Genomic DNA, 57671 nt, shown 5'->3' on the forward strand with positions numbered 1-57671 from the left:
CCTCTATTTTACCATTGTGGAACCAAAACAAAAACTGTGAAACATGCGCCAGCACAACATTCCACAGCCGAAAAATTATATACTTTCCTATAATACGAAAAAGGCCGGAAAAAAGCGAAACGACGCTTTTTTCCGGCCTTTAGTTTTATTCATTTTCCTGTTTTTCTTTGTAACTTTGACTCCAGTTGAATTCAGTCCAGCGGAAACCGTCCTGTTCAAGCAAAGCGTCACTTTCTTTGGGTCCCATCGAGTGGCTCTCATACGCGAAAAGGGTATCCGTGCAATCTTCTTGGGCGTCCCAAACTTTGCGGATTTCATCAACGAAGTGCCAAGATTGTGCGACTTCATCCCAGTGGGAAAAGTTTGTCGGATCGCCGTTCAGGCAATCCAATAAGAGGCGTTCATAGGCTTCAGGGCTGTTTGCCTGCGTTTCTTCATCATAGATGTGGTGCATGCGAATATTTTTCATCTCAGTTCCTTGGCCGACCCGTTTGGCGTTCAGGCGTAAGGAGAAGCCTTCCAGCGGAGAAACATGGATGGTCAGTACATTCGGTTCAGCGATTTCATCGACGCCTTCGGTAGGGAAGATATTCATCGATACGTGTTTGAACTGGATATGGATGTAGGTTTCTTTTGAAGCCATGTGTTTACCGGTTCGGATGTAGAAAGGAACGCCTTTCCAACGGAAATTATCGACTAATATTTTGCCGGCCACAAAGGTTTCGGTTGATGAAGCAGGATTGACGTTAGGTTCCTCCCGGTAGGCTTGCAACGCTTTTGCAGGATTTCCGGCGTACTGGGCCCGGATAAAGTTGCGGTTGACCTCTTCGGGTGTGTTGTACAGACGCAGGGAACGAAGAGCTTTAATTTTCTCGGAACGGACATCTTCGCCTTGCAAGGACAGCGGCGGTTCCATAACCAACAAGGCTACGATCTGAAGAATATGATTTTGCACCATATCGCGCAAAGCGCCATTGTTATCGTAATAAGCACCGCGTTCCTCAACACCTACAGTCTCGGAGAGGGTGATCTGAACATTGTCGATGTACTTGTTGTTCCACAGCGATTCGAAAATCATATTGGAGAATCGCACGGCAGAGATGTTCTGCACCATTTCTTTGCCCAAATAATGATCGATACGGAAAATTTGGTTCTCGTCAAACGATTTGCGCAGCTTAGTGTTCAGCGCATCCGCGGATGCAAAATCGCGCCCAAATGGCTTCTCGATGATCAAACGGTTGAATCCGTCTTCTGTGATCAGTTTTTGTTCTTTCAGTTTTTCGGCAATGATACCGAAAAATTCAGGAGACATCGCCAGATAGAAAATACGGTTTCCTGCCAGCGAATACTTGGCATCCAAGGATTCGGACAAAATCTTCAATTTGACGTAGTGTTCCGAGTCGTTGACGTTATGGGCGATGTAATAGAAATGGGCTGCAAAAGAAACCGCATCTTCCTTATCCTCAGTCAAATCTTTGATGGAATCCAAGACCACTTCACGGAAATGTTCATCGGACCAGTCTCGTCTCGCTGTTCCGATGACGGCAAAATTATCTTTGATGAATCCTTTTTTGTATAAGCGAAATAATGATGGATATAGTTTACGGTGAGCCAAATCACCTGTTGCTCCAAATATAGTGAACAGAGCAGTATTTTGGGTAATCATTACATGCCCCCCTTTTATTATGATTAGATTCTATTCATTATATCATTATACTATTATCATTTACGGTTGGCAATGAAAGAAAGCGTCTGTTTTCATGTTGACGGTATCTTTGCCGGGGTGCTTTCGTCAATGTGCATAAATATATTGCGAATAAATTTACGGACTCGGTTTTCATATTCTTATTTGAAATTAAGGATTAAAACTTGCACGTGTGTTATAATGGTAAGGCATAAAATACGCAGAAGAAAAACAAGAGGTGTAAACGTGGAATTTAAAGACTTTCAATTGAAGCCATTTTTGCTGGAGGCAATCAGCAAATTGAATTTCAAAGAACCGACCGATATCCAAAAACAAATTATCCCGATCATTCGAACCGGCAAGAGTGTGATTGGTCAATCGCAGACAGGAACAGGGAAAAGCCATAGCTTCTTGCTGCCCTTGATCGATGCCATCGATCCAGCAAAAAATGAAGTCCAAGTTGTCATCACTTCACCTAGCCGTGAGCTAGCTGAACAACTGTATCAGACAGCCAGTCAACTGGTCTCAAACGCGCCTGAAGAAATCCGTATCGTCAGCTACGTAGGCGGCACAGACAAAAAACGTCAAATGTCGAAACTAGTCAACAACCAACCGCATATCGTCATCGGAACTCCCGGCAGAATCCTTGACCTGATCAATGAGCAAGCACTGAAGATCCATACCGCATCCAAAATGGTCATTGACGAAGCGGATATGACACTGGATCTGGGCTTCCTGCATGATGTCGATCAGATTGCCGGCCGCTTGCCGGAGAAACTCCAGATGCTGGTATTCTCCGCTACGATCCCAGAGAAACTGAAGGGTTTCTTGAAGAAATACGTCGAAAATCCTGTCGTTGTCCAGTTGAAACCGGAACATATCATTGCACCGGCAATCGATAATCTGTTGCTGTCCACTAAAGGACAAGCAAAAATTGATGTTCTGTATCAAGTGTTGACTATGGGAGAACCATATCTGGCATTGATTTTTGCCAATACAAAACAAAATGCCGAGGAAATCGCGGATGGGCTGAGACAACGTGGTATTCAGCCGGCTGTCTTGCATGGCGATGTGCCGGCTCGTGAACGCAAACGCATCATGAGAAGAGTCCATAATCTGGAGTACCAATTCATGGTGGCTACCGATTTGGCGGCACGCGGCATCGATATCGAAGGCGTTTCACACGTCATCAACTATGAATTGCCGAAGGACATGGAATTCTTCGTACACCGTACGGGCAGAACGGGACGCAGCAACTTAAAAGGAACTGCGATCACTTTGTACGCACCGGGTGAAGAAAAGGCAATCGATGATCTGGAGAAGTATGGCGTTGTTTTCAAACCAGTCGCTATCGAAAAAGATCAACTTGTTGAAACTTACGAAAGAAAACGCCGTGAGATGAGAAACGCTCCGAGTCAATTGGAACCCGATCACCGTATCCGCGGCATGGTAAACAAGGCCAAAAAACAAGTGAAGCCCGGCTACAAACGCAAGTTGAAAGAAAATATCGCCAGCCAACAGAAACGCAAAAGAAGAGCAAGCAAAACCCGCAACCACGGATAAAAGATAAGAAAAGCGGAACGGGTTCGTTTAGCCCTGAAAGAAATTTAGGAAATCAGTCCGACTGAGCATCGTAGAGCGCAATAGGACTGATTTATCTAATTTCCGAAGGGCTTACCCGTGTAGCTAGCCAACAATATAATCAAAGAGGCCGCAGTAGATGATCTTTCGATCATCTACTGCGGCCTCTTTTTAGGCAGGAAGCGGACATTGCCGAAAAGTTGCGGCTTTCCTGCTAATCTTTAAGGGCTTTGTAGAAATAGAAAATACCGATGAAGGCAATCGCTTCATCCTGAATCATAGGGTAGAGGCCGAAGCCGTTCAACAGGCTGAAGAAAACCACCGGGACGACGGAAGCTATCAGCGCCATCCTTAGTATTTCGCGGAAAGGGAGTTTTTTCCGCATGAATCCTGTCAATACGTTCGCGAACAGCGCGATTATCAACAGCGTCAGAAGCACACTGAACGAAGAAATGAAAAGACTGAACAAGAGCATGATCACGCCGGAAAAAAGCTGATCGCTGGAAAAATTGCCCAGCAACTTTTTGAACGACTTGTCCGTAAGGTCATCGGACTGCTCATAGGGCAACCTGAACGGGACGTCTTGAGCGTAGAGTGTGAAGGCATCTTTTGAAAATACGAGGCTCAAAATCAAAACAGGAGATGACATTTCTTTTTCGAGTTCTCTCTGCGTGTAAACTTCCTGACTATCGAACGCCAACAGGACGGTGTCGGTTTTATAAATGAAACCTTTTTCCATGGGTTTCTCCAACTGCAATTCGCTGTCCGAAATAGTGAATGCAGGTATTTTGTCAGCTATCACGCCCGCATCTGCCGAAAATTTTTGCAACGTGGCATACCCATCCAGAAAAAGGGGGATGCTGACGATAAGTGAGAGCAAGATGAAGAGCAAAAAGGCAGGGCCTTTTTTTAATGTCTTGGCACCCAACAATTGCTTTGGATCCATAAAACTGACTTTGACTAAACTGACGATTGAGATTGTGATCACCGCTTTCTGCATCATACTTGTCCAGTCTATCGAAAATGGATTCATTTAGCAATCAAAAATTGCTACGGCTTCGAGGCATTATTTTTGATAAAGTGAGCAATTGATGATACAGTGAAATCAGTCAGAAATCACTAAACTATTTTAGGAGGAATTTAACATGGCTTTTACATTACCGGCATTACCTTACGCGTACGACGCTTTGACACCATATATCGATGAGGAAACGATGCATTTGCATCATGAAAAACATCATAATACCTACATTACGAATGTGAACGCGGCATTGGAGAAACACCCTGAGTTGGCTGAAAAAACGATTGAGGAATTATTGGCTGACTTGAACAGCGTTCCGGAGGACATCCGTACGGCTGTCCGCAACAACGGTGGCGGACATGCAAACCACAGCTTATTCTGGACAGTTTTGGCGCCTAATGCAGGCGGAGAACCTACAGGAGCTGTCAAGGACGGAATCGAAGAAGCATTCGGCAGTTTTGATGCCATGAAGGAAAAATTCGCAGCGGCAGCAGTAGGCCGTTTCGGATCTGGCTGGGCTTGGCTGGTAGTTTCCGATGGTAAATTGGAAATCACATCTACACCAAACCAAGATTCGCCGATCAGCGAAGGCAAAACGCCAATTTTGGGGCTTGATGTATGGGAACATGCTTATTACTTGAACTACAAGAACGTGCGTCCTGAGTACATCAAAGCATTCTGGAACCTTGTGAACTGGGATGAAGTCAACAGCCGTTTAGCGGCCGCAAAATAAGCAATAAAGTTATTGCAATCCACTTAAAGGATTCAGAGCAAACGCTCTGAGTCTTTTTTTCTTTGGTTGGATGCAGCAGGGCCTATCCAATAAAATTGTGGGCCATTACGAGTGCGTTTAGTTTACTTTCCGGACCCAATCGCTTAACATATATCTTGTAAGATATATGTTAACTACTCAAGTCCAGTGGATAAAGGAGAGTGTGTTGAATGGAGGAGTCTATTTTTGATAGAGCGCTTGAGGACCAACTTTGTTTCGAAGTGTACCGGAGTGCGAGCGGTTTCGGTAAAATGTATAACCGCGCCTTGAAGGAATTCCAATTGACATTCCCGCAGTACCTGGTCCTGTTGGCGTTGTGGGATGAGGACCATGTTTATATCAAACACATTGGTGAGCAGTTAGGCATGGGCATCGGAACTTTGAACCCGATATTGAACCGCCTTGAGAAACAGGGGTGGCTCACCAAGGAATCATCCCTGTTGGATAAGCGGGCTATGGTCGTTTCATTGAGTGAAAAAAGCATTCATTCAAAAAAAGCAATTCATTCGGCTGTTTTGTCCGAAGTGAATGCCTGCAACTTGGCAGACATCGATGGCCTGTTTTTGATTCAACAACTGAAGCTGTTGAATCAGGCGATGAATCAGTAGCTTGCTAGTGCAGATGACCAAAAAAGGATTACTGTTCTGAAGAGTCATCCTTTTTTATCATCTGCTGAAAAAAATTCAAAAAGAGATAAAGGGGTTGTGAAAATGTTTTTAGCTTGGAAAGAGATTAAACATTCTAAAACAAGGTTTTCTTTGATAATTGGAGTGATGGTGCTGGTGTCATATCTGGTGTTCTTCTTGGTGGGCCTTGCCTACGGATTGGCGCAGGACAACCGAACCAGCATTGATAAATGGGATGCTGACGGCATTATTCTGACGGATGAGTCGAATACGAACATCAATATGTCCATGATGCCAAAGGGAGCCATCAATGATGTGAACGCAAACGATGCGGCTGTTATCGGGATAGCGCCCAACGTCGTCAGACAAAAAGGAACTGCAGGCGATGATGCAAAAATAAATACAACTTTTTTCGGCATCGAACCGGACCAATTCCTGATGCCTGAAATAATCGAAGGGAAAGCTTTCGAAAATGATGATGAAGTCGTTGCGGACATCAGCTTGAAGGAAGAAGAAGGCATCGTCATAGGGGACACTCTCCAGTTGGCAGGATCGGACAAGGAAGTCAAAGTTGTCGGATTCACTGAAGATGCTAAGTTCAGCGTCGCGCCTGTTCTGTACACAAGTGTATCTTCCTATCAGGACGTGCGTTTTGAACAAATCGACGAATCCGAGGAAGGGCGCATCAGTGCGATTGTTGTGCGGGGAAGCGATGATACGATTGCAGGTGTGGAGACCGGAAATGAAGATTTGAAAATATATCCGATTTCTGATTACATCAATGAAATTCCCGGATACACTGCCCAGGTGTTGACATTCGGCCTGATGATCGGATTTTTGGTCGTCATTGCGGCTGTGGTGATCGGTATTTTTATCTATGTCCTAACCATGCAGAAATCCAGCATGTTCGGTGTGATGAAAGCGCAAGGGATTTCGAGCGGCTATATCGCAAAATCGGTCGTCATCCAAACGTTTTTATTGGCTGCTATCGGAGTAGGCATCGGGTTATTGTTGACGGGCGCAACGGCAATGGTGTTGCCTGCAGCCGTACCTTACCAAACGAACCTGAATTTTCTGGCAATCATTGCGGCTTTGTTGATCATCATGGCTATGGTCGGCGGCGCATTTTCAGTAAGGGCAGTAGTCAAAATCGATCCATTGAAAGCAATCGGATAGGAGTGAGCATATGAAATTAATCGAATTGATAGATGTATCCCGTTCATTCGGGGAAGGCGAATTAAGGATCGATGCATTGAAGTCAACCAATCTTGCTGTTGAAGCCGGAGAATTTGTTGCAATCATCGGGCCGAGCGGGTCGGGTAAAAGTACATTTTTGACCATTACGGGTGGCTTGCAGTCCCCTTCCGAAGGTCGAGTGCTGATAAACGGCAATCCCTTCAGTGATGTGAGCGAGAAAAAACGGGCAAAATTGCGGTTCGAGGAGATCGGATTCATACTCCAAGCCTCGAATCTGGTTCCTTTTTTGACGGTCCAGGATCAGCTGCATTTGGCCAACAAAGTCGACCGTAGCAAAGTGGACAAACAAAAACGGGACGAATTATTGAAAGAATTGGGTATCTTCGAATTGAAGAACAAATTTCCGAGTGACCTATCCGGCGGCCAGAGGCAACGTGTCGCCATCGCCCGTGCTCTCTACCATGACCCTGCTGTCATTCTTGCGGATGAACCGACCGCCAGTCTGGATACGCAAAAGGCATTCGAAGTGGTGGAGATTTTGGCGAGGGAAACAAAGATTAAGAAAAAGGCGACCATTATGGTTACCCACGATGAACGCCTGATAGATTATTGTGATAAAGTATATGTAATGAAAGACGGCATTTTGTCCCAAAGGTTAGGTAGCTGAAACAACAACGGGTTACAGAAAGGGAGGAAGAAATGATGGACAGCATCAAATTGTATTTCTTGACATTTTTTGTGTTCTTTTTAGTGGATATTGTCTGGTTGGGTGTTTTATCCAAAAATATTTACAGCAAGTATTTGGGTCATCTCATGGCTCCGAATGTCAATTGGGTGGCGGCGCTGATCTTCTATCTGTTGTTCATAGGCGGTCTCGTATTTTTTGTGATTCATCCGGCCCTTTTGAAGGAAAGTCTGCAATATGCCATTTTGGCTGGCGGTTTTTTCGGATTGATTGCGTACGCGACGTATGATTTGACTAATCTGGCCACTTTGAAAGATTGGCCGATCACGATTACGCTGATTGATTTGGCTTGGGGAACGTTTTTGAACGCAGCAACTGCCGGCATCACGTATGTTGCGGCACAAAGATTTCTGTGAGCAACCAAATTAGGCTAAGAGCGGATGGGGGAAGACCAATGGACATTTCAAAATTGGACAGCGAAAAGCTTTACTATTCTTTTGTGTCGGGTGCACAGGAGGTCATAAAAAACAAAAACAGCCTGAATGAAATCAATGTGTTTCCGGTCGCTGACGGGGATACCGGCAGCAATCTTTCTTCAACCATGCATGCGATCATCTTGGATGCAAAAATCTCTGGATCCGTCAAGGAAACGATGAACAGCATAGCCGATGCTGCTTTGACGGGTGCCCGGGGAAACTCCGGCATCATCATTGCGCAATACATAAATGGGATCTTTCTCAGCCTGATGGATGAGGAGACGATAACCATCCCTTCATTTGCGGAAACGGTCAAAAATGCGGTTCCTTATGCCTATCAGGCCATTTCCGATCCGGTGGAAGGGACAATCATCACCGTCATCCGGGAATGGGCAGATGCGGTTTACAGCCATAAAGACCTTTCGGCCAACTTCTCCGAATTGTTTTCAAAATCGCTGATCACGGCCAATAAATCTTTGGAAGCGACGACATCCCGTTTGAAAGTGCTCCAGGATTCCAAAGTCGTCGATTCCGGCGCAAAGGGGTTTGTCTACTTTCTGCAAGGATTTGCGACGTTTTTGCGCACCGGAAAGGTGGACTTGGAGGCCAACGATGAACCGGAAGATCTTTCTTTCAATGAGGAATTGATCCATAGCCAAGGGGAGATACACCATCGCTATTGTACCGAAGCCCTGTTGTCAGGGGATTCGATTGATCTGGAAGCATTGAAAGCGGAACTGGCACTCTACGGGGATTCCTTGATTGTGGCAGGCAACAACCACAAAGCCAGAATCCATATCCACGCCAATGCACCGGAGCAGGTATTCCAGGTTTTGCGCAAAAAAGGCATCATCCTGCAGCAGAAGGCGGACGATATGGTCAGACAGAACGAATCAGCCTTTGACCGGAAATACGACACTGCATTGATCACGGACTCGATCGCGGACATTCCGCAGGCAATGCTCGATCACTATCAAGTGCATATGTTGCCGCTCAACCTGAATTTTGACAACACCTCCTATCTCGATAAGGTGACGATGACGCCAGAACTTTTCTACCCTTTGTTGGAAGAAGCCATCGAATACCCGAAAAGTTCACAGCCGAATCCAATCGTTGTCGAGAAATATCTGGAAACCGTGCTTTCCCATTACGATAAAGTCATCATTTTGACTGTCGCCAAGGAGCAGAGCGGAACCAACAGCGTGTTCCAGAATGCCGTCTCGAAAAAACTGCATGAAGGCAAAAAAATTGCCGTGATCGATTCGAAACGGAATTCCGGTGCGGAAGGGTTGCTTGTCATGAAAGCGGCAGAAATGATCGCGGCGGAAACGCCTTTTGATGAAATCGTTGGAGCGATTGAACGGTTGAGGGACCGGACGAACATCTTCGTCAGCGTCAAAAACTTGAAATACATGGTGAGGTCCGGACGTTTAGGGAAAATTTCGGGCTTTGCCGCGATGTCGATCAATCTGAAGCCGGTCGTATCCATCGATGCGCAAGGCAAAGGTTCGATAGCCGAGAAGGCATTCAGCGAAAAAGGCAATGAGAAGAAGCTGTTCCGATTGCTGGAAAAAGTGAATGCACAGGAGAAGATTTCAAGGTATGCGATCGTGCATGCCAATAACCCCGAAAAAGCTGAAGCATATCGTGAGCGCAGTGTCATCCTGCTTGGCAAGGAACCTGAATATATCATGAACATTTCCACGATCGTCGGAATGAGCGCCGGAGTCGGCACTGTGGCGATTTCGTATATGTGTGAGGAGGAAGCATAAGATTTTCCCATGGTTCCCAAAATGACTAAATAAATAAGAAAAGCGGCTGGGAAGCTTCCCAACCGCTTTTCTTATTTATTTTTACGATATTTTCTCAATAATAAGGCGCCAGCGATTGAAATCCCGCTGATGGACAAGCCGGTCATCAGATAAGGGGTGCGGTACGTCAACGCGATGGTATGCTTGCCTGAGCTGATCGGCACCGCCAGCAGGCCATTCAGAGCAGTGGTTGTTTCTGCAGTTGCCCCATCGATCGTCACTTCCCAGCCTTCGCTGTAGGGAATCGTTGTCAACAAAATTTCATCTTCAGCCTCGATCATGACGGAACCTGTGATGTGCGTCTGGCTGAAAGAAGTGATTGTCATGCCTTCAGCCTGACGATCCGAAATGGTTTCCTCGAACAGAGCTTTGTTCAATTCGTAAAGTTTCAGGTCCTGTACCCGAATCGAGTCCTCGCGCAGTTCGATCGTGAAGGTGATGTTTTCACCCTGCTGGTTGCTTGCGATATTGATGACCTGATCGTTCCGGAAGGTCGTATAATAATCCAACTTCACATTATTCACATAAAGGGTTGCATCATCGTCGTCAATGCCCGCGTCCAGAATCAGATAATAAGGATTGTCGCTGGTAGGGGTGAACTGGAATTCGATTCTGGAGATTGCCCCATCCACAGACCGATAGTAGGTTGTGTTCTGTGCATCCTCAGCAGCGGATGTGACATTCTGGAAGACGTTGGAATCGAACGGACGCAATGAGAAATAAGGTTGGATGCTTTCCTGATTGTTGAAAGCATCCAACAGCTGTTCCTGCATCAATATGGGCTGATCCTCGATCAACTCGAGATCCAAGACACTTTCGGAAACCCCGAATGCCAATGACAACGCGTATGGATTTTCAAAGGTGGTGGTTCGGTCGGTTTCGGAATAAAGACCGTACTGGGTCATATCCGGGCGGGTGGAGTTGCGGTTCAAACGGTACACGCCGTCGTTGAGGTCATAAAATGTTTCCGGCAACTTCTTGTCCTGGATGAAATATTTCACGCCGAAAAGCGCATCCGTAAACAAAGTCCCGGTTGAGTATACGATAAAGCCGTTCCCATCCGGAAAGCCCAATGATCCGAACAAGCCGGGAATCTCCTTTTCAAAAGTGGAGCTGAAATGATTGATTCCTGCATAATTGGCTTGGAAACTGTCGTTTTTGGAGCGTTGGAACGTTTTTTCGATCCGGTAGAATGTGTCTTCGTGTGGCCGCACATCCGCCAGCATCGTATTCAGATTCGTTTGGTAATCGGCGAATTCGTCCTGCTTGACATAGCCCAAGCGAAACAGGTCGATGGCTGCATTTGCCGTCATCTCTGCGGTGACCACGAAAAGCAAAGCGTAGGTCAGCCATTTTCTGGGTTGGTCCCTGAGCATCAGCAACACGAGAACAAGGACGGAAATGACTGCTGTTATCAAAACCTGGACAGGCTCCAGAAATTCAAAATCCTTTTTCAGCACATAGATGGCAGTGGCTGCATTCGCGATCAAAAGACCGCAGGCCAGCGAAAAGGGAAAAGGGCGATAGGAACGCAATGCCCGAAAACCGTTCAACAGGAAAAAGAAGCAAACGGTGAACGAAAAACGGTAAGGGTACCAGATCGGATATTGTCCGGCATGCCAAATTTTATTCAGAAACTGGACGTTCATCGCCAGAAAAAAGAGGGCGGTCAGCGCAAGTGAGGTGAACCGTTCTTTTTTTGAAAAGGCGGGATGAAAAAAATAGTAGATGTATGCAGTCAGCGCGACAGTGCCGATAAAGAGATTGGGATGTCCGCTGGGCATCTGGTCAAAATTGAACGCTCCGACATAAAACTTCGAAACCACTTCGAAGGGATCATAGGCGAAACGCCAATCGATCAGATTGTTGACATAGCTTGCCTTGCTTCCCAATAGCGAGTAAAAGGTGGGCAGCAGCAGGACGGCGGCAAAGCCAGCTCCAAGCAAGGAATAACCGGTGAATCGGGCTGATTGGGTGAAGAAGTGCTTCAGCTGCGCCTTCAGGTTGTTCGGGCCGATAATCTCTTGTCTGGAAAATGCGAAAAGGTAATAGAAAACAAGGAAAACACAGATCATGAATCCGATGTAATAATTGGAAAACAGCATCACTCCGAGAAAGAAGCTGTAAGACAGACCACTTTCACTCGACATCAGTTTCTCCAAACCAAGAATGATAAGAGGCAGGAAAACGAGCCCGTCCAGCCACATGACGTTCAATTGATTGACGATGACGTAACCCATCAAGGCATAACTCAAGGCGAAGGATGGAACCAACAAGCCTTTGCCTTCGAACCGGGAAATCAACAGATGAGCAAAAGTCAGTCCTGACGCCGAAACTTTCATCAGGATCAAGATGGTCACCGCCAAGGGCAGCTGAGACTGCGGGAAAAGCAGAAAAATGAGATTGAATGGACTCATCAGATAGTAAGCCCACAGCCCCAACATCTCGCCGCCGAATGATTTTGTGAATGAAAAGAAAAGGGCGGAAGGATCGGACAATAAGGTGGTGCGGTAATAACTGAAAAAATCCACATATTGCTGACCGAGATCGACCGTCAGCAAGGTGCTGTTGCCGAAAGGATAAACGCCCATGGTGGCATAGATGACCATCATCACAAACAAGGGCAGTAAGAACGAAAGGAAAAGCATATTTTTTTGCGGGTATAGGGTTATGAAACGCTTCAGCATGCTGCACATTCCTCCTTAAAATGAAATTTTTGTGGCGTTCCTTCAGAGTCGCCTGACCATGAGTGAACGCTCGGGATAGTTGAAGCGAAAATTTCACAAGCGCTTCTGCTATTTTAGCATATCCCGCTGGTTTTATGAAGAATCTGAGGTTGTCTGGGCATATCCAACAAAGGCACATCTTTAAAAATTTATTGCGTCGTTTGTAATGCATGCTTTTTTTGCTATAATAGGTTGTCGAACTATGGTTTTAGGAAGGTGTAAAATTGGAAGATAATACCCAAAGCAAAAGAAAGAGAAAATCGCATATCCCGTTTCGCTTGAACCTGCTCTTTTTTATCGTGTTCTCGCTGTTTTCTGCGGTGATATTCCGGTTGGGATACCTGCAGATCGTTCGCGGAGATGAATTCGAAGCCATCGTGAAACGCACAGAAACGACACTTGTGACGGAATCAGTGCCGCGCGGTTTGATATATGACAGAGACGGCAACATCCTTGTAGGCAATGAACCTCAGCATTCCATAACCTACACCAGAGGAGCAAACACGACAGCAGAGGAAATGGCGAAGGTCGCCTCTGCATTGGCCGGTCTGATAAACGTCAGCATTGATGAACTGACGGAGCGTGATCAGAAGGATTATTGGATGGCTGTTAACAATGAAGTCATGTTGAAGCGTCTGTCGGATGATGAAAAGTTGTTGCCGGGTTCTGAATTGTATGAAGTGGAGCTAGCAAAAATAACGGCGGAAGACATCGCTTATTCTGATGAACAAAAAGAAATTGCCGCAATCTTTAAGCGAATGAACAGCGCGTATGCCCTGTCGACCACAAGCATCAAAAATAAGGATGTTTCGGATGTAGAACTGGCTCAGGTGAGCGAAAATCTGTCCGGTCTGTCCGGTGTGGATGTGGCGACAGATTGGGTCAGGATCTACCCAGAATCCGACTTGCTGAAGAGTATTTTAGGTGGAGTGACCAGTGAGAAAATCGGTTTGCCGAGCGACCAAGTCGCCACCTATTTGGCAAAAGGGTACGCCAGGAACGACCGCGTCGGAAACTCCTACTTGGAGCAGGAATACGAATCGGTGCTCTCAGGCACGAAATCGCAATGGGAAACGATCACGGATCAATCAGGTGAGGTTGTGACCCGGGAGGAATCCTACGAAGGAAAAGCCGGGGATAACCTGGTTCTGACTATCGATATCGATTTTCAAAAGGAAATCGAACAGATTGCTACTGAGTTCTTGAACAGCAATGTCGATTCCTATAACGACCGGGTGTACATAGTGGCATCTGATCCGAATACAGGTGAAATCCTGGGCATGACCGGGAAGCAACGCTCGACATCCAACGAAATTGTGGATGATGCATTGGGTGTCATCAATTCCAGTTACGGGATGGGTTCGGCTGTGAAGGGCGCGATGGTGCTTACCGGATACATGAGCGGTGTCATCAGCACGGACAACAATGTCCTCGTCGATGAACCGTTGCAATTCCAAGGTTCAAATCTGAAAAAGTCAGTTTTCAACCCGTCAATCGGCAGCCAAGTGGCGATCAACGACATCGAGGCGTTAGCCCGTTCATCGAATATTTATATGGTTAAATTGGCGATGCTGATGGGGGGGCAATCCAGCTATGAATCGGGAGGCACCTTGAATATTTCCGCAGACCTGATCGACGAGCTGCGCAGCTACTTTGCCCAGTTTGGCTTGGGTGTGAAGACGGGGATCGACCTACCGAACGAAGGCAGCGGACTGACCGGATTCGATCAGGCGGCAGTTAACGTAGTCGACCAATCATTCGGACAGTACGATCTGTACACGACCCTTCAATTGTCGCAATACATCAATACCATTGCTAATGGCGGCACCCGCTACGCGCCGCAACTGGTTTCGGAAATCCGCAGCACGGATGAGAACGGATCTTTGGGAGCTTTGGAAACCACCCTGGAGACAAAAGTAATGAACCAGGTCGATGTCGGCGCCGAAGCGATGGAACGTGTCCAACAAGGATTTTATCAAGTAACCCACAGTGCGAACGGAACGGCCTATTCAACATTCGGGAAGGATTCGAATAATGTTGCCGCCAAGACAGGTACGGCGGAGGCTTTCTATGACGGCAACAATGAGAACTTGAAGGGTGAAAGTGTCTTCAATTCCACCTTTGTCGGCTATGCACCCTTCGACAATCCGGAAATTACCGTAACCGTTGTGGTCCCTTATCTCAAATCGGAAACGGGTAGGGCTACACCGATAGCCAAGAAAGTTTTTGATGCCTACTTCAACACAGGGGATTACGCAGCAAAAGCCGAGTAACCAATCAACAGGGAAGCGACGATCAGCTGCTTACCACCAAATAAACACAAAGAAGGTGCCGGAACAAGGATGTTACAATCCTTGTTCCGGCACCTTCTTTTTTTTGCTGGGTTATTATTCCAGTGTGATCATATCGGCGATGACTTCATAGCCCATGTCCTGGGACAATTGGTACTCTCCGATATTTATTTTCATGACAAGATTCCGGTCATTCAGGTACTGTTCAAAGACAGCCCGATCGGTAATGAGTCCCGCACTGACCAGATTGTCGATGACGACGGACGTCGGTTGTCCGGAAGTGATGACAAACGTGACGGGCGTGTTTGCGGCAGGGGCAGCTGAACTTTCGGCAATGCTCGCTGTTTCAGCCGGTGCACTGGAGGACACTGCAGCTCCCTCGGCAGGAGCGCTGCTTTTGGCAGCCTCATTAAGTTGCTTCTGCAATTCCAATTCCGCCAAAGTACTTTCATATTTCTCTTGATAATCCGTTGAATCGGCATTTGCTTCTCCGTTGAAGGTGCTGCCAGGGAGTGCTTCCGGATAGAAGAGCTGGAAGCCGGCCAACAGTACGGCAGACAACAAAAAACCGATGGATATAAAACGAAGCTTTTGTTTGTTCACTTTATTTTCTCCTCTATACGATTGATTGCTCTATGTAGTTATCGACAACGAGTTGCACGGTGGTGATAGGGACGGACAGTTGCTCAGCAATCTCATCGAACGTTCTTCCGCTTGTATACAAAGTGATGATGTGTTGCTTAGTCAGATTGTGTACTTTTTTGACGGTCTGCGAATCTTCGGAAACGGGTACTTCTTTTCCCAATTCTTCCTCCACAGCGATGAGCCGTTGCTTCACTTCATGGATTTCTTCCGTTAATTGTAATGTGTATTCACTCATCTCATCGGCGAATTTGCGATCATTATCCTTAACGAAAAATGATGCAAACAGCAATATGATTGCGATTGTCAGTAAGACAATCACGATGGTCCATTGTTCCATCTTTGTCACCTCAATTCTTCTTTTTGACGCCTGATAACATTCTAATGAAATTCGCTTGTTTCTGCAACCTTATCTGGGATTTTATTGGCTTAAAGCTCAAAAAATTGGACTTGCGCAGAAGTTGTTCAAAAAAAAGTGGCATAATTTTTCCATAAGTGATACAATGAGAAACGCAGAAGATGATTCGATCTTCAATTTTTTTATGTTTGGAGGGAAGAATATGCGGTTAAATATTACATTGGAATGTACGGAGTGTAAAGAACGTAATTACTTATCAAAGAAAAACAAACGTAACAACCCGGACCGTCTTGAAGTGAAAAAATATTGTCCACGTGAAAGACGCGTGACTTTGCATCGTGAAACAAAATAATTAAAACGACAACAGGATATCCTGTTGTTTTTTTATTTTATCCGGAAGGATGTTTTCCAGAGTAAAAACGGCGTATGCGAGAACGCTTTAGGAGGGATTCTCATGAAAGAACAAATAAGAAAAGAGATGTTGGGGAGATTGAGGGATTTGCCGTCCCGAGATCGGATCCGGATGGAGCAAGAGCTGACGACAGCAGTCTGCAACAGCAACGAGTGGCGTGCTTCAAAGACGATAGGCGTCACATGGTCCATTTTTCCGGAAATCGATACGCACAAAATCATCCAAACGGGGCTTGAAGAAGGAAAGCGGATAGTCGTTCCCTATTCCGGCAAGGACCGCGTGATGACTTTTCATGAATACTCGCCGGATACTGCCATGTCAAGGAGCAAATTCGGCATCATGGAACCAGTCGACAAGCGTAACCCGGTTCCACCCGAAGCAATCGATCTGCTGCTTGTTCCCGGATTGGCATTTTCGGAAACGGGTTACCGCATCGGGTTCGGCGGCGGCTATTATGACCGCTATCTGGCTGCCTACAACGGGCATACCTTGTCGGTGCTGTTCCCATTCCAATTGTTTAAGGATCCTCATTGGGAAATCGAAGCCTTTGATGTGCCGGTCCAAAAGTTGTTGACGACAGCATTCTAGTATAAAATAGGATAATAATGGAAGGGAGTGTCATGATGCGGGCATATAATACCAAAAGATCCTATTTACCGGATAAATTTTCTGTAACACACTTGTTCTTGGCCATCCAGATCGTCATTTTTCTGTTGATGACTCTGAACGGGGGAAGCACCAACGTACTGACGCTTATCCTGTTCGGCGCCAAATTTAACCCAGCCATCGCACAAGGGGAATGGTGGCGTTTGATTGCGCCTATGTTCATCCATATAGGCTTCACGCACATTCTGGTGAACAGCATTACCTTGTATTATTTGGGTACGCAGATGGAGATTCTATATGGCTCTTTGCGTTTTGCGCTGATCTATCTCCTGAGCGGCTTGATGGGGAATCTCATGAGTTTCGCCTTCAACGATTCGATTTCAGCCGGCGCAAGCACCTCCCTATTCGGGTTGTTTGCCGCAGCCATCGTTCTGGGCCGTCAGTTTCCGCACAACTCCGGGATCCAACTTATGGCCCGGAATTTTACGATGCTGATTTTCCTGAATTTCTTCTTCGGATTTTTTTCATCAGCAGTCGATAATTTCGGGCATCTTGGCGGGGCACTGGGCGGAGCGCTTTCGGCTGTGTTCATCGCGATGCCGCGCACTGCCAAAAGCCAAAATGGATTGAGGCTTCTTTTTCTGGTCCTTTATCTTGTGAGCGCTATATTCTTTGCTTATTCGGGTTTAATGCGGACCGGTTTTGCGTTATACTAGATACAAATTGAACAATTGGAGGAAATGACGTGTATAAAAAATTTATCGGTATTGATTTAGGCGGCACTTCAGTGAAATTGGCTATCTTAACAGCAGAAGGGGATATCCAGCAAAAATGGAGCATCCCTACGAACATAAATGATGAGGGGACGCACATCGTACCTGATATCATAGCTTCAATCAAACACCATCTGGATCTCTACCAAATGACTGCTGAGGATTTTCAGGGCATCGGCATGGGATCTCCGGGAGCAGTGGACCGTGAAGCGGGTACTGTCGAGGGCGCTTTCAACCTGAACTGGAAAACGCCTCAGCCTGTACGTGAAGCGATCGAGCGTGAAATCGGCATCCCTATTTATATTGACAATGATGCAAACGTTGCCGCGCTTGGGGAAAAATGGCGAGGCGCCGGTGCGGATGATCGTGACGTCGTATTTGTGACACTTGGCACAGGTGTCGGCGGGGGAATCATAGCGGAAGGCAATCTGATCCATGGTACTGCAGGTTCCGGCGGCGAAATCGGCCACATGACTGTAGAACCAGGCGGATTTGACTGTACGTGCGGAAAGAAAGGCTGTTTGGAGACCGTCGCCAGCGCAACAGGCGTCGTCAAATTGGCACGCAAGCATGCGGAAGAATATGCCGGCAACGCGCAGCTGAAATTCATCATCGACGATGGCCAGGAGATTACTTCCAAAATGATTTTTGATTTGGCAAAAGAGGGAGACGAGTTGGCTGTCCTGGTAGTCGATCGCGCTGCCTATTATCTGGGTTTGGCCTGCAGCCATATCGGCAATCTTTTGAATCCGGCTTATATCGTTATCGGTGGCGGTGTATCAGCAGCCGGGGAATACCTTTTGGAGCAAGTAAGAACTTATTTTGCTGAATTCTCATTTCCGAACGTCAAGAAGACTACGCATATCAAATTAGCCGCACTTGGAAATGATGCCGGAATAGTTGGAGCAGCTTATCTTGCACTGACGGAGATCAGCAAATAGAGCCTGAACATTTTCGGGAAAAGAAAATGCGGGAGGATGGAGGGTGGCATGGGAAAAAGAGGACTAGCATGGTTTATTCTCTCACTCTCAAGTGTTTTGATTCTGGTGGCCTGTACCCAACGGTTGACATATCCCGACCAGCCTGACGCAAGTGAGCAGGATCTTTCCTCTGGCAGTAGCCTTTCGACGATTTCCAAGGATGAATTCCTTTATGCTGTGGGCTGGCTGGACGACAAAACTATTCTTGTAGCATTGGAATCAAATGGAGAATACGGTTTGTACAGCCATGACCTGCTCACGGGGGAAGACCAGCTGATCCGGGCTTTTTCAGACCGGCTTGTTTTTGCTGCGCTTTCCGCAAACGGCCAGCGGATGCTGGTCCAGGTCGCAATGCAACAAGGAAATAACGTCATGATGATCGACAAGTCAGGGAAATCACTGGCTGATTTTCATTTTTCTGAAGGTATTTTGAAGAGCGTTTCCTGGAATCCGACCAACGAAGGGCAGTTGTTCCTTTCAGTCCAAAAAACAATGGGCAGGTCCGTCAATTACCTTTGGGATATATCGAATGGCGAATGGATTGAAATGCCGGATACAGAGGATATGCCCGTTTGGTATTCAGAAAACATGTACCTCCACAAAAAAACGGGGACCGATGGCGCTTCTGTGCTGGTATTGAGTGACATTCGTTTTCCCGGCAAAGATACGGTCATCGATAGGGAAATACTCGCTTACGGACTGGAAGGCGAATCCGTATGGGTAGTGACACCTTCAGATTTCAATGAGAAAGAGTTGCTTGTCCTGTCTTACTATCCGCTTCTGATTACCCAAGGCTATGTTACCCTGCCGCGTATTCCCGATGGAACCGGACTTGTCATTCCGGAATTTACAAAAGGGAATGACTCGGATGCAACGTTTGCTGTCATCCCGAAACGTGAGCCGGAGAGCGTTGCTGGCATCAGCTTCGAACTTGCGAAGGTCGATTTTTCCGGCAACGCTTCAGAGGTGCTGACTGAAGTCGAGCGAATGGATCCGATTTCGGCATCGCCGGATGGGACCTACGTGCTATACGGAAAGCGTTATGAGTATCTGTACGATGTGGACCACAAGGGCTGGATACAATTGACGGAATAGAAAAAAAGTCGTTAAAACTGTAGCAATGCGCCTTCCACAAGTGTAAAATATGAGAGCAAGAGTATGGAAAGGATGGATTTATTTGAATTTAACTGGAATTGATATTTTTAATATCGCATTATGGATATTCATCATCGGATATGCCATTTATCAAGCTTATTTTTATTTCCAAAGAAAGAATGCGGCGACGACGCTGACTGCAGAGGAATTCAGAAAAGACCTGCGTAAAGCGCAATTGATCGATGTCCGCGAAAAAACCGAGTTCGATGCAGGCCACATTTTGGGAGCGCGGAATATCGCTTATTCAGCTTTCAAACAACGCTACCAAGAAATCCGCAAAGATCAACCGATTTATCTGTATGATCAAAATTCTATGTTGAGCGGGCGCTGCGCAGCAATACTGAAAAAAAATGGCTACAAAAACATTTTCATCCTGAAGGGCGGCTATGCCGGCTGGGACGGAAAAGTCAAAAAAGGCATCTGAGTCATTCAAAAAAGGTTCCCGGAATCAGCTAGTGGATTCCGGGAACCTTTTTGAATGGTGCTTATTACATATTTATGAACAAAGAGTACAAGACAGAAAGGATCGATCCGCCGACCATGGCCAGCAACATGATCCAGATGATGAATTTACTGAATTTATTGAATTTTGAAGAGGTAGCGCCAGTTTTCTTTATCAACATTATTCCCACCTTTTGTTTTTTACATGGCATAGTTTACAACAATAACATCAAAATGTAAACGTGGGGAATCCGGTAAAAGAAAAGAAAGCCATTATTTTCAATTGTTTGCTTTCCATTTAGGCGGATTTTTGTTAGGATTAAGATTATAGAATGATGTGTTTATCATGAAGGGAGAATTTATTTATGTCAAAACAGCAAATTGGCGTTGTCGGGATGGCCGTAATGGGCAAAAATCTAGCATTGAACATTGAAAGCAGAGGTTATTCCGTATCTGTATTCAACCGCTCCGGTTCAAAAACTGAGCAAGTGATCGCAGAAAATCCAGAAAAGAAACTGGTTCCCACTTATACGATTGAAGAATTCGTCGCGTCTTTGGAAAAACCAAGAAAAATCATGATGATGGTAAAAGCTGGGGAAGCAACCGACAAAACGATCCAATCGTTGCTGCCTCATTTGGATAAAGGTGATATCCTGATCGACGGAGGGAACACTTTCTACAAAGATACGATCCGTCGCAGCAAAGAATTGGAAAACTCAGGCATCAATTTCATCGGAACAGGCGTTTCCGGTGGTGAAGAAGGCGCTTTGAAAGGCCCATCAATCATGCCGGGCGGACAACGCGACGCATACGATCTGGTTGCACCGATTTTGGAACAGATTTCCGCTAAAGCTCCGGATGGCGAACCTTGTGTAGCTTACATCGGCAAAGGTGGCGCCGGACATTTCGTTAAGATGGTCCACAACGGAATCGAGTACGGGGATATGCAACTGATCGCAGAAGCCTATGACATCATGCACAAGTACCTTGGCATGTCAGTGGAAGAAATTGCTGCAGTCTTCATCGAATGGAACAAAGGCGAGTTGGACAGCTTCCTGATCGACATCACTGCTGACATCTTGACTAAATACGATCCTGAAACAGGGAAACCAATGGTCGAAATCATCTTGGACCGCGCCGGCAATAAAGGCACGGGTAAATGGACTTCCCAAAGTGCGTTGGACTTGGGTGTTCCGTTGCCGTTGATCACCGAATCCGTTTTTGCCCGTTACATTTCCGCTTTGAAGACAGAACGTGTCGCTGCCAGCGAAATTCTGACTGGCCCTGCTGTTACAGCTAAAGAGGGTCTTGATAAAGCAACATTTGTGGAGAGTATCCGCAAGGCACTGTACTTCAGCAAAATCATGAGCTATGCGCAAGGATTCGCGCAAATGCGCGTTGCCAGCGAAGAAAATGATTGGGATCTGAATTATGGCGAAATCGCAAAAATTTGGCGTGCAGGCTGCATCATCCGCGCGCAATTCCTGCAGAACATTACGGATGCTTACGGGAAGAATCCTGAGCTGCAGAACTTGTTGTTGGATGACTACTTCGTGGAAATCACGAAACAATACCAGGGAGCTGTACGTGAAGTGGTTGCTACGGCTGTGGTTGCAGGCGTTCCTGTACCGACATTCTCATCAGCAGTAGCTTATTTCGATTCATACCGTTCAGCTGTATTGCCTGCAAACATCATCCAAGCGCAACGCGACTACTTTGGAGCGCATACGTATGAACGCACAGACAAAGCTGGTTCTTATCACTTCGAGTGGGACAAAGAAGTGGAAGTTCCACAAGACTAAAGCGATATAGCGCCATTCTGGCCTACACTTATGTCATCCGAAGCCGTGCTTCGGATGACATTTTACTATCAGGATCATTTAATTAAGACTAATTCCCGACAGTATGTTAAAATAAAATGAAATTGTAATGGCATGTTGTTATTATTCAAATGAGACATTAGGGGAGAATTCTATGGAAAATAAAGACAAACAAAGAATATTGATTATCGAAGATGAAAAAAATCTGGCGCGTTTCATCGAGCTTGAGTTAAAACACGAAGGCTACGAAACGGAAATTTGCTACAACGGCAGAGCCGGCCTTGAAGCTGCCATGAATCAGGACTGGGATGTCATCCTTTTGGATCTGATGCTTCCTGAATTGAACGGCATCGAAGTTTGCCGTCGCTTGCGCCCGGTCAAAGATACGCCAATCATCATCATGACCGCCCGCGACTCAGTCATCGATCGTGTATCCGGTTTGGACCACGGCGCCGATGATTATATCGTGAAACCATTTGCCATTGAAGAACTTTTGGCAAGGGTACGTGCTTTGTTGCGCCGCATCGACATCGAAGAAGAGCAACGCAAGGTGAAGCAGACGACCGTCTCTTATCGTGATTTGACGATTGAAAAGGAAAACCGTGTCGTGCGCCGTGGCGACGAGCACATCGAATTGACCAAACGCGAATACGAATTATTGTTGATCCTGATGGAAAACATCAACGTTGTCCTTTCAAGGGATGTATTGCTGAATAAAGTATGGGGATACAAGACAGAAGTGGAAACAAACGTAGTGGATGTATATATCCGTTATCTGCGCAATAAAATCGATGTAGCCGGCCAAGAAAGTTATATCCAAACGGTTCGTGGCACCGGATACGTCATGCGCTCTTAATGCCATGCGCAGAATCAATTATATGCCCACCAAAAAAAGAGGAAATCCCAAGTCCATTCGCTGGAAATGGGGTTTTCTTTTAAGTATAGCTTTCTTCCTGCTGTACTTTCTGTCCGCTGTGCTGATGCTGAATGTCTACAAAGGCTATCAATACGACGAACAAAAAGATGACGCCGAGAATCTGCTGTCTTCGGTCCAATCAGCGCTGTCCGAAATCGATACGAAGCTGTCCGTCAACAGCGTCGAAAGCATGTTCGAGAAAATTTCTGTGTCCACTGTGACGAAGGGTCTCCAGTCTGTGGGCAATTACCCGTTTTTGGAGGATCTCAAGGACAGAGGGGCGAACATACGCGTATTCGATACAGATGGACAGTTGCTCTATGAGACGCAGAAGAGCTATACGACATTCATCAAAAATCCCGATACTTATTTGCGCGAGACAAAACTGAACGATCTTGAAGCGTTTGTCGCAGGCAGTCCGATCCTCAGCCAAGAGGACTCCTTCCTGTTGGGTTATGTCCAGATCGTTTTCCGATTGAATGATTATCATACAGTCGTCTCACAGATGACGCGGTATTTCTGGTTAGCCACGACAATCGTGCTCGTTTTGTCGGCGGCTGCCGGCTACGGAATCGCCATTTACTTCTTCAAGCCCATCAAACAGATGGTGGACACGATGGATGCGATCGAAGAGGATACGTTGTCCGAGACCCGCATCAAAATATCCAAAAGCAAGGACGAATTTACCGATCTTTCTGTCCATATCAACGGCCTCCTGGATAAGATGGCGCTTTACGTCACCCAGCAAAAGCAGTTTGTGGAGGATGTTTCGCATGAGTTGCGGACCCCCACAGCCATCGTTGAGGGGCATCTGAAATTGCTGAACCGTTGGGGCAAGGAAGATCCGCAAATTCTGGATGAGTCGCTTGCGGCATCCTTGACCGAGATCCAGAGAATGAAGACGTTGGTTCAGGAGATGCTGGATCTTTCCCGTGCGGAACAGGTCGAAATCCATTACAAAAATGAAGTGACGCCGATCCGGAATGTCGTGCTGCATACGTTCCATAATTTTAAGATGCTCTATCCGGATTTTGTGTTCAATCTGGATGATGATCTGAATCGCGAAATCTATGTGAACATCTATCGCAACCACTTTGAGCAAATATTGGTGATATTGATGGACAACGCCGTTAAATATTCGACTGACCGGCATGAAATCCATCTTTCGATTTCCGAATCCATGTCCTATGTCCAGATTGCCATCCAAGATTTTGGCGAGGGGATGTCCCAGGAAGATCAACAGAAGATTTTTTCGCGTTTTTACCGCGTCGATAAAGCAAGATCGCGCAACAAAGGCGGGAACGGTTTGGGCCTGTCGATCGCAAAAGAATTATTGGAAGGTTATAAAGGCGACATCACAGTCGAAAGCGTATTGGGACATGGATCTGTTTTCCGCATCCAGTTGCCGATTCTGAAGAATTATGTGCCGGATGAGGAATTGTAGGCTCTCGATTGGAGAACGCCCCTTATCCCTAAAAAGCCTGAACTACAAAAAAGCAGGAAGCGAACTCATGTGTGAGCCGCTTCCTGCTTTTTAGTTAGCTGAAATTAAAGTTTGGATTGTTTGCCTGCGTTGCGGCCTTTTTTGCCATCCGTCTGTTGATTCTTGGCGGACAAAGCTTTAACCGTTTGCGTGGGTGCTGAAGAGGAGGAAGCTGGTTTAGCCATTTTCACGTTCTTCTTGACCGGACGATCCTTCATTTCTTCTTCAACTTGCTTCTGGATTTTAGGTTTGATCATGTGATTCTGAAGGGCAGTCTGGGCTGCAGCGAAAATACCGCCAGCTAGCCAGTAAAGTGCCAAACCCGCTGGTGAAGACCATGAGAACATCAGAATCATGATCGGATTCATAAGCATCATCGATTTCATCTGTGATTTGGTTTCCTGAGGCATTCCGATTGTGGAAACGTAACCTTGGATCACATAGGCAACACCCGCCAGGATTGCCAACAACGGACTGCTTACACCAAGGTTGATGCCAAGGAATGTGCTTGCAGAAATTTCCGGCGTCAAATTTACAGCCTGATACATGGCAGTAAAAATCGGCATCTGGATCAGAATCGGTAAGCAACCGACGCCGCCTGTCATGCTGATGTTGTTTTCTTTGTACAAGGCCATCATTTCTTGCGAAACCGCCGCTTTTTCTTCAGGAGACTGTGCATTTTTTTGGCGGAATTGGATATCTTCCAATTCTGGTTTGATATACTTCATTTTTTCTTGCTGTACCATCGTTTTTTTGATCTGGCTAAAGTTCAAGGGCATGATGGCCAGACGGACAATGATTGTGATGGCGATGATGGCCAGCCCATAATTACCGTTAAGCAGTTCCGCAAGCATAACGATCAAATTGCCTGTAGGCACCACCAAATAGTCATATATAAAGCCAGTCGGGTTTTTATTCTCATCATATTGCATGCAGCCTGTAAGAACAACTAACAAGGCCATCATTTCCGCGGAAAGCAATAACTTCTTCTTAAGTTTCATCATTCACGTTCCTTTACAATTTTTCGATAACATTACCACTATACATGAAGGGGAAAATTTATTCAATTGGTTACGCGAAAACTTATGTAATTTTCAATGTTGGCGTCTTCATTGACTGCACAGGCATCGACTCTTCCGCTTGGCGAGGGACTGCGTTTGACCGCCGCGATGAAGGCGTCGATTTTATCGGTCGGTCCGACGGCTTCGATATAGACGCTTCCGTCATCCTCGTTCCTGACGATGCCCGAAACGCCGATTTGGTCAGCCACCATTTTTGTCATATAACGGAACCCCACGCCCTGTACCCGGCCGCTTACTGTCATCTTGATTTTCTTCATTCAGATTACCTCCAGATTCTAGAATCAGCATATGCTGCAGCTTTTTAATCCAGTTTACAGTCTTCGTCAAGAAGTTTCAATCCCGATACCTTGCACGGGAATAATTTTCGGGGCTGTGCTATACTTTTTAGAACAAAGAAGGTGATAGGATGTACCAGGTGATAAGGACTGAGGGAGAATATGAACCTTGGTGGTTTTTTGAAGATTGGATGGATTTCATTGTGGAATCGACAGATTATGCCGAATTCCAGGAGGCAGTCGCTGCTTATGAGCGGGCTGCGGAAAAACTATCAGCAGCTTATCCATTCCAAAAAACGAAGGAAGCTTATCTGACTGCCTACTGGTCAGACGGAGAAATCCGTTTTTGCGAGAATTGTGATGACGATGTGCAATTATATCATGGACTGATGCTGTTGCAGGACAGGAAAAAAGTGCATCAAGAATGACAGCCCAAATTCCAAAAAGTTTCTGTTGCCTGCGCTGACGGGGAAGAGAAGCTTTTTTTACGCGCTGCTTGATAAAAATAGCCTCGTAAAGGGTTTGTTTTGTAGTATAATGAACCGATACGGATAATCAACTGAACAATCTATTGACCACTGTTTTATGCAGATGCGCAGTGGTTTTGAGTAATTGATGGAAAAGGGGTTGGCATGTTTGGCGAAACGAACGACGACAACAAGAAAGAAAAAGAAGGCGACCGGGCAAAAGATATCCTATGAGCTTATCGGTGTGCTGTTTCTTTTCAGTTCAGCCTTAGGGATCGGACAACTCGGGTTTGCCGGTATAGCGCTGGCGAATTTTTTCCGTTTTTTTGTCGGCGAAACCTATCCGGTCAGTCTGGCGCTGTTTGGTGCCTATGGACTGTACCTGATTTTGAGAGGGAAAGAACCAAAAATAAGAAAGAACTGGCTGATCAGCGGCATCCTGCTTTATTCGGCGGCGCTGCTTTATCTCCATTCTCAGGCTTTTGAGAAAGTCGTCACTGAGGGCGCATCGGTCATATCCGTAACGCTTGCCCGCTTTTTGGTCGATGTCAGGCAAGCGGATACGGCTTCAGAGATGGGCGGGGGCTTGATCGGGGCAGCCTTCTATACCGGAACCCATTTTTTGGTTTCGCAATGGGGCACTTACATCATCATCGGCCTGCTTGTATTTTTTGGTACGGCGGTCATATTCGGCTTCACGACGCATGATGTCATGGAAGTCGTGCGCAAAGTTGCCTTGATCTTCGGGCACAACAGCAAACGAGCGGTGCTTTACACGAAAGATAAAGTGGCCAGCTCAATCATCGATTCGAAAACAGTGAAGAAACCGACCAGGTCAAATAGCGTTTCGACCGACAAGAAACCTTCAATAGTCGAAAAAGCCAAAAATCAGATCAAAAGCGAATCGGCAGCGAAGAAATTGATGAAGGAAGAAGCGGAAGCTTTGAAAGCATCAGAAAAAGAAACACTCGCCGAAAAAGAGCGTGAACCCGTTCAGCTGAAAATCGATAGCTTCCAGAAGCAACTTGAAAAAGCAGCCGAACACAAATATTTGGACAATGAAAAGAGCGCGTCAGCCCAACAGTCCAGGCTTGCAAAAACAACGGTTGGAGGCAGCGAGGAAGACAACAGCGGCGAGCTGGAGTTCGAAATCACTGCCGAACAGGAGAACAGGGATTACCATTTGCCGCCGGTCACTTTATTGAATGAAATCAAAGCGATCGATCAATCGAATGAATATGCGACAATCGAAAAAAATGTCAAAAAGCTGGAAGAGACGTTCGCAAGCTTCGGGGTGGAGGCCAAAGTCACGAAAGCGAATCTTGGGCCTGCCGTGACAAAATATGAGATCCAACCAGCCGTTGGGGTGAAGGTCAGCAAAATTGTCAGCCTCAGTGATGATTTGGCCCTGGCTTTAGCGGCAAAGGATATCCGTATCGAAGCGCCGATACCCGGGAAATCCTTCATCGGCATAGAAGTGCCGAACAGTGAAGTCAGCGTCGTATCCTTCCGGGATGTCATGGAAGGTCAAAAGCACACGGACAAGCTGTTGGAGGTACCGTTAGGCCGGGACATCTCGGGCGTCGTGCAAAGCGCGAATCTGACGAAGATGCCCCATCTCCTGATTGCGGGTGCGACCGGAAGCGGAAAATCTGTTTGCATCAACGGCATCATTACGAGCATCTTGATGAAAGCCAAGCCGAACGAAGTGAAGATGATGATGATCGATCCGAAAATGGTGGAATTGAACGTCTATAACGGGATTCCCCACTTGCTCACGCCGGTTGTCACGAATCCCCGCAAAGCGGCGCAAGCGCTCCATAAAGTCGTAACGGAAATGGAAAGAAGATATGAATTGTTTGCCGGTACCGGTATGCGTAACATCGACGGCTATAATAATCTGATTGTGGAATACAATCTGGAGAACGGGGAAAATAATCCTACGTTGCCATACATCGTGGTCATCGTGGATGAGTTGGCCGACTTGATGATGGTGGCCAGCAATGAAGTCGAAGATGCGATCACCCGATTGGCGCAGATGGCACGGGCTGCAGGAATACACATGATTTTGGCTACGCAACGGCCGAGTGTCGATGTCATCACCGGAATCATCAAAGCGAACGTTCCTTCCCGGATCGCGTTTGCTGTATCCAGTTCGATCGATTCCAGAACGATAATCGATGGCTCCGGAGCAGAGAAGTTATTGGGCAGAGGCGATATGCTCTTCCGTCCGATGGGTGAAAACAAACCGATCCGTGTGCAAGGGGCGTTCATTTCCGACGAAGAAGTGGAGCACATTGTCACTTTCGTCAAAAATCAGCAGGAAGCGAACTATGTCGAGGAGATGATGCCGACCGAAAATGTTGCGGTTGCAAGCAATGAACCGGAAGATGATCTTTTCGGGGAAGCTGTAGAATTCATCAGATCGGATGAAACGGCAAGCATTTCCAAATTGCAGCGGAGATTCCGGATCGGCTATAACCGGGCAGCGCGGCTGATCGACGAGATGGAAGCGCGAGGGATCGTCGGACCGGCTGATGGAAGCAAGCCCAGAAAAGTGAACATTAGCGAAGGCATATATGAAAATGATACGGATATACCCTACGATTCCGAGGTTTGATCCTAGCGATTCCGACAAATATATGGATATTAAATGAAAAAACGATTACAAAACAAGTCAATATTATTTATTTTTTAAAGAATACATGATATGATATTTTTTGTAAGAAGCTTGTACTTACAAGTTCAAAAAATTGAAGTTTATTGGAGGGGTCATGGTGAAGAAGCAAAAATATGTTAGTTTATTGGCATTAGGTTTAGGTGTCAGCACAATCCTGGCAGCTTGCGGCGGCAACGGCGACACGGCTGACAGCAGTGCAACAGGTTCCAGCACAGCAGAGGGAACGGAAGATAACTTCACTATCGCAATGGTTACCGACGTCGGCGGCGTGGATGACAAATCATTCAACCAAAGCGCATGGGGCGAAGAAAACGGCAAAGAAAAAGGAATCGATGGATATGATTATATCCAATCAAACGCCGATTCGGAATTTGTGACGAACTTGAACACTGCCGTAAACAGTAATTTTGATCTAGTATTCGGTATCGGGTACAAGTTGAAATCAGCGATGCAGGATGTGGCAACACAAAACCCGGATACAATGTTCGCCATCATCGATGATGTCATCGAAGGCGAGAACACGGTTTCAGTATCATTCAAAGACAATGAAGCTGCTTTCTTGGCTGGTGTGGCTGCTGCCAAAACAACCAAAACCAACCAATTAGGCTTCATCGGCGGACAAGAGAGCGTCGTAATCGATCGCTTTGAAGCTGGATTCATAGCTGGTGCCCAATCCGTTAATCCTGATATAGATGTAAAAGTTGAATATGTCGGCTCGTTCGGCGATGCCGCCGGCGGAAAATCAAAAGCTGCCGCAATGTACGCGAGCGGAATCGATGTCATTTATCAAGCTGCCGGAGATTCCGGAAACGGTGTATTCTCAGAAGCTAAAGATATCGTGAAAGCTGACCCTTCAAAAGAAATCTGGGTAATCGGCGTTGACCGTGACCAAACAGAAGAAGGTTTGTTGACTCTTGATGACGGCACTGAAAGAAACCTTACTTTGACTTCAACGTTGAAGGGTGTAGGCACTGCCGCTAAGGATATCGCTACATTAACGATGAACGGCGAATTTCCGGCAGGAGAAGTGTTGAATTTCGGGTTGGCTGAAGAAGGCGTCGATTTGACTGACGGCCAATTGAGCCCCGATGCGTTGACTGCTGTCAATGATGCGAAAGCAGAAATTTTGGAAGGAACGCTTGCTGTTCCGGAGTCTCCAGAAAACTAATCACGTTTTAAAATTTTATGAAGCAACTTGATTCCGGTTAGGATATTGAGTTGCTTCTCTTTTTTTGTGCGGACCGCCCCAGGAAGTTTCAAGTCCGCATAAAAAATGAACAAATGTTTAGGTTTCGTGACAAACAAAAGTGGATAGGAATTTGGAAATACTTTATAATAGGTGTGAAATGGTGTTTTACGGTATTATATTTTATAAGCGTGTCTCACTGCTGCATGAGGGAATGCATGCATTCAATATTAGTAAGGGGTGGAATCAGCATGACAGAAGAAAATTATGTCATTGAGATGATTGGCGTAACAAAAGCTTTCGGCAATTATAAAGCGAATGATGATATTTTTCTCAGCTTGAAAAAAGGTGAAATTCACGCTTTGTTGGGTGAAAATGGCGCAGGCAAGTCGACTTTGATGAATATTCTCTCTGGTCTTTTGGAGCCTACAAGCGGGACCATCAAGGTCAAAGGGCAAGAGGTCAAAATCAGTTCCCCGGGTGTTGCCGATAAATTGGGGATCGGAATGGTGCACCAACATTTTATGCTGGTCAAGGACTTCACGGTTACGGAAAACATCATTCTGGGCAGTGAGCCGAGCAGACTCGGTGTTTTGAATAAAAAGGCAGCCGCTGACGTGATTGCGGATTTGTCCAATAAATATCGCTTGGCAGTCAATCCTTCCGCCAAAATCGAGGACATCACGGTCGGAATGCAACAAAGGGTCGAAATCCTGAAAACATTGTACCGCGGGGCGGACGTCCTCATTTTTGACGAACCAACGGCAGTGTTGACACCCCAAGAAATTGACGAATTGATGTCGATAATGAGGGAATTGACGAAAGAAGGCAAGTCAATCATCCTGATCACGCATAAACTGGACGAAATCAAAGCAGTTGCCGACCGTTGCACGGTAATCCGCAAGGGCAAGAGCATCGGCACCGTCGACGTGAAGCAGACATCCCAGCAAGAACTGGCCGATATGATGGTGGGGCGTTCCGTTCTGTTCCGCACAGTCAAAAAACCATCCCAACCGAAACAGGCCGTGTTGGAAGTTGAAGGATTGACGGTTAAGGAAAGTCGTGGTCTGGAAGCCGTGCGTAATTTGAATCTTACTGTAAGGGCCGGCGAAATCGTCGGAATCGCCGGGATAGACGGGAACGGCCAAAGCGAACTGATCCAAGCCATCACTGGCTTGCGGAAAAGCGAGAGCGGAACCGTCAAGCTGAACGGCGAAACCATCACGAACTTGGCTCCGCGCAAAATCACTGAGTCAGGTTTGGGGCATATCCCTGAAGACCGACAAAAGTTCGGTCTGATCCTCCCGATGCGCCTGGATGAGAACATCGCCCTGCAGACTTATTATCAGGAACCTTACAGCAAAAACAGCTTCCTGAACGATAAAGCCATCGAGAGCCATGCGATTGAATTGATCAGAGAGTTTGATGTGCGGACCCAAAGTGAAAAATCGACGGCAGGTTCATTGTCCGGCGGGAACCAACAAAAAGCGATCATCGCCAGGGAAGTCGATCGGAATCCTTCTTTGTTGATCGCGGCCCAACCGACGAGAGGCTTGGATGTGGGGGCAATCGAATTTATCCATAAACGCTTGATCGAGCAAAGGGATAAGGATAAGGCGATCCTCCTGATGAGCTTCGAGTTGGATGAAATCTTGAATCTCTCCGATATCATCGCCGTGATGTTTGAAGGTGAGATTGTGGCCTACGTCAAGCCGGAGGAAACCTCCGAACAAGAACTGGGCTTGCTGATGGCCGGCTCCTCTTTGGAAAAGGCCCGGGAAGAATTGGAAAAAAACAAGGAAGAGGAGGGAAACCTTCATGAGTAATCAACAAGGAGCCACTCGCATCCAAGGGATTATCGTACCTTTACTTTCAGTCATATTAGGTCTGTTGATCGGCGCAATCGTCATGTGGTCTTTCGGTTATGATGCCATCGCAGGTTATTCCGCCATGCTGAAGGGCGCATTCGGATCGCCATTTTACATAGGCGAATTACTGCGTGAAGCGACCCCCTTGATTCTGGTCGCATTGGGTTTTGCGGTAGCCAACACAGCCGGATTCTTCAACATCGGTGTAGCGGGCCAAACCTTATTTGGCTGGTTGGCATCCGTCAGCGTCGCCCAGTTGCTGCCTGAATTGCCGAAAATCGTATTGTTGCCTTTATGCATTTTGGCTGGTGTTGCCGCTGGAGCTTTATGGGCGGGCATCGCCGGCGTTTTGCGTGCCTATTTCAATACAAGTGAAGTGATCGTCACCATCATGCTGAATCATACAGCTCTATACATCAACAACCACATCGTCAGGAATGTTTTGACGGATTCCGGAGACTCTACGGCCAGAATCACAGAAAATGCCAGTCTAAGGGTGCCGTTCTTATCGGAAGTGACGCGCAATTCGACGCTGCATGCCGGCATCTTCATTGCCCTCATCATGATTGCGGTAGTTTGGGTGCTGATGAAAAAAACAACGTACGGCTTCGAATTCCGTTCAGTCGGATTGAATCCTGATGCAGCCGATTACGCAGGGATGAACGCCAAGAAGAACATCATTTTGGCCATGTTGATCAGCGGCGGCTTGGCCGGTTTGGGGGGCGCAATGGAAGGTTTAGGGAATTTCCAAAATATGTTTGTTCAAGGTGCGATGCCTTCAGTGGGATTCGATGGCATGGCCGTCGCCTTGTTGGGCATCGGTAGTCCTGTTGGTATCCTCTTTGCTGCACTTCTGTTCAGCACGCTGAAAATCGGCGGAACGAGTATGCCACTTATGTCCGGCGTACCGGTGGAAATCGTCGATATCGTGATTGCGTCAATCATCTTCTTCGTCGGCGCGAGCTATATCATCCGACTGTTGGTCAACAAACTGTCCAAAGTCAATAAAAAGGAGGTGGCGTGAGATGGACTTGCTAGCGATTCTATCTATTATCGTATCCTCGGCTTTGATCTATTCTGCGCCTTTGATCTTCACCGGCCTTGGCGGAACATTCTCGGAACGGAGCGGTATCGTCAACGTGGGATTGGAAGGCACGATGGTCATGGGAGCCTTCTCAGCCATAGTCTTTAATCTGAACTACGCCGACAATCTTGGCAAGATGACCCCTTGGATTGCGTTGTTGGTGGCTGGGGCAGTCGGTATCTTCTTTTCGATCATCCATGCAGTTGCCACCATCAACTTAAGAGCGAACCATATCGTTTCCGGAACGGTCATCAATATGCTTGCACCTGCGCTGGCGGTGTTTTTGACTAAGGTTCTTTATGAAGGAAAAGGCCAAACCGCCTTCATCATCCAGAACTTCGGGAAGACCAGTTTCCCTATCTTGAAGGATATCCCGATTATCGGTCAGATATTTTTCACCAACACATCAGCTCCAGCTTATGCAGCGATCGCAACAGCGCTTGTCTGCTACTTCATCATCTTCAAGACGACTTTCGGCTTGCGTCTGCGTTCAGTCGGGGAACACCCGCAAGCGGCAGATACATTAGGGATCAATGTCTACGTGATGCGTTACGCGGGCGTGTTGATTTCCGGCTTTTTGGGCGGAGTGGGTGGCGCCATCGTCTCCCAGTCGATCAGCCTGAATTTTTCCGGATCAACGATTGCCGGTCAAGGATTCATTGCCATGGCTGCCATGATTTTCGGCAAGTGGAATCCTATCGGAGTGATGGGCGCGGCGATTTTCTTCGGCTTCGCCCAGAGTTTGGGGGTCATCGGCAGCTATATTCCGGTCATCCAGAATATACCTTCCGTCTATCTCCAGATTGCACCTTATGTCATTACGATCATTGTGCTTGTAGGTTTTATCGGTAAATCCAGAGGCCCAGCCGCTAACGGTACGACTTACATCAAATCAAAGTAATCTCTGACAGCAAGAAGGGTTGGCTCAAGACGAGTCAGCCTTTTCTTTTTGCGCTGCGCATGGGTCAGCGTGGACAAGGAAGGGCTTAATTGAAAAAAAGCCTGAACTAGAGTATAGTTTTCCCTATCGACAAATAAAATAGCTTACAGGACGTGAAATGGATGGAATATAAATTAAAGCAAGGCGTTACGGCCTATATCGAGCCTTCCGATAAATACAAAACCGTATTGATCCAGTACAAATTCAGGACGAGTTTCGGCGGGAAAACTGCTACGGAACGTTCTTTGGTGAAGAACATGCTTGAAACGAACAGCATGCAGTACCCAAGCCAAAGCGAAATGGATCTGAAAATGGCCAGCCTTTACGGTGCTACGTTGCATACGCAATCCCAGCGCTTCGGCAAGCAGCATGTCGTGACGATGAGTCTATCCGTTGTCAATGATAAATTCATCGGAGGCGACGATACACTTTTGGAAGAGGCGTTCGCTTTTCTGGAAGAAATCATCTTCAGGCCCAATGCCGAAGACGGCAAGTTCCACGAGAAGACTTTTTTGAGGGAAAAGGAAAATCTGCATAATTATTTCGAATCGCTGATCGAAGACAAGTCAGCTTATGCGCGCACGCGCTTGAACCAAGTGTTGTTTGAGGGGACGGATCAAGCGTATCAAGGCATCGGTGATGCCGGCTTCCTTGAGGATATCACCTCAGGCAGCCTGTTCGGATGCTATGAAGAGATGATCGGGTCGAATCAATTGGATATCCTCGTTTCGGGTGATGTAGCACCTGAACGGATATTGAATATATTGGCTGCCCAGAAGCTTTCGGACAGGAAAGAAACCGAAAAAGAGGTATTCTATTTCCGCGAAAAGGACACGGAACCCGTCACTTCAAGCGAAACCCAAGACATCAATCAAGGCAAGTTGTTTTTCGGTTTTTCTTCACCCGTCTATTACATGAATGACCATTATTTTGCCGGCTTGGTTTTTGATGGACTCTTTGGGAGCTTCCCGCATTCAAAACTGTTCCAGAATGTCCGTGAAAAAGAGAGTTTGGCTTACTCGGCTTCAAGCGGCTTGGACTTTCTGCGTGGGGTCATGACTGTCGGCACCGGCATCGAGTTCGATAAACGCGATCAGGTCGAGAAAATCGTTCTGGCGCAACTGCAGGATATGCAAGCAGGGGATTTCTCGGATGCCTTGATCGCTCAAACCAAAAGCATGCTGATCAACCACTACAAACAAAATGATGATTATCAGGGCAGAAGTTTGGCGAAGCAGTACCAGGATATCCTGATCATAGAAAATCCTCTTTCGCAGGAGCAATGGATCGCTGGCTTGAATGCGGTGACGAAGGAACAGATCATTGCTGTTGCGGAAAAAATGACTTTGCAGGCGATATTTTTCTTGAAAGGCGAGGCGACAGATGAATAAAGTACATTATGAGGCACTTAACGAAACCGTCTTTACGGAAGTATTGGACAACGGATTGCAGGTAGTATTGATTCCGAAAAATAAGTATTCAAAAACCTATGGCATCATCACCACCGATTTCGGCTCGATCGATAACCAGTTTGTTCCGATAAACGGAGACAAGGAAATCAAAATTCCGGACGGCATCGCACATTTCCTTGAACATAAATTATTTGAAGGCGAGGACCATGACGCTTTTGAAGACTTTGCGAAATACGGTGCTTCAGCGAATGCTTTCACTTCCTTCACGCGGACAAGCTATCTCTTTTCGGCAACGGACAACATCCCAGAAAATACGAACAGCCTGCTTGACTTCGTTCAAGACCCGCATTTCACGGAGGAAGGCACTGAAAAGGAAAAAGGCATCATCGCCCAAGAAATCCGCATGTATGAAGATAATCCGGGATGGCAACTTTTTTACGGATTGCTCCGTAACCTTTATCCCGAACATCCGCTTTCCGTCGATATAGCCGGAACGGTGGACAGCATCCAAGCGATTTCGCCGGAATTGCTGCAAATCTGTTATGACACGTTCTACCATCCGTCAAACATGAACCTATTGATGATCGGCAATTTCAATCCCGAAGAAATGATGGAAACCATCAAAAAAAACCAAGAAGCCAAAACGTTTCTTCCCGCAAAACCGATCCAGCGCACTTTGCCGCCGGCCTCGATCCAGGACATCATTCCGTACAAAGCAATCGAAATGGATGTGCAGCGTCCGAAAGTGATGCTTGGTGTGAAAGGTTTGGATGCGGATGTGACCGGAAACCAAGCCGAAAAATACAAAATCTATGGTTCGCTGTTGCTGGAATTGCTTTTCGGCCGGAGCTCCACGCATTTCATCGAGCTCTACGACAGCGGTTTGATCGATGACAGCTTTGGCTACTCCTTCAATTTGGACCGTTCCTTCCACTTTATGGCTGTCGAATCGGATACGGAAGAACCGAAACAGCTGGAAGATAAGCTGAAACGGATTCTCTTGGATTGGGAAACGGATGCCAACCTGACGAATGAAAAATTTGATCTGCTGAAAAAGAGCATGATCGGAGAACAATTGCAGGCTTTCAATTCCCTGGAATACATCGCAAATCACTACAGCACGCTGCTGTTTTCAGGAGCGGAACTTTTTGAAGTCGTTCCGTTGATCGAAGAAACCAGCCTGGAGGACATCCGCAGATTCGCCGAGGGCTATCTCAAGGAACAAAGCATGAGCACCTACGCGATCCTCCAGAAGGGAGCAAAACAGCAATGAAAGCTGCTTTGGTGACGGGGGCCTCCGGCGACATCGGGACCTCCATCGCAAGGGATTTGGCCGGTTCAGGCTGGTCGCTTTACCTGCATTATCATTCCAATCAAGAAAAAATCAAGCTGCTGCTGGCGGAACTGCAATCGGCTTATCCCGATCAGGAATTTTATCCGCTTTGCCTCGATTTGACCGATGAAGCTGGTCTTTCGAAACTTGCTGATCACATTTTCTCGCTCCAAGCGATTGTTTTTGCGCACGGCAAGACGGAATATGGGTTGCTGCAGGATATGACGTCCCTGCAAATGGACGTCTTGTGGGAAATGCATGTCAAAATGCCGATCCTGATCATCCAAGCGCTACAGGAAAAAATCGCCCGCTCGCGCAACGGCCGCATCGTCTTCATCAGCTCCGTCTATGGAGAAGTCGGCAGCGGGCTCGAAGTGCTCTACAGTACCGTCAAAGGGGCGCAAATCGCCTTCGTGAAAGCCTACAGCAAAGAAGTAGCCTCCCTGGGAGTGACAGTCAATGCCATCTGCCCGGGAGCGATCGATACGCAAATGAACGCTCATCTGGAAAACGATGAAAAAGAGGCTCTTCTTGAGGAAATCCCGCTGGGGAGAATGGGGAAACCGGGTGAAATCAGCTTTTGGGTATCCCAACTTCTGAAGGAAGACAGTCGCTATATGACGGGACAGGCCATTTACGTGTCCGGCGGATGGCTCAAGTAAAACAGCATTGGAACTCCCGGTGAGGGAATTTTATGGTATAATATCCAGGGTAACTTCGGGATTTGCAAGTGAAGGCAGGTGAAGAAATGGTTCAAGTTGGAGAAATCCTAAAAAGTGCTAGACTGACCAAGGGATATACGTTGGATGATCTACAGCAGATGACTAAAATACAGAAACGGTATTTGATTGCGATAGAAGAGGGCAATTTTGAGATTATGCCTGGCAATTTCTATGTGCGTGCCTTCATCAAGCAATATGCAGATACTGTGGGCTTGGATGGCGAGCGCTTGTTGGGGGATCATGCAAGTATGATTCCGGAAATACACGGGAGCACCCAAGCGGAGGATTCCGGTTCTTTTTCTCCCAGTCGCTCCGAGACTAAAAGAGCTTCAAAAAAGACGAATTTTAATTATGGCGGCTCCGTCCAGAGCCAGTTGCCTACATTTCTGTTGGCTGTGTCGGTAATTGCCATCGTACTTGTGGTCTGGAGGGCTACATTGAACGATGACGATGAGCAGGTTCAGATCGAAGTGGCTTCGAACATCAGCCAAACAACTATGGCATCGCAAGCGACGGTTCCTAGCGGCACAGAGCAGGCAGACAGCGCCGTTGTCGCAGAACAAACAGCGCAGGTGAGCTTGGTTTCGTCTGCCGATGGGTATGCGGAATATGACGTCACCAGTTTGTCATTGCCATCAGAATTGAAAATCTCGGCTGTGGCAGGAGGCAGTTCCTGGATCAGCGTAAGCGTGAACGGAATCGTCCAAGAGCCTTCCGGCATCGTAGGCAGTGAAAATCCGTTGACGGTCATTCTGCCGTTGAATACTAAGGAGATCGAAGTGGTAGTCGGCGTCATGCCGGCAACAATCATCGAACTGGATGGGACAATTGTCGCGATGCCAGCCGATCATCAAGAGATTCAGACCCAAACCTTATCCTTTACCGTCAAAGGTGCAGAATAAGTCAGGGTACATTAAAGGAGTTGCAGAAGTTGAATTTACCTAATAAATTGACAGCGTTGCGGATTGCTATGATTCCGTTGTTCATGATCATCACTTTGGTTCCTTTCGATTGGGGTACGCTTGCGGTTGCCCAATCACAGATTGCCGTCAATCAACTTGTCGGAGCCATCATTTTTGCCCTCGCCAGTTTTACGGATTGGCTGGATGGTTATATCGCCAGAAGGGACGGCTTGGTCACCAACTTCGGGAAATTTGCTGATCCATTGGCGGATAAGATGCTTGTCGCCACCGCCTTGATCGTACTTGTCGGCCAAGGGCTGGCTCCATCGTGGCTCGTCAGCATCATCATCAGTCGGGAGTTGGCGGTCACAGGCTTGCGCCTCTTGCTTGTGAAGGAAGGCGAAGTCATGGCAGCAGCGTGGCCGGGGAAAGTCAAAACAGCGACACAAATGGTAGCCATCATTTTGTTGTTCTTGGATAATTTTCCTTTTCAGGCGACCGGCATCCCAGTTGCGGATATCATGTTGTATCTTTGCTTAGTCTTCACCATCTACTCAGGGGTGGATTATTTCGTCAAAAATAAACATGTTTTTGTCGGATCCATGTAGTTTTTATAAATAAGAAGGGCTGGGTTGCATCAGGTTGCAATCCGAACAAAAGGAAACGCGATTCTTTTGTGCCCTTCTTTTTTCTTTATCTTTTTTATGCTGTTGCATTTTTTATTTTGTTTGAGCGAATACTATGGATGTGAGGGATTAAATATGAATGCAGAAATCATTTCAGTCGGAACGGAATTGTTGATGGGGCAAATAGTGAATTCGGATGCGGCATTCATCGCCAAGGAACTGACCGGTTTGGGCATAGACTCCTATTTTCAGACGGTTGTAGGCGATAATCCGGGGAAAATAAAAGATGTGATAAAAATAGCTGAATCACGAAGCGACCTGTTGATTTTTACAGGAGGTCTCGGACCCACCCAGGATGACTTGACCAAACAGACCGTGGCGGCTCACCTCGAGGAAGAGCTTGTCATGGATGAAGCAGGATTGGCGCATATCCGGCAATGGTTCGATCGTTCGGGAAGGAGCATGACGGAAAACAATGAGCTTCAAGCTTTAGTGTTCAGGAGCGGGATTGTCTTCCCGAACCCGATTGGACAAGCGCTAGGCACCTATACCGAAAAGGATGGGAAAGGTTATTTGCTGCTGCCGGGCCCGCCAAGAGAACTTGAGCAGATGTTCCTGCAATTTGTGAAGCCGTTCCTTTCCAGCAAGTATGAAGATCAGCAAGTCATCTCATCGAAGACGCTTCGCTTTTTCGGAATCGGAGAATCTACCTTGACAACGGTGTTGGATGAACTGATCCGCAATCAGACCAACCCGACGGTAGCTCCATATGCCGGGAAATACGAAGTGACCTTAAGACTCACCGCAAACGCTGCAACAAAAGCAATCTGCGGACAGCTATTGGATGAAAAAAAAGCGGAAATATTGGCGCTCGTCGGGGAATATTATTACGGTGACGGCGACGAATCCAGCCTTGCCGAAGTGGTAGGGAAGAAATTATTGAAGGGAAAAAGAACCATCAGCGCGGCTGAAAGCTTGACCGGAGGGCTTTTTCAAGCCGAACTTGTCAAGGTTCCCGGCATAAGCGAGGTCTTCGCGGGCGGCGTCGTTTCTTACCAAGAAGGCGCTAAGCAACAGGTCCTTGGCGTTCCGGAAGACATTCTCGAGACTTACGGAATGGTCAGCCCGGAGTGCGCGGTTGCGATGGCGGAACGTGCGCGCGACCTGTTTGATACTCAGTTGGCCATTTCTTTCACGGGCGTTGCCGGGCCTGATCAACTGGAGAACAAGCCAGCCGGGACGGTATGGATTGCCTTAAGCCAAAAAAATGGACCGACTGCCGTCCAAGGCTTCCAATTTTCCCGCGATCGCCTCGGGAACAGGGAACAGGCGGTCATGCAGGGGTTTGATATGATTCGGCGGTATTTGATGGATTCTGATTTTGAAAAATAAAAAACGAACATCTGTTCACTTTATTCTTGCTTTTTTGTCCGGAACAGGATAGTATTACGTTGTGGTGTTAATGCATGCAAATGAAAGCTTGGAGGAAACAATAGATGGCTAATTTAAATGAAAATAGACAAAAAGCCTTGGATGAGGCTCTGAAAAAGATAGAAAGAAATTATGGCAAAGGTTCCGTCATGAAGCTTGGCGAAAAGGTGGACACGCAAATATCCACTGTACCAAGTGGTTCGTTGGCTCTTGATGTTGCGTTGGGCGTAGGCGGCTATCCAAGAGGCCGTATCATCGAAGTGTACGGTCCTGAATCATCAGGTAAAACAACGGTTGCACTGCATGCGATTGCCGAAGTGCAAAAAAAGGGCGGCGTTGCTGCCTTCATCGATGCTGAGCATGCTTTAGATCCAAAATATGCTGCAGCTTTGGGTGTGGATATCGATGAATTGTTGCTTTCCCAACCGGATACAGGTGAGCAAGGCCTGGAAATCGCTGATGCTTTGGTTTCATCCGGGGCTGTCGACATTGTGGTCATCGACTCGGTTGCCGCATTGGTTCCGCGTGCTGAAATAGAAGGCGAAATGGGAGACTCCCATATGGGTCTGCAAGCACGTCTGATGTCGCAAGCTTTACGGAAACTGTCCGGATCGATCAACAAAACAAAAACGATCGCAATCTTCATCAACCAAGTCCGTGAGAAGATCGGCATCATGTTCGGCAATCCAGAAACGACGCCAGGAGGAAGAGCGCTTAAATTTTACGCTACTATCCGTCTGGAAGTCAGAAGAGCGGAACAGATCAAGAGCGGGACAGAGATCATGGGTAACCGCACAAAAATCAAAGTAGTCAAAAATAAAGTTGCGCCGCCATTCAGGACCGCTGAAGTGGACATCATGTATGGGGAAGGCATTTCCCAAGTCGGCGAAATCATCGATATGGCCTCAGAGAAGGATATCGTCAACAAGAGTGGCGCTTGGTATGCCTACAAAGGGGAACGCATCGGCCAAGGCCGCGAAAATGCAAAAAAATTCCTGACTGAGCATCCAGAGATGAGAGCTGAAATCGAGAAACTTGTCCGTGACGAATACGGCATAGGCGATAAAAAAGCGGTAGAGGCAAAAGAAAAAGAAAAAGGCGAGCCGGTTGAATCGGTCGATCTGTTGGACGAGTAAAAAATATTTTTCAAGAGGCCAGGACCAAAATCCGGGCCTCTATTTTTTTTCAAAAGCGGAAAAAAGGGCAATATTGAAACAGGTTTGAATGTATTTTGGTTATGTTACCGTTTTATCGTTGACATGTCAGTATTCTACGTTTAGAATGAATTTATGTGTATCGCTTCATTCTGCACATTGTAAAACTAATTTTTATTCATTTTTTTTGACAACAAAATTAAATAGATACGGAGGTGAAACTATGGATATATGGACTTTAGCCTTCGCTATCATAGCTTTAATTTTTGGTGTCGTTGTCGGATATTTATATCGAAAATCGAATCACGAAAAAGAAATAGCTGGTGCCAAAAATACCGCTTCCCAAATTCTTGAAGATGCTCGTAAAGAAGCAGAAACAACTAAAAGAGAAGCTATGTTAGAGGCGAAGGATGAGAACCACAAATACCGCTCAGAAATAGAAGATGAATTGCGCGAACGACGCGGTGAGGTTCAAAAACAAGAAAATCGATTGATCCAAAGAGAAGAAAATTTGGATAGAAAAGATACCAGTCTTTCGAAACGTGAGCAATCTATCGAGTCAAAAGAGGATAATCTTGTCAAAAGACAAAACGCTTTAGTTTCTGAGGAAAATCGCATTCAAACATTGGTGGAAGAGCAACAACATGAACTGGAAAGAATCGCTACCTTATCACGTGAAGATGCAAGAAACATCATCATGGACGAAACGGAAAATCAACTTTCGCATGAAATTGCGGTCATGATCAGAGAATCCGACCAAAAAGCGAAAGATGAAGCAGATCGTAATGCGAAAAACATTATCCTGCAGGCAATTCAAAGAAGTGCAGCCGATTTAGTTTCGGAAGCAACAGTTTCAGTTGTTACACTGCCTAACGATGACATGAAAGGCCGGATCATTGGCCGCGAAGGAAGAAACATTCGGACTTTGGAGACCTTGACAGGTATTGACCTGATCATCGATGATACGCCAGAAGCTGTCGTGTTAAGCGGATTTGATCCTATCCGAAGAGAAATTGCGAAAATGACTTTGGAGAAATTAATTCAAGATGGACGTATCCATCCTGCGAGAATTGAGGAAGCAGTTGAGAAAGCCCGTAAGGATATGGATGAACGCATAAGAGAAATCGGCGAACAAGCAACTTTTGAAGTTGGCATCCATTCTTTGCATCCTGATCTGATTAAAATTTTGGGACGTCTGCATTTCCGCACTAGTTATGGACAAAATGTCCTGAACCACAGCATCGAAGTCGCAAAACTTTGCGGCGTAATGGCTGGGGAACTAGGCGAAGACATCAATCTGGCCAAACGTGCAGGTCTGTTGCATGACATCGGAAAAGCTCTCGATCATGAAATAGAGGGTTCACACGTTGAAATCGGCGCAGAAATCGCCCAGAAATACAAAGAAAATCCGGTTGTCATCAATGCAATTGCCTCACATCATGGCGATGTTGAAGCAAACTCAATCATATCAGTATTGGTCGCATCTGCTGACGCTTTATCTGCTGCTCGTCCGGGCGCAAGAAGTGAATCTCTGGAAAACTACATTCGTCGTTTGGAGAAACTGGAAGGAATTGCAAACAGTTTTGAAGGCGTAGCAAGCAGTTTTGCTATTCAAGCAGGAAGAGAGATCCGCGTCATGGTCAAGCCAGACCAACTTGACGATTCTCAAGCTATTCGTGTAGCTCGTGAGATTAGAAAGAAAATCGAAGAAGAACTAGATTATCCGGGACACATCAAGGTTACGGTTATACGCGAAACAAGAGTAATTGAATATGCCAAATAATGAAATACCAAACGGGACATCCTATTGTCCCGTTTTTTGCTTTTTATGGATATCCCGGTTGATTGGCAATGGTGCAACGGCTTATCTAAACAGACAAAATATGTTACTATAAAAAGACTAGAATTTAGAGAAGAGGCTGAAGATGAAAGTATTATTTATTGGGGATGTCGTAGGTTCAATCGGCAGACAGATGCTGCAGGATACACTCCCACAACTGAAGAAACATTACCGTCCGCAAGTGACCATCGTGAACGGGGAGAATGCCGCAGGCGGCAGAGGCATAACGGAAAAAATTTACAAAGAATTCTTGCAGACCGGTGTCGATGTCATCACCATGGGGAACCATACGTGGGATAACCGTGACATATTCGAATTCATCGGAACAGCCAATAAGATGATCCGTCCGGCAAATTTCCCGGAAGGGACGCCTGGCATCGGTTGGACGATCATAAAAGTGAACCAACTGAAATTGGCTGTGGTGAACCTGCACGGCCGTGTCTTCATGAACAGTCTGGATGACCCTTTCCGCAAAGCGGATGAAATCCTGGAGCAAATACGGAAAGAAACGAATTGCATCTTTGTCGATTTCCATGCCGAAACGACCAGCGAAAAACAAGCGATGGGCTGGTATTTGGATGGGCGCGTTTCTGCTGTGGTCGGTACGCATACGCATGTACAGACAAATGATGCGCGTATCTTGCCGGACGGGACAGGCTATCTGACGGACGCCGGAATGACCGGGGCTTACGACAGCATTTTAGGCGTCGAAAAAGAAATCATCATCCAGAAATTTCTGACACAAATGCCGATTCGGCATGAAGTGCCCGAAAAAGGCAGGAAATTGCTTTCCGGGTGCTATATTGAAATCAATGATCAGACCGGCAAGTGCGTAAAAATAGAGAACATCGTGATCAATGAAGATCGCCCATTTGGAGGGGAATTCTATTGACCCAAGAACTGCCTATCGAAGGCCCGGCAGAGGCAGAATTGAACAGACTGATCGAAATGCTGAAAAAAAATGAAGTGATCGTCCACTATCAAGAGGCCGAAGAAAACACAAAAGACAATCGGGCGCTGGAACAATTAGTCGAAACCATCAAAAGCAAGCAAAAAGAAGCCGCGGCTTTTGAACATTATGCTAAGCCGGCAGCGGCAGAAAAAACAGCCGCTGAATTAGCGGAGCTGAACAAGCAATTGAAGGACAGCATAGCAGTCCAACAATACCGCGATGCTTTATGGGATGCCAACGAACTATTGGAAAATGTCATCAGCATCATCCAACGCGGCGTCGATGACGCTATCGAAAAAAAGGAAGCATGAGTACTGAAGAGATCTATTGATTGAGGTGAAAAAATGCCACAGAAAACTAAAAACACGCCCATGATGGAGCAATATTTATCCATAAAAGAACAGTATCCGGATGCGTTTTTGTTCTACCGCTTGGGCGATTTCTATGAATTGTTCCATGATGATGCCATGAAGGCCGCAAAATTACTGGAAATCACGCTGACGAGCCGCAACAAAAATGCCGATGAGCCGATTCCCATGTGCGGGGTTCCCTATCATGCTGCAGCGGAATACATCCGAAGACTCGTGGAAATGGGGCACAAAGTTGCCGTTTGCGAACAGATGGAGGATGCCAAACTAACAAAAGGCATGGTTCGGCGGGAAGTCGTCCGGGTCATTACGCCGGGTACATTTCTGAATGAGAACGGCAGCGAAAGCAAGACAAATAATTACTTGGCAAGTGTCATCCAAAACGAAGCTGGAGGGTACGCGCTGGGATATGTCGATATCGGAACGGGGGAACTGAAGGTCACCCTCCTGACCAACGAGGATGCCGTATTCAACGAGCTCCAGACATTGCCGTTCAAAGAGATCGTATTGGATACAAAGACGGCTGAAGGCCTGACGGAAAAGTTGGAAAAACATTTTGGCATCCTGGTTTCTGTCCAAGGAAAGCTGGTTCCGGAAACGGACTTCCACGATTTGGTTGCGGAATTGCCGCAACAGTCGGAAAAGGATGTGCTTGTTCTGTTGTTGAGCTATCTTTCGGATACCCAAAAGCGCAGCCTGTCCCACCTCCAGAAAGCCGTCGCCTATCAAACAGATGCTTTCCTGAAAATGGATACCTATGCGCGGCGCAACCTCGAGTTGGCTGCATCCATCCGGACGCAGCAGAAGAAAGGCAGCCTATTGTGGACGCTGGATGAAACAAAAACGGCTATGGGCGGGCGCATGCTGAAACAATGGCTTGAAAAGCCGCTGATCAACCTGAGCGACATACTCGAAAGGCAACGGAAAGTGGAATCATTGGTCAATCACTACTTTGAACGAATGGACATCAACGACGCTTTGACATCGGTTTATGATCTGGAACGTTTGGTAGCCAGAGTATCGCTCGGCAATGTCAACGGCCGCGATCTGATCCAGCTGAAAACCTCTCTGCAGCAGATTCCTGGATTGGTCCAAGCCATCGCTGCAATCGACGAACCGGATGTTTGGCAGGATGTCATCGACAAGTTGGAAGCTTACCCCGATGTCATCGAACTGATCGAGCGGGCGATTACGGATAATCCGCCTATCCAGATCACGGAAGGCAACATTATCCGTGATGGCTACCATGAGCAATTGGATCGCTACCGCGATGCGATGAACAACGGGAAGCTGTGGATAGCGATGCTGCAAAAAGAGGAAAGAGAAAAGACCGGCATCAAAACGCTGAAAATCGGCTACAACCGCATTTTTGGCTATTACATAGAAGTGACGAAGGCGAACCTTGCGGCGCTGCCTGAAGGCACATACGAGCGCAAACAGACGCTCGCCAATGCGGAACGTTTCGTCACGCCTGCATTGAAGGAGAAAGAGACGCTCATTTTGGAGGCTGAGGAAAAGTCTGTCGAATTGGAGCATGAGCTGTTTGTCGCTTTACGGGAAGAGATAAAAGGCTACAGCCGACAGTTGCAGGCACTTGCCAAACTGGTGGCGGAGATCGATGTCCTGCAGTCGTTCGCTCATGTCAGCGAAGCCTATCATTTTTCCAAGCCCGAATTGAGCAACAGTGACCGTAATCTGTCCATCAAAGAAGGGCGCCATCCGGTTGTGGAACGCGTAATCGGCAAAGATAAATTTGTGCCAAACAGCATTTCCATGGACAAGGACAACCATATCCTGCTGATCACCGGGCCGAATATGTCAGGTAAGAGCACCTACATGCGTCAGGTTGCGCTGATTGTCATCCTGGCCCAGATGGGTTGTTTTGTTCCGGCCGAGCAAGCCCATTTGCCTATCTTTGACCAAATCTTTACCCGCATAGGCGCGGCTGATGACCTCTATTCCGGTCAGAGCACGTTCATGGTAGAAATGGTCGAAACGAACCAAGCGCTGCGATTCGCCACCGATAAGAGTCTGATCCTATTCGACGAAATCGGCAGGGGGACGGCAACGTATGACGGCATGGCCTTGGCCGAAGCGATTCTGCGTTACATCGATCGCACAATCAAAGGCAAAACGCTGTTTTCGACGCATTACCATGAGTTGACCCAACTCGAAGCCGATTTGGCGGGGACCAAAAACGTCCATGTAGGGGCGATCGAAAAAGACGGAGAATTGGTGTTTCTGCATAAACTGATGCAGGGGCCTGCAGACAAAAGCTATGGCCTGCATGTGGCCAAATTGGCCGGAATGCCCAATGAATTGATCGCAGAAGCACAGATCATCCTCAATTCATTGAATGAGCAGCATGTGCTGCATTCCGGGCCGGATGCGGCTGGTCAGGATGATACGGTCGAACAATTGGCGCTGTTCCAGGAAAGCACGATGCTTCCGAACGAGAAGCACGTCCTGGATGAATTGTCGGACCTGGCGCTGGAGGATTGCACACCGATGCAAGCCATGCTGATGATAGACAGTTGGAAGAAGTTGCTGAAATCGCAAAAAAAGTAGGTGAGAACGATGGCCAAAATCAGGGAGCTTTCCCAAATATTGACGAACCAGATCGCTGCCGGTGAAGTGATCGAACGCCCGGCGTCGGTCGTTAAGGAATTGGTGGAGAATGCAATCGATGCGAACAGTACGCAGATTGATGTTTTCATCGAGGAGGCGGGATTAAAAAAGGTGCAGGTCACCGACAACGGCGATGGCATCGCGGTGGACGAGGTGAAACTTGCCTTTACGCGGCACGCGACCAGCAAAATCTACACGCAGGATGATCTTTTCCGTATCCACTCGCTGGGATTCCGGGGTGAAGCTTTGCCCAGTATCGCTTCTGTTGCAAAAGTTTCGATCGAAACGGCTGTCGCTGATCAAAGCGGCACCTACTTGTCCATAAAAGGCGGCGTCATCGGAGAGGAAAGGCCGAACAAATCCCGTAAAGGGACCACAATCATCGTTGAAGACCTTTTCTTCAATACGCCAGCCCGGCTGAAATACATCCGTTCCCTGCAGACTGAATTGTCGAACATCACAGACATCATGAACCGGATCGCCTTGAGCCATCCGGAGATCGCTTTCCGTTTGCATCATGAAGGAAACCAACTGCTGCATACAGCTGGCAATGGCGATCTGCGTCAGACCATCGCGGGCGTCTATGGGACAATGACGGCCAAGAAGATGAAACGGATCGAGAACGAAAATCTGGATTTCAAAGTGAAAGGCTACATCAGCTTGCCGGACACGACGCGGGCAAGCCGCAACTACATCACCTTGATACTGAACGGGCGCTTCATTAAAAATTACGCCTTGAACAAAGCCATCATCGATGGCTATGGATCCAAGCTGATGGTCGGAAGGTATCCGCTCGCTGTCATTGTGATGGAGGCGGATTCCCTGCTTTTGGATGTGAACGTCCACCCTTCAAAAAAGGAAGTCAGAATCAGCAAAGAAAAAGAGCTTGGGGAATTGATCGAAAACGCAATCACTGCTGTTTTGCGGACGGAAGAACGCATCCCGAGCGGCATCGAAAATCTGAAATTCAAACGCCAAAGTCCGGCTGAACCGATCCGGACCGAGCAATTGAGCGTCTCTTTCCGGTCATTCGATCATGAGCTTGTGCAAGAAACGGAAACGAAGCTGCCGGCGACAAGCGAAAATGAGGATTTCCGCTCTTTGGAGACAGCATGGGACAACAGGCCGGTTCATAATGAAAACGACGAATACATAAAGCCCTTTACAGATTCCGCAGAGACCGAACCTCGTGAAGACCTTCCCCTTGCAAGTGAAGAACAAGAAGTTTACGATGTTCCGTTAAGTGACCAGCCAAACCAGGACCGCAATGAACCAAGCGCGCCTTTCCTGTCCGGCGAATCCAAAAATACGGCTGCCCATGAAGAACCGATCATGAAAACCGTCCAGAAAGTCGAAGCGGAGGCAGAGAAGGGACCAGCGAGCAAGCGGCCGTTCCCCGAGTTGCACTTTTTCGGCCAGATGCATGGTACTTACTTGTTCGCGCAGAATGAAAATGGCCTCTACATCATCGATCAGCATGCTGCTCAGGAACGCATCAAATATGAATATTACCGTGAGGAAATAGGCAAGGTTTCCACCGATCTCCAAGGTTTGTTGATACCAATCATGCTGGATTACCCGGCGAACGAATTTCAGCTGATCCAGGAAAGCCGCGAGGTGTTGGAATCGATGGGCCTGTTCCTGGAACCATTCGGCCAGAACAGTTTCATCGTTGAAAAGCATCCTGCCTGGTTCACGCCGGGTGAAGAGGAAGACATTTTGAAGGAACTGGTGGAGATGTTTTTGGCTGAAGGCGATATCTCCATCAAAAAGCTTCGGGAAGCAACGGCCATCATGATGAGCTGCAAGCGCTCGATCAAAGCGAATCATTTCCTCAGTGACAAAGAAGCGCGTCAATTGTTGGTCGATCTTGCCGAAACGGATAATCCCTACAATTGCCCGCACGGCCGGCCGGTGCTGATCCAATTCTCCAATCAGGATATGGAAAAGATGTTCAAGCGGATCCAGGATCCGCATTGAGAGCGTATCATTTCTTATTTCTGCTTATTTATTGTAAAATCAGGATAGTTAAATAGCAGATAGGAGTGGAAAAAATGGTGCAAATCAATGATATTTCCGAAATGATGGGTGAGCTGAACAAAGAAAGTTCGATTCAGGCTTTAGGCAGCAAAACGGGCGTTGATGCAAGCATTCTTCCGAAATTGGCTGTCGTTGCAATTCCCTTGATCCTACGGGCATTAAGCAAAAACGCAGAGTCAAAAGCAGGAAAAGATTCCTTATCAAATGCATTGGAAAAACACAAAGGTCAGACCAAAGACGTCACCTCCGTCGAAGACGTGGTCAAGAAAGTCGACACGGATGATGGCGATAAAATATTGGATCATGCCTTCGGGGACAAAGATAAGGTCGTGGATCAGATTGCTGCCCAAACAGGCATCAGCAAATCCGAGATTGCCAAAGTTTTGGCTTCCATGGCGCCGATGATTCTGGGCATGTTGGCGGACAAAAAGGATGCTGATGGATTGGATTCTGACGGTGTGGCCAAACAGACCGACATCTTCTCCAAACAAGCTGAAGAAGCAGCCACGAAAAATTTCGACATCACCGATCTCTTCCCTAAGCAATCCGGAACGACGACGCCAGCTGCAACGGGCGGATTGGGCGGCATTCTGGGAAGCATTTTGGGGAATCTGTTCTGATCCAAAACTGATATTAAGCGCTAGCGAAGCGGAACAATACTTTTTTGTTCTGCTTTTTTGCATTTTTTGATATACTGGAGCAATGAAAAGAGAGGGGTCTGATACCAAGATGGACAATAAAGAGGAACAATTGAAGCGCTTGACGCCTTTACAATATGAAGTGACACAGAACGAAGCTACGGAAAGGCCTTTTTCCGGCGAGTACGATGATTTTTACGAGAAGGGCATCTATGTTGATGTCGTGAGCGGAGAGCCGTTGTTCAGTTCTGCGGACAAGTACGATGCAGGCTGCGGGTGGCCTTCTTTTGCAAAACCGATTTCCACACTGAAAGAGCTGGAAGACCGCAAGTTGATGCGCAAACGCACAGAAGTCCGCAGCGCTCAAGCCGACTCCCATCTGGGGCATGTTTTTGAGGACGGCCCAGCAGAGTTGGGCGGCCTGCGCTATTGCATCAATTCGGCAGCCATGCGCTTCGTTCCTTACGATCAATTGGATGCGGAAGGCTACTCTGAATACAAACAATTATTCGAATAAGCAGCAAAGGAAAGTCCCATGGCTACCGGCCCTGGGATTTTTTGTTGCTTGCGCCTGCCAAACGAATGTTCGCGCACGGAAGATGACGCAGCGGCTGTCATTTCCGTTCCGTTTTATGTTATGATAGAAAATGAATGACAATCAGGAAATGAAGAGTAGGAGCCAAATGATGTACGAATATATAAAAGGCAAATTAGTTTATGTGGGGCCGCTTTATGTGGTGCTGGAGAACGGTGGCATCGGCTACCAGTTGCAGGTGGCGAATCCTTTCCGGTTTTCCGGAAGCCTGAACCAGGAGATAACGTTTTACATCTATCAGGCGGTCCGCGAAGATGCGATCACACTGTTCGGCTTCAAGGACTACACGGAAAAGCAGTTGTACTTGAAATTGATCAGCGTCTCCGGAATCGGACCGAAAAGCGGCTTGTCGATATTGGCGAGCGATGATCATCTGGGTCTGATCCAAGCGATCGAAACGGATAATGTGGGGTATTTGGTGAAATTCCCGGGTGTAGGCAAAAAGACCGCCTCGCAGATCATCTTGGACTTGAAAGGCAAACTCGGCGAATTGCTGCCCGATACGTATTGGATGGAAGAGCATCCGGTCCACGAAACTGCTGGCGCACAGTCTGCTGTCTTGACGGAAGCTTTGGAGGCTTTGGCCGGTTTGGGATATTCGGACCGTGAAGTGAAGAAAATACTGCCGACATTGGAAAAAGAAAACTATTCCAGCGCAGAAGAAGTGCTTCGTACGGCGTTCAAGCTACTTTTAAAAGGGTGATATAGATGACAACTGAAAACAGAATCGTTTCCGGAAATACGGAAGACCTGACAGAAGATTTGATTGAAAAAACATTGCGGCCGCAAATGATGGCGCAATATATCGGCCAAGACAAAGTGAAAAATGAATTGAAAGTGTATATCCAGGCCGCGAAAGCGCGAAGTGAAGCCTTGGATCATGTGTTGTTGTACGGGCCGCCCGGGTTGGGGAAAACGACGCTGGCGATGGTCATCGCCAACGAATTGGATGTCCGCATCCACAGCACGAGCGGACCTGCAATCGAGCGGCCAGGCGATTTGATGGTATTGCTCAATGAACTGGAAGCGGGGGATGTCCTCTTTATTGATGAAATCCATCGCTTGCCGCGGATCGTGGAAGAGGTTTTGTACTCTGCCATGGAGGATTATTATGTGGATATCATCATCGGGCAAGGTCCGACAGCCCATCCTGTCCACTTTACGCTGCCGCCGTTCACGCTAGTCGGTGCCACGACCAAAGCCGGCAGTCTTTCGGCGCCCTTGCGTGACCGGTTCGGGATCGTTTCGCGGATGGAATATTACAGCCTTGAAGATCTCAGGCAGATTGTCCATCGCTCTTCGGATGTTTTGTCTACAAAAATCGATGAGTCAGGCGCGGTCGAAATCGCACTGAGATCCAGAGGCACCCCGCGTGTTGCCAACAGGCTGCTCCGCCGTGTGCGCGATTTCGCCCAAGTCTATCGCGATGGCCTGATCACGAAGGAAATCGCCGACAAAGCTTTGTCCATTTTGAGCGTGGACAACAAAGGGCTTGATGACTTGGATCGGCAAATATTGACGACAATGATCCGATTCTATAATGGTGGCCCCGTCGGTCTTTCGACGATAGCCGCCAACATCGGCGAAGAAATGGAAACGATAGAGGACATGTACGAACCCTATCTGCTCCAATTGGGCTTCCTACAGCGCACCCCGCGCGGTAGGGTAGCGACCCCTATGGCGTATGACCATTTGGGGATCAAGTATGATACAGAAAAATAAGTGAGGTATTTTATCAATGAGGACAAGTGATTTTGATTTTTATTTGCCGGAAGAGCTGATTGCGCAGACACCGCTACTGGATCGTTCGTCATCCCGGCTTCTTGCCCTGGACTCCAAGACTGGAGAAATTACGGACAAACATTTCACCGACATGGTGGAGGAACTTCAGGACGGTGACGCGCTGGTATTGAACAACACACGTGTGCTGCCTGCGCGACTGCATGGCATCAAACCGGATACCGGCGGGCATATCGAAGTCCTGCTTTTGAACAATATCCAAGGGGATGAGTGGGAGACGCTCGTCAAACCAGGTAAACGGGTCAAAGTCGGGACAGTGATCTCTTTTGGGGATGGACGCTTGACGGCCGAAGTGACGCAATCGTTGGATCACGGGGGCCGCATTCTGAATTTCAAATATGACGGCGTATTTTTGGAGATACTGGAATCGCTAGGCGAAATGCCGTTGCCGCCATACATCAAAGAGACGCTGGATGATCAGGAACGTTATCAGACCGTATACGCCAAAGAAGTCGGCTCCGCAGCTGCCCCGACAGCAGGGCTCCATTTCACGGCCGAACTGCTTGCGGACGTGGCTAAAAAAGGTGTCAAGATCGTCTATCTGACCTTGCATGTGGGCTTGGGGACTTTCCGTCCGGTATCGGTCGATGATATTGCCAGCCATGAAATGCATTCGGAATTCTACCAGCTGACGGATGAGGCAGCGCAAGCGCTGAATCAGGTCCGCTCCAACGGCGGCAAAATAGTGGCGGTGGGTACGACTTCTGTGCGGACACTGGAAACGATCGGCACGAAATTTGATGGGGAAATCAAGGCGGACAGCGGATGGACCAAAATTTTCATTTCGCCCGGCTATTCATTTAAGGTTGTCCAGGGCATCATCACTAATTTCCATTTGCCGAAATCGACCTTGGTCATGCTGGTCAGCGCTTTTGCCGGCAGAGACAACGTGTTGGCTGCTTACGAGCACGCAGTCAAAGAAAAGTATCGATTCTTCAGCTTCGGCGATGCGATGTTCATCAAATAGAAAAAAACCTTCAGGAAATTAATCCCTGAAGGTTTTTTTCGGTTTCTCTGCCGTCTTTAGAACGAACTATCGGTTATTTATGGGAGGCCGTCTTCGGCATCAACGCAGAAACAAGAACTACGATCAGCGCGGTAAAGATACCCGTCATGGTTGCGATCATAAAGTCATAGCTGCCGCCGGATAAGGCGCTGCCCAGATAAACAGATACTTGCCCTAAGATAAATCCCCAAAAAATGATTGCAATATATTTCATGTCGTTTACACCTCTTCTCGAAATTCATTTTATCACTTTTTTTGGAGATGACAAGCATTACTTGCCCAACGACTTTTTCGCTTCTTGGATTAGGATGGGTACGCTATAATGGTAATATTGATTAGAAAAAGGAGGTCTCAGACATGTCTTTTGTGCATTTGCAGGTCATCAGTGCCTATTCTCTTTTGCAGACGACTACCCGAATAGAGGATTTGGTGCGCAGCGCCAAGACAAAAGGCTATCAGGCCATCGCATTGACGGACCAAAATGTCCTTTATGGTCAAGTCGACTTCTTCAAAATTTGCAAAAAATATGCTATCCAACCCATTCTGGGGATCCAACTGGATTTTCCCGGAATCATCAGCAAAGATCGCACCTTTCCTTTGGTCTTGTTGGCGAAGGATTTTGAAGGCTACAAAAAGTTGATGGCTTTGTCGACAGTCAGGAATCAGGACGCTTCGGATAAGGAATTGCTTTCCCTTTTGGAGGATGATTCCAGCCGCATCATCGCGATCACCCCAGGAGAAAAGGGCGAGATCGAAAGCTTTTTGAACGGAAATGATCAGGAGAATGCCAAAGCAGCCAGTTTGGCCTGGAAAAAAATCTTCACCCACGGCAATTTTTATTTAGGCGTTCAGCTCCACGAGAAAATGAAACCGATCATTCCGCAATTGAAGAGTTTATCACAGGCAACAAACATTCCGACAACAGCTATGCATGATGTGAGATATCTGGAACCGAGCGACAATTTCAGTTGCCGTGTCCTGAAGGCGATCGAATCGAACGAAAAGGTGGATCTGCAGTCGGAAGCTTTGGATGGCACGTATTACTTGCCGTCCTGCGGAGAAATCGAAAGGAAATTCCGGGAAGCCGATTTGGTCGAGTCGGCTGAAACGACCCAGAATATTGCGGACGAAATCGAAATCGATCTGCCGCTGCATCAGTCGCTGCTGCCGCGCTACCCGCTGCCGGCCGGGACGACGCCGCAGGCATACCTCAGGAGGCTCTGCGAAGAAGGGCTGCGTCAGCGGATCGCTGTCCCGGATGCAGCATATGAAAAACGCTTGGCATACGAATTGGAAGTCATCCATGAAATGGGCTTCGATGATTACTTCCTTATCGTTTGGGATGTGATGGCGTATGCCCGAAAAGCGAAGATCATGCCGGGAGCCGGCCGGGGATCTGCCGCCGGTTCGCTCGTGTCATACGTCCTGCGCATCACCCATGTCGATCCCATCAAATACAATCTGTTGTTTGAGCGGTTTTTGAACAAAGAACGCTACAACTTGCCGGATATCGATTTGGATTTCCCGGATAACCGAAGGGATGATATTTTGCATTATGTCCGGGACAAATACGGTTCGGACCACGTCGCCCAGATAGCCACATTTGGGACGTTGGCCGCAAAAATGTCTTTGCGGGATACCGCCAGAGTCTTCGGACTAACGGTTGCGGAGGCGCAAGCCTGGTCTAATGCAATCCCGAATCAATTGGGCATCAGTCTGGCTGAGGCAAGGCAGAAATCGAAAGAACTGCAGAATCTGATCAGCGCGACGGATGTGAATCGCCTCCTGTATGAGACTGCCGAAAAAATCGAAGGCGTTCCGAGGCATGTTTCCACTCATGCGGCAGGCGTCGTCATCAGCGACAATCCGTTAAGGGACATTGTGCCTTTGCAGAAGAAAAACAGCAATCTGTATCTGACGCAATACACGATGGGCAACATCGAAGAAATCGGCTTGCTCAAAATGGACTTCCTGGGGCTGAAAAATCTGACGATACTGAACGATGCGGTGCAGTTGGCCAGCGATGCGCACAAAGAGAGCATCAACATTTTGGAAATACCGATGGATGATGATCTGACGCTCGATATATTCCGAAGAGCGGATACGAATGGGGTGTTCCAGTTTGAATCCCCCGGCATAAAAAATGTGTTGCGCAAGCTCGGGCCGGAATCGATCGAAGATATTGCCGCCGTCAATGCGCTTTACCGGCCGGGTCCGATGGAACAGATCGACCTCTTCATTTCGCGGAAAAAAGGGCTGACCGAAATCGATTATCTCCATCCTGATCTGAAATCGATCCTCGAGGTAACCTATGGGGTAATGGTCTATCAGGAACAGGTCATGCAGGTGGCTTCCCGGATGGCTGGCTTCAGTTTGGGGGAAGCGGATATCCTCAGAAGAGCGATAGGCAAAAAACAAAAATCGGCCATCGATGAAGAAAGAAGACACTTTATTGAAGGCTCGCTGCAGCAAGGCTATTCCGAGCAGACAGCCGAGCAAGTGTATGACTACATCGAGCGGTTCGCCAATTACGGGTTCAACCGTTCGCATTCGGTCGCCTATTCTTTCATAGCCTACCAACTTGCCTACATGAAGGCGCACTTCCCGGAAGCATTTTTCGCAGCTTTGCTGAATTCCGTCAACCAACACTCGGATAAGATGAGGGAATACTTCATCGAACTGAAAAGGCGCAACATCAGCATTTCCTATCCGGACATCAACACAAGCAACTGGAAATTTGCACTGCAGCAACAGACGATCCAATTCGGCTTGGGCGGAATCAAAGGCCTCAGACGCGATTTTATCCAGGAGATCATCAAAGAACGCCAAGGTCATGGGCACTACAAGGATTTCGTTCAATTCTTGAGAAGGATCCATCCGAAGTGGCTGAAGAACGAAAACATCACGCCGCTCATCTATAGTGGGGCGTTCGACAGTTTCGGGCATTCGCGCGCGACGCTGCTTGAGTCGCTGCCGGGTATGCTGAACAGCATCGATTACAGCGGAAACAACATCGATCTCTTTTCGATACTGGAACCGAAATATGTTGAAACGGAAGAACTGCCCCTGTTGGAATTGCTGGATTTGGAAGAGGCTGCGCTGGGCCATTCTTTGAAAGGCCATCCGATCGATCAATTCGGCAAATTGTACAACAACGGTGCAGTTGTGTACGTCACCGAGCTGGCTTACGACAAAAAAATGCGGACGATGGGACTGATCAAAGACATCCGAAGAATCCAGACAAAGAAGGGCGACCCAATGGCATTCGCAAACATGACAGACAGTACCGGTGAAATCAGCATCACGATTTTCCCCGAGTACTATATCCGGTTCATGAAACTGCTGAAAGCAAACCAGTTGCTTGTCGCCGAAGGCAAGCTGGAGCGGTCGAAACAAGCCGAAAAAACGAATTTTTTGGTCACGCATATTTGGGATGCTGAAGCCTATCAGGAAATGATGGGTCAAAAAAAGGAGAATGTCTTCATCCGGTTGACGGCGGAAAACAACACGTCTGAATTGTTCGGGAAAATGTATCGGATCCTGAATAAGCACCCGGGGGACCATCCTGTCATCCTGTACAACGAAGCCAAAAAACAAACGATGCGCCTGACAGCTGAAAATTGGGTCACCATTTCGGCCGATCTGCTTGAAGCGTTGCAGGCTATTTTTGGGAATGGAAATGTTGCTGTCAAATGAAAGTTAAAAGTTGATATCCGGATACTGTTTTCATAAAAGCGAAAGCTGCCTAGACTTGTTCAGCCGTTTTGGTTGAGCCTTAGTGTGTCGGATTCGTCGGAGGAGGGCGGTAGTAATAACAATTTGTCCGAATGTGGCGATATTCCGGACAAAAAGCCCTTATTTTTCATTGTTTCTTTTTTAACAATCAAAAAAACGTGAAATTAAAAGACATTTTCATAAAAAGATGATAAGATAGTGAAGGACAAATTCAAAAAATATTTAATGCATGATTTTTTTGGAAATTGAGAGTTTTTAACTTTATTGATGAGGTGAAGTCTAATGAAACGTATTGCAGTTTTGACAAGTGGTGGAGATGCACCAGGAATGAATGCCGCCATTCGCGCCGTTGTGCGCAAAGGCATTTATGACGGTTTAGAAGTATATGGCATCAATTATGGCTATGCAGGTATGGTGGCTGGAGATTTCCGTCGTCTGACGATTGATGATG

At 47.2% G+C, this 57671-nt stretch carries 51 protein-coding genes (1 of these 51 running past the window's edge); 42 read left to right on the forward strand and 9 right to left on the reverse strand.

The genetic code is table 11. The features are described from left to right. Window positions 1-145 precede the first annotated feature (145 nt). Window positions 146-1666, reverse strand: coding sequence for a glucose-6-phosphate dehydrogenase (zwf, locus tag C8U37_RS05725; RefSeq protein WP_108032312.1), 1521 nt, complete (start codon window positions 1664-1666; stop codon window positions 146-148). A gap of 264 nt (window positions 1667-1930) precedes the next feature. Between zwf and C8U37_RS05730 the strand changes: the two genes are divergently transcribed. Beyond that, window positions 1931-3247 (forward strand): DEAD/DEAH box helicase, encoded by a 1317-nt coding sequence (locus C8U37_RS05730; protein WP_425445658.1) that lies wholly within the window; start codon window positions 1931-1933, stop codon window positions 3245-3247. Window positions 3248-3479: 232 nt separating this feature from the next. Here the strand turns inward: C8U37_RS05730 and C8U37_RS05735 are convergent, their stop codons facing one another. After that, a complete protein-coding gene (locus C8U37_RS05735) occupies window positions 3480-4268 on the reverse strand; it encodes a DUF1189 family protein (protein ID WP_170100203.1) in 789 nt (262 codons plus the stop codon). Window positions 4269-4410: 142 nt separating this feature from the next. On the opposite strand from C8U37_RS05735, the gene C8U37_RS05740 reads away from it, so the two are divergent. The 6 genes from C8U37_RS05740 (at window position 4411) to C8U37_RS05765 (ending at window position 9814) form a co-directional block, all read left to right on the forward strand. Further along, window positions 4411-5019, forward strand: coding sequence for a superoxide dismutase (locus tag C8U37_RS05740; RefSeq protein ID WP_106448676.1), 609 nt, complete (start codon window positions 4411-4413; stop codon window positions 5017-5019). Window positions 5020-5228: 209 nt separating this feature from the next. Then, entirely contained in the window at window positions 5229-5666 is a 438-nt protein-coding gene (locus C8U37_RS05745) for a MarR family winged helix-turn-helix transcriptional regulator (RefSeq protein ID WP_108032315.1), read from the forward strand. Between the two features lie 102 nt (window positions 5667-5768). Next, window positions 5769-6860 carry an ABC transporter permease gene (locus tag C8U37_RS05750; RefSeq protein ID WP_108032316.1) on the forward strand — a complete coding sequence of 364 codons (1092 nt, stop codon included), beginning with the start codon at window positions 5769-5771 and terminating at the stop codon, window positions 6858-6860. 10 nt (window positions 6861-6870) lie between these two features. Continuing rightward, window positions 6871-7548, forward strand: coding sequence for an ABC transporter ATP-binding protein (locus C8U37_RS05755; protein ID WP_108032317.1), 678 nt, complete (start codon window positions 6871-6873; stop codon window positions 7546-7548). 32 nt (window positions 7549-7580) lie between these two features. Beyond that, window positions 7581-7982 (forward strand): DUF2177 family protein, encoded by a 402-nt coding sequence (locus tag C8U37_RS05760; protein WP_211306140.1) that lies wholly within the window; start codon window positions 7581-7583, stop codon window positions 7980-7982. A gap of 38 nt (window positions 7983-8020) precedes the next feature. Beyond that, a complete protein-coding gene (locus C8U37_RS05765) occupies window positions 8021-9814 on the forward strand; it encodes a DAK2 domain-containing protein (protein WP_108032319.1) in 1794 nt (597 codons plus the stop codon). 71 nt (window positions 9815-9885) lie between these two features. On the opposite strand, the gene C8U37_RS05770 is transcribed toward C8U37_RS05765, so the two are convergent. After that, window positions 9886-12540, reverse strand: coding sequence for a YfhO family protein (locus tag C8U37_RS05770; protein ID WP_170100204.1), 2655 nt, complete (start codon window positions 12538-12540; stop codon window positions 9886-9888). Window positions 12541-12803: 263 nt separating this feature from the next. On the opposite strand from C8U37_RS05770, the gene C8U37_RS05775 reads away from it, so the two are divergent. After that, the gene (locus C8U37_RS05775; protein ID WP_108032321.1) at window positions 12804-14852 is read left to right on the forward strand and encodes a peptidoglycan D,D-transpeptidase FtsI family protein; all 2049 of its coding nucleotides are present in this window, start codon (window positions 12804-12806) and stop codon (window positions 14850-14852) included. A 114-nt stretch (window positions 14853-14966) separates the two neighbouring features. On the opposite strand, the gene C8U37_RS05780 is transcribed toward C8U37_RS05775, so the two are convergent. Continuing rightward, the gene (locus tag C8U37_RS05780) at window positions 14967-15473 is read right to left on the reverse strand and encodes a hypothetical protein (RefSeq protein WP_108032322.1); all 507 of its coding nucleotides are present in this window, start codon (window positions 15471-15473) and stop codon (window positions 14967-14969) included. Window positions 15474-15486: 13 nt separating this feature from the next. Continuing rightward, window positions 15487-15852, reverse strand: a complete 366-nt coding sequence (locus C8U37_RS05785; protein WP_108032323.1) for a DUF6115 domain-containing protein — start codon at window positions 15850-15852, stop codon at window positions 15487-15489. Between the two features lie 220 nt (window positions 15853-16072). Here C8U37_RS05785 and rpmG point away from each other — a divergent pair, with 220 nt between their 5' ends. The 6 genes from rpmG (at window position 16073) to C8U37_RS05815 (ending at window position 20220) form a co-directional block, all read left to right on the forward strand. Continuing rightward, window positions 16073-16222 carry a 50S ribosomal protein L33 gene (rpmG, locus tag C8U37_RS05790; RefSeq protein ID WP_068560829.1) on the forward strand — a complete coding sequence of 50 codons (150 nt, stop codon included), beginning with the start codon at window positions 16073-16075 and terminating at the stop codon, window positions 16220-16222. A gap of 102 nt (window positions 16223-16324) precedes the next feature. Beyond that, window positions 16325-16870, forward strand: a complete 546-nt coding sequence (locus C8U37_RS05795) for a 5-formyltetrahydrofolate cyclo-ligase (protein WP_108032324.1) — start codon at window positions 16325-16327, stop codon at window positions 16868-16870. 32 nt (window positions 16871-16902) lie between these two features. Then, window positions 16903-17604 carry a rhomboid family intramembrane serine protease gene (locus C8U37_RS05800; RefSeq protein ID WP_108032325.1) on the forward strand — a complete coding sequence of 234 codons (702 nt, stop codon included), beginning with the start codon at window positions 16903-16905 and terminating at the stop codon, window positions 17602-17604. A gap of 29 nt (window positions 17605-17633) precedes the next feature. Next, window positions 17634-18602, forward strand: coding sequence for an ROK family glucokinase (locus tag C8U37_RS05805; protein ID WP_108032326.1), 969 nt, complete (start codon window positions 17634-17636; stop codon window positions 18600-18602). 48 nt (window positions 18603-18650) lie between these two features. Beyond that, window positions 18651-19736: a YqgU-like beta propeller domain-containing protein gene (locus C8U37_RS05810; RefSeq protein ID WP_146161815.1), complete on the forward strand. Its 1086-nt coding sequence runs from the start codon at window positions 18651-18653 to the stop codon at window positions 19734-19736. 49 nt (window positions 19737-19785) lie between these two features. Beyond that, window positions 19786-20220: a rhodanese-like domain-containing protein gene (locus C8U37_RS05815; RefSeq protein WP_086985224.1), complete on the forward strand. Its 435-nt coding sequence runs from the start codon at window positions 19786-19788 to the stop codon at window positions 20218-20220. Window positions 20221-20284: 64 nt separating this feature from the next. Here C8U37_RS05815 and C8U37_RS05820 read toward each other — a convergent pair whose 3' ends face one another. Beyond that, entirely contained in the window at window positions 20285-20419 is a 135-nt protein-coding gene (locus tag C8U37_RS05820; RefSeq protein WP_108032328.1) for a DUF4044 domain-containing protein, read from the reverse strand. Between the two features lie 183 nt (window positions 20420-20602). Between C8U37_RS05820 and gndA the strand changes: the two genes are divergently transcribed. The 3 genes from gndA to C8U37_RS05835 all read left to right on the forward strand — a co-directional run bounded on the left by gndA (window position 20603) and on the right by C8U37_RS05835 (window position 24417). Then, window positions 20603-22039, forward strand: coding sequence for an NADP-dependent phosphogluconate dehydrogenase (gene gndA / locus C8U37_RS05825; RefSeq protein ID WP_108032329.1), 1437 nt, complete (start codon window positions 20603-20605; stop codon window positions 22037-22039). A 172-nt stretch (window positions 22040-22211) separates the two neighbouring features. Further along, window positions 22212-22913 carry a response regulator transcription factor gene (locus tag C8U37_RS05830; protein WP_108032330.1) on the forward strand — a complete coding sequence of 234 codons (702 nt, stop codon included), beginning with the start codon at window positions 22212-22214 and terminating at the stop codon, window positions 22911-22913. A 22-nt stretch (window positions 22914-22935) separates the two neighbouring features. Then, window positions 22936-24417: a HAMP domain-containing sensor histidine kinase gene (locus tag C8U37_RS05835; protein WP_170100205.1), complete on the forward strand. Its 1482-nt coding sequence runs from the start codon at window positions 22936-22938 to the stop codon at window positions 24415-24417. Between the two features lie 104 nt (window positions 24418-24521). Here the strand turns inward: C8U37_RS05835 and yidC are convergent, their stop codons facing one another. After that, the gene (gene yidC, locus C8U37_RS05840; protein WP_245879768.1) at window positions 24522-25460 is read right to left on the reverse strand and encodes a membrane protein insertase YidC; all 939 of its coding nucleotides are present in this window, start codon (window positions 25458-25460) and stop codon (window positions 24522-24524) included. 59 nt (window positions 25461-25519) lie between these two features. Next, on the reverse strand, window positions 25520-25795 hold the full coding sequence (locus tag C8U37_RS05845; protein ID WP_108032333.1) for an acylphosphatase: 276 nt from the start codon (window positions 25793-25795) through the stop codon (window positions 25520-25522). Window positions 25796-25944: 149 nt separating this feature from the next. Here C8U37_RS05845 and C8U37_RS05850 point away from each other — a divergent pair, with 149 nt between their 5' ends. From C8U37_RS05850 to queA, 23 genes are all read left to right on the forward strand, one after another. Continuing rightward, window positions 25945-26241, forward strand: coding sequence for a DUF1033 family protein (locus C8U37_RS05850; RefSeq protein WP_108032334.1), 297 nt, complete (start codon window positions 25945-25947; stop codon window positions 26239-26241). A 187-nt stretch (window positions 26242-26428) separates the two neighbouring features. Further along, window positions 26429-28900, forward strand: coding sequence for a DNA translocase FtsK (locus tag C8U37_RS05855; protein ID WP_108032335.1), 2472 nt, complete (start codon window positions 26429-26431; stop codon window positions 28898-28900). A 157-nt stretch (window positions 28901-29057) separates the two neighbouring features. Continuing rightward, window positions 29058-30128, forward strand: coding sequence for a BMP family lipoprotein (locus C8U37_RS05860; protein ID WP_108032459.1), 1071 nt, complete (start codon window positions 29058-29060; stop codon window positions 30126-30128). Window positions 30129-30397: 269 nt separating this feature from the next. After that, window positions 30398-31972: an ABC transporter ATP-binding protein gene (locus tag C8U37_RS05865; protein WP_108032336.1), complete on the forward strand. Its 1575-nt coding sequence runs from the start codon at window positions 30398-30400 to the stop codon at window positions 31970-31972. Further along, window positions 31965-33038 carry an ABC transporter permease gene (locus tag C8U37_RS05870; RefSeq protein WP_108032337.1) on the forward strand — a complete coding sequence of 358 codons (1074 nt, stop codon included), beginning with the start codon at window positions 31965-31967 and terminating at the stop codon, window positions 33036-33038. Before C8U37_RS05865 ends, C8U37_RS05870 begins: the two co-directional genes overlap by 8 nt. Before the next feature lies 1 nt (window position 33039). Beyond that, on the forward strand, window positions 33040-33999 hold the full coding sequence (locus tag C8U37_RS05875) for an ABC transporter permease (protein ID WP_108032338.1): 960 nt from the start codon (window positions 33040-33042) through the stop codon (window positions 33997-33999). A gap of 161 nt (window positions 34000-34160) precedes the next feature. After that, window positions 34161-35429 carry an EF-P 5-aminopentanol modification-associated protein YfmF gene (gene yfmF, locus C8U37_RS05880; protein ID WP_108032339.1) on the forward strand — a complete coding sequence of 423 codons (1269 nt, stop codon included), beginning with the start codon at window positions 34161-34163 and terminating at the stop codon, window positions 35427-35429. Next, on the forward strand, window positions 35422-36723 hold the full coding sequence (yfmH, locus tag C8U37_RS05885; RefSeq protein WP_108032340.1) for an EF-P 5-aminopentanol modification-associated protein YfmH: 1302 nt from the start codon (window positions 35422-35424) through the stop codon (window positions 36721-36723). The genes yfmF and yfmH overlap by 8 nt, the downstream gene beginning before the upstream one ends. After that, on the forward strand, window positions 36720-37445 hold the full coding sequence (gene ymfI / locus C8U37_RS05890; protein WP_108032341.1) for an elongation factor P 5-aminopentanone reductase: 726 nt from the start codon (window positions 36720-36722) through the stop codon (window positions 37443-37445). Before yfmH ends, ymfI begins: the two co-directional genes overlap by 4 nt. Window positions 37446-37531: 86 nt before the next feature. After that, window positions 37532-38407, forward strand: coding sequence for a helix-turn-helix domain-containing protein (locus tag C8U37_RS05895; RefSeq protein WP_108032342.1), 876 nt, complete (start codon window positions 37532-37534; stop codon window positions 38405-38407). 29 nt (window positions 38408-38436) lie between these two features. Then, window positions 38437-39015, forward strand: coding sequence for a CDP-diacylglycerol--glycerol-3-phosphate 3-phosphatidyltransferase (pgsA, locus tag C8U37_RS05900; RefSeq protein WP_108032343.1), 579 nt, complete (start codon window positions 38437-38439; stop codon window positions 39013-39015). A 153-nt stretch (window positions 39016-39168) separates the two neighbouring features. Then, window positions 39169-40425 (forward strand): competence/damage-inducible protein A, encoded by a 1257-nt coding sequence (locus tag C8U37_RS05905; protein ID WP_108032344.1) that lies wholly within the window; start codon window positions 39169-39171, stop codon window positions 40423-40425. A gap of 104 nt (window positions 40426-40529) precedes the next feature. Further along, on the forward strand, window positions 40530-41600 hold the full coding sequence (recA, locus tag C8U37_RS05910) for a recombinase RecA (RefSeq protein WP_108032345.1): 1071 nt from the start codon (window positions 40530-40532) through the stop codon (window positions 41598-41600). Between the two features lie 241 nt (window positions 41601-41841). After that, complete coding sequence (gene rny / locus C8U37_RS05915; protein ID WP_108032346.1) at window positions 41842-43401, forward strand: ribonuclease Y; 1560 nt, start codon at window positions 41842-41844, stop codon at window positions 43399-43401. Window positions 43402-43543: 142 nt separating this feature from the next. After that, window positions 43544-44350 carry a TIGR00282 family metallophosphoesterase gene (locus tag C8U37_RS05920; protein WP_108032347.1) on the forward strand — a complete coding sequence of 269 codons (807 nt, stop codon included), beginning with the start codon at window positions 43544-43546 and terminating at the stop codon, window positions 44348-44350. Further along, the gene (locus C8U37_RS05925) at window positions 44347-44721 is read left to right on the forward strand and encodes a YlbF family regulator (RefSeq protein ID WP_108032348.1); all 375 of its coding nucleotides are present in this window, start codon (window positions 44347-44349) and stop codon (window positions 44719-44721) included. The genes C8U37_RS05920 and C8U37_RS05925 overlap by 4 nt, the downstream gene beginning before the upstream one ends. A gap of 33 nt (window positions 44722-44754) precedes the next feature. Next, window positions 44755-47346: a DNA mismatch repair protein MutS gene (mutS, locus tag C8U37_RS05930; protein ID WP_108032349.1), complete on the forward strand. Its 2592-nt coding sequence runs from the start codon at window positions 44755-44757 to the stop codon at window positions 47344-47346. 9 nt (window positions 47347-47355) lie between these two features. Continuing rightward, on the forward strand, window positions 47356-49386 hold the full coding sequence (gene mutL, locus C8U37_RS05935) for a DNA mismatch repair endonuclease MutL (protein WP_108032350.1): 2031 nt from the start codon (window positions 47356-47358) through the stop codon (window positions 49384-49386). Between the two features lie 74 nt (window positions 49387-49460). Then, window positions 49461-50066 carry a DUF937 domain-containing protein gene (locus C8U37_RS05940; RefSeq protein WP_108032351.1) on the forward strand — a complete coding sequence of 202 codons (606 nt, stop codon included), beginning with the start codon at window positions 49461-49463 and terminating at the stop codon, window positions 50064-50066. 109 nt (window positions 50067-50175) lie between these two features. Then, window positions 50176-50601, forward strand: a complete 426-nt coding sequence (gene msrB / locus C8U37_RS05945; protein ID WP_108032352.1) for a peptide-methionine (R)-S-oxide reductase MsrB — start codon at window positions 50176-50178, stop codon at window positions 50599-50601. Window positions 50602-50770: 169 nt separating this feature from the next. After that, window positions 50771-51382, forward strand: coding sequence for a Holliday junction branch migration protein RuvA (ruvA, locus tag C8U37_RS05950; protein ID WP_108032353.1), 612 nt, complete (start codon window positions 50771-50773; stop codon window positions 51380-51382). Between the two features lie 5 nt (window positions 51383-51387). Then, a complete protein-coding gene (ruvB, locus tag C8U37_RS05955; protein WP_108032354.1) occupies window positions 51388-52401 on the forward strand; it encodes a Holliday junction branch migration DNA helicase RuvB in 1014 nt (337 codons plus the stop codon). A gap of 16 nt (window positions 52402-52417) precedes the next feature. Further along, window positions 52418-53446: a tRNA preQ1(34) S-adenosylmethionine ribosyltransferase-isomerase QueA gene (gene queA, locus C8U37_RS05960; protein WP_108032355.1), complete on the forward strand. Its 1029-nt coding sequence runs from the start codon at window positions 52418-52420 to the stop codon at window positions 53444-53446. Between the two features lie 73 nt (window positions 53447-53519). Here the strand turns inward: queA and C8U37_RS05965 are convergent, their stop codons facing one another. Further along, a complete protein-coding gene (locus tag C8U37_RS05965) occupies window positions 53520-53699 on the reverse strand; it encodes a YjzD family protein (protein WP_068560596.1) in 180 nt (59 codons plus the stop codon). 143 nt (window positions 53700-53842) lie between these two features. Here C8U37_RS05965 and dnaE point away from each other — a divergent pair, with 143 nt between their 5' ends. Next, a complete protein-coding gene (dnaE, locus tag C8U37_RS05970; RefSeq protein ID WP_108032356.1) occupies window positions 53843-57181 on the forward strand; it encodes a DNA polymerase III subunit alpha in 3339 nt (1112 codons plus the stop codon). Between the two features lie 321 nt (window positions 57182-57502). Then, window positions 57503-57671 carry the 5' end (the start) of a 6-phosphofructokinase gene (gene pfkA / locus C8U37_RS05975; RefSeq protein ID WP_108032357.1) on the forward strand. Its footprint extends 794 nt past the window's final position, so the window shows 169 of its 963 coding nt (coding positions 1-169); it begins with the start codon at window positions 57503-57505; its stop codon lies beyond the right edge, outside the window.

Source organism: Trichococcus patagoniensis, from assembly GCF_003051085.1.
In the GTDB taxonomy this organism is placed as follows: Bacteria; Bacillota; Bacilli; order Lactobacillales; family Aerococcaceae; genus Trichococcus; species Trichococcus patagoniensis.

Coding starts and splice junctions, on each gene's coding strand:
- C8U37_RS05750 (WP_108032316.1), top strand. CDS start 5,769: ATGTTTTTAGCTTGGAAAGAGATTAAACATTCTAAAACAAGGTTTTCT.
- C8U37_RS05800 (WP_108032325.1), top strand. CDS start 16,903: ATGATGCGGGCATATAATACCAAAAGATCCTATTTACCGGATAAATTT.
- ymfI (WP_108032341.1), top strand. CDS start 36,720: ATGAAAGCTGCTTTGGTGACGGGGGCCTCCGGCGACATCGGGACCTCC.
- C8U37_RS05760 (WP_211306140.1), top strand. CDS start 7,581: ATGATGGACAGCATCAAATTGTATTTCTTGACATTTTTTGTGTTCTTT.
- C8U37_RS05765 (WP_108032319.1), top strand. CDS start 8,021: ATGGACATTTCAAAATTGGACAGCGAAAAGCTTTACTATTCTTTTGTG.
- C8U37_RS05815 (WP_086985224.1), top strand. CDS start 19,786: ATGAGAGCAAGAGTATGGAAAGGATGGATTTATTTGAATTTAACTGGA.
- C8U37_RS05820 (WP_108032328.1), bottom strand. CDS start 20,419: ATGTTGATAAAGAAAACTGGCGCTACCTCTTCAAAATTCAATAAATTC.
- C8U37_RS05920 (WP_108032347.1), top strand. CDS start 43,544: ATGAAAGTATTATTTATTGGGGATGTCGTAGGTTCAATCGGCAGACAG.
- gndA (WP_108032329.1), top strand. CDS start 20,603: ATGTCAAAACAGCAAATTGGCGTTGTCGGGATGGCCGTAATGGGCAAA.
- rpmG (WP_068560829.1), top strand. CDS start 16,073: ATGCGGTTAAATATTACATTGGAATGTACGGAGTGTAAAGAACGTAAT.
- C8U37_RS05735 (WP_170100203.1), bottom strand. CDS start 4,268: ATGATGCAGAAAGCGGTGATCACAATCTCAATCGTCAGTTTAGTCAAA.
- C8U37_RS05850 (WP_108032334.1), top strand. CDS start 25,945: ATGTACCAGGTGATAAGGACTGAGGGAGAATATGAACCTTGGTGGTTT.
- C8U37_RS05835 (WP_170100205.1), top strand. CDS start 22,936: ATGCCCACCAAAAAAAGAGGAAATCCCAAGTCCATTCGCTGGAAATGG.
- C8U37_RS05740 (WP_106448676.1), top strand. CDS start 4,411: ATGGCTTTTACATTACCGGCATTACCTTACGCGTACGACGCTTTGACA.
- C8U37_RS05785 (WP_108032323.1), bottom strand. CDS start 15,852: ATGGAACAATGGACCATCGTGATTGTCTTACTGACAATCGCAATCATA.
- C8U37_RS05795 (WP_108032324.1), top strand. CDS start 16,325: ATGAAAGAACAAATAAGAAAAGAGATGTTGGGGAGATTGAGGGATTTG.
- C8U37_RS05755 (WP_108032317.1), top strand. CDS start 6,871: ATGAAATTAATCGAATTGATAGATGTATCCCGTTCATTCGGGGAAGGC.
- ruvB (WP_108032354.1), top strand. CDS start 51,388: ATGACAACTGAAAACAGAATCGTTTCCGGAAATACGGAAGACCTGACA.
- C8U37_RS05875 (WP_108032338.1), top strand. CDS start 33,040: ATGGACTTGCTAGCGATTCTATCTATTATCGTATCCTCGGCTTTGATC.
- yidC (WP_245879768.1), bottom strand. CDS start 25,460: ATGATGAAACTTAAGAAGAAGTTATTGCTTTCCGCGGAAATGATGGCC.
- recA (WP_108032345.1), top strand. CDS start 40,530: ATGGCTAATTTAAATGAAAATAGACAAAAAGCCTTGGATGAGGCTCTG.
- C8U37_RS05845 (WP_108032333.1), bottom strand. CDS start 25,795: ATGAAGAAAATCAAGATGACAGTAAGCGGCCGGGTACAGGGCGTGGGG.
- ruvA (WP_108032353.1), top strand. CDS start 50,771: ATGTACGAATATATAAAAGGCAAATTAGTTTATGTGGGGCCGCTTTAT.
- msrB (WP_108032352.1), top strand. CDS start 50,176: ATGGACAATAAAGAGGAACAATTGAAGCGCTTGACGCCTTTACAATAT.
- C8U37_RS05865 (WP_108032336.1), top strand. CDS start 30,398: ATGACAGAAGAAAATTATGTCATTGAGATGATTGGCGTAACAAAAGCT.
- C8U37_RS05770 (WP_170100204.1), bottom strand. CDS start 12,540: ATGCTGAAGCGTTTCATAACCCTATACCCGCAAAAAAATATGCTTTTC.
- rny (WP_108032346.1), top strand. CDS start 41,842: ATGGATATATGGACTTTAGCCTTCGCTATCATAGCTTTAATTTTTGGT.
- C8U37_RS05965 (WP_068560596.1), bottom strand. CDS start 53,699: ATGAAATATATTGCAATCATTTTTTGGGGATTTATCTTAGGGCAAGTA.
- zwf (WP_108032312.1), bottom strand. CDS start 1,666: ATGATTACCCAAAATACTGCTCTGTTCACTATATTTGGAGCAACAGGT.
- C8U37_RS05895 (WP_108032342.1), top strand. CDS start 37,532: ATGGTTCAAGTTGGAGAAATCCTAAAAAGTGCTAGACTGACCAAGGGA.
- mutS (WP_108032349.1), top strand. CDS start 44,755: ATGCCACAGAAAACTAAAAACACGCCCATGATGGAGCAATATTTATCC.
- C8U37_RS05870 (WP_108032337.1), top strand. CDS start 31,965: ATGAGTAATCAACAAGGAGCCACTCGCATCCAAGGGATTATCGTACCT.
- mutL (WP_108032350.1), top strand. CDS start 47,356: ATGGCCAAAATCAGGGAGCTTTCCCAAATATTGACGAACCAGATCGCT.
- C8U37_RS05940 (WP_108032351.1), top strand. CDS start 49,461: ATGGTGCAAATCAATGATATTTCCGAAATGATGGGTGAGCTGAACAAA.
- C8U37_RS05745 (WP_108032315.1), top strand. CDS start 5,229: ATGGAGGAGTCTATTTTTGATAGAGCGCTTGAGGACCAACTTTGTTTC.
- C8U37_RS05905 (WP_108032344.1), top strand. CDS start 39,169: ATGAATGCAGAAATCATTTCAGTCGGAACGGAATTGTTGATGGGGCAA.
- yfmH (WP_108032340.1), top strand. CDS start 35,422: ATGAATAAAGTACATTATGAGGCACTTAACGAAACCGTCTTTACGGAA.
- yfmF (WP_108032339.1), top strand. CDS start 34,161: ATGGAATATAAATTAAAGCAAGGCGTTACGGCCTATATCGAGCCTTCC.
- C8U37_RS05830 (WP_108032330.1), top strand. CDS start 22,212: ATGGAAAATAAAGACAAACAAAGAATATTGATTATCGAAGATGAAAAA.
- C8U37_RS05855 (WP_108032335.1), top strand. CDS start 26,429: ATGGAAAAGGGGTTGGCATGTTTGGCGAAACGAACGACGACAACAAGA.
- dnaE (WP_108032356.1), top strand. CDS start 53,843: ATGTCTTTTGTGCATTTGCAGGTCATCAGTGCCTATTCTCTTTTGCAG.
- C8U37_RS05810 (WP_146161815.1), top strand. CDS start 18,651: ATGGGAAAAAGAGGACTAGCATGGTTTATTCTCTCACTCTCAAGTGTT.
- queA (WP_108032355.1), top strand. CDS start 52,418: ATGAGGACAAGTGATTTTGATTTTTATTTGCCGGAAGAGCTGATTGCG.